At 65.2% G+C, this 54762-nt stretch carries 58 protein-coding genes and 1 tRNA gene (1 of these 59 only partly in view); 42 read left to right on the plus strand and 17 right to left on the minus strand.

The genetic code is table 11. From position 1 onward, the window contains the following. Positions 1 to 227: hypothetical protein (locus ACSSV8_RS13095; RefSeq protein WP_454282734.1), on the plus strand; the 227-nt coding region annotated here is incomplete at its 5' end. Between the two features lie 185 nt (positions 228 to 412). Then, positions 413 to 757 carry a helix-turn-helix domain-containing protein gene (locus tag ACSSV8_RS13100; RefSeq protein ID WP_354539289.1) on the plus strand — a complete coding sequence of 115 codons (345 nt, stop codon included), beginning with the start codon at positions 413 to 415 and terminating at the stop codon, positions 755 to 757. Positions 758 to 759: 2 nt separating this feature from the next. Here ACSSV8_RS13100 and ACSSV8_RS13105 read toward each other — a convergent pair whose 3' ends face one another. Next, positions 760 to 1071 (minus strand): ETC complex I subunit, encoded by a 312-nt coding sequence (locus ACSSV8_RS13105; protein ID WP_354539288.1) that lies wholly within the window; start codon positions 1069 to 1071, stop codon positions 760 to 762. Between the two features lie 234 nt (positions 1072 to 1305). Between ACSSV8_RS13105 and trhA the strand changes: the two genes are divergently transcribed. After that, positions 1306 to 1914: a PAQR family membrane homeostasis protein TrhA gene (gene trhA / locus ACSSV8_RS13110; RefSeq protein WP_454282735.1), complete on the plus strand. Its 609-nt coding sequence runs from the start codon at positions 1306 to 1308 to the stop codon at positions 1912 to 1914. A gap of 9 nt (positions 1915 to 1923) precedes the next feature. Here trhA and ACSSV8_RS13115 read toward each other — a convergent pair whose 3' ends face one another. Together ACSSV8_RS13115 and ACSSV8_RS13120 are read right to left on the minus strand one after the other, a co-directional pair. Then, positions 1924 to 2187, minus strand: coding sequence for a DUF6455 family protein (locus ACSSV8_RS13115; protein WP_454282736.1), 264 nt, complete (start codon positions 2185 to 2187; stop codon positions 1924 to 1926). Positions 2188 to 2270: 83 nt separating this feature from the next. After that, on the minus strand, positions 2271 to 2987 hold the full coding sequence (locus ACSSV8_RS13120; protein ID WP_454282737.1) for a M48 family metallopeptidase: 717 nt from the start codon (positions 2985 to 2987) through the stop codon (positions 2271 to 2273). A 121-nt stretch (positions 2988 to 3108) separates the two neighbouring features. Here ACSSV8_RS13120 and ACSSV8_RS13125 point away from each other — a divergent pair, with 121 nt between their 5' ends. Further along, positions 3109 to 3345, plus strand: coding sequence for a hypothetical protein (locus ACSSV8_RS13125; protein WP_354539284.1), 237 nt, complete (start codon positions 3109 to 3111; stop codon positions 3343 to 3345). A gap of 3 nt (positions 3346 to 3348) precedes the next feature. On the opposite strand, the gene meaB is transcribed toward ACSSV8_RS13125, so the two are convergent. Next, entirely contained in the window at positions 3349 to 4323 is a 975-nt protein-coding gene (gene meaB / locus ACSSV8_RS13130; protein WP_354539283.1) for a methylmalonyl Co-A mutase-associated GTPase MeaB, read from the minus strand. A gap of 137 nt (positions 4324 to 4460) precedes the next feature. Here meaB and hrpB point away from each other — a divergent pair, with 137 nt between their 5' ends. Together hrpB and ACSSV8_RS13140 are read left to right on the plus strand one after the other, a co-directional pair. Next, positions 4461 to 6911: an ATP-dependent helicase HrpB gene (gene hrpB / locus ACSSV8_RS13135; RefSeq protein WP_354539282.1), complete on the plus strand. Its 2451-nt coding sequence runs from the start codon at positions 4461 to 4463 to the stop codon at positions 6909 to 6911. Positions 6912 to 6999: 88 nt separating this feature from the next. Continuing rightward, positions 7000 to 7449, plus strand: coding sequence for an NUDIX hydrolase (locus ACSSV8_RS13140; RefSeq protein WP_454282738.1), 450 nt, complete (start codon positions 7000 to 7002; stop codon positions 7447 to 7449). Between the two features lie 6 nt (positions 7450 to 7455). Here the strand turns inward: ACSSV8_RS13140 and ACSSV8_RS13145 are convergent, their stop codons facing one another. From ACSSV8_RS13145 to ACSSV8_RS13160, 4 genes are read right to left on the minus strand one after another with little or no spacing between them, the layout of a single operon-like run. Beyond that, a complete protein-coding gene (locus ACSSV8_RS13145) occupies positions 7456 to 8487 on the minus strand; it encodes a MaoC family dehydratase (RefSeq protein WP_454282739.1) in 1032 nt (343 codons plus the stop codon). Positions 8488 to 8489: 2 nt separating this feature from the next. Further along, on the minus strand, positions 8490 to 8693 hold the full coding sequence (locus ACSSV8_RS13150; RefSeq protein WP_354539279.1) for a DUF1737 domain-containing protein: 204 nt from the start codon (positions 8691 to 8693) through the stop codon (positions 8490 to 8492). Positions 8694 to 8697: 4 nt separating this feature from the next. After that, positions 8698 to 9243 carry an NnrU family protein gene (locus ACSSV8_RS13155; RefSeq protein ID WP_454282740.1) on the minus strand — a complete coding sequence of 182 codons (546 nt, stop codon included), beginning with the start codon at positions 9241 to 9243 and terminating at the stop codon, positions 8698 to 8700. Positions 9244 to 9249: 6 nt separating this feature from the next. Continuing rightward, positions 9250 to 10107 (minus strand): HpcH/HpaI aldolase/citrate lyase family protein, encoded by an 858-nt coding sequence (locus ACSSV8_RS13160; RefSeq protein WP_454282741.1) that lies wholly within the window; start codon positions 10105 to 10107, stop codon positions 9250 to 9252. A 180-nt stretch (positions 10108 to 10287) separates the two neighbouring features. Between ACSSV8_RS13160 and ACSSV8_RS13165 the strand changes: the two genes are divergently transcribed. Further along, positions 10288 to 10587 (plus strand): hypothetical protein, encoded by a 300-nt coding sequence (locus ACSSV8_RS13165; protein WP_454282742.1) that lies wholly within the window; start codon positions 10288 to 10290, stop codon positions 10585 to 10587. A gap of 23 nt (positions 10588 to 10610) precedes the next feature. Here the strand turns inward: ACSSV8_RS13165 and ACSSV8_RS13170 are convergent, their stop codons facing one another. After that, positions 10611 to 11360, minus strand: coding sequence for a sulfite exporter TauE/SafE family protein (locus ACSSV8_RS13170; RefSeq protein ID WP_454282743.1), 750 nt, complete (start codon positions 11358 to 11360; stop codon positions 10611 to 10613). Between the two features lie 151 nt (positions 11361 to 11511). Between ACSSV8_RS13170 and mdh the strand changes: the two genes are divergently transcribed. The 11 genes from mdh (at position 11512) to ACSSV8_RS13225 (ending at position 23108) form a co-directional block, all read left to right on the plus strand. Beyond that, positions 11512 to 12474 carry a malate dehydrogenase gene (gene mdh, locus ACSSV8_RS13175; RefSeq protein WP_354539274.1) on the plus strand — a complete coding sequence of 321 codons (963 nt, stop codon included), beginning with the start codon at positions 11512 to 11514 and terminating at the stop codon, positions 12472 to 12474. 223 nt (positions 12475 to 12697) lie between these two features. After that, positions 12698 to 13891 carry an ADP-forming succinate--CoA ligase subunit beta gene (sucC, locus tag ACSSV8_RS13180; protein ID WP_454282744.1) on the plus strand — a complete coding sequence of 398 codons (1194 nt, stop codon included), beginning with the start codon at positions 12698 to 12700 and terminating at the stop codon, positions 13889 to 13891. 59 nt (positions 13892 to 13950) lie between these two features. Continuing rightward, on the plus strand, positions 13951 to 14832 hold the full coding sequence (gene sucD / locus ACSSV8_RS13185) for a succinate--CoA ligase subunit alpha (protein ID WP_454282745.1): 882 nt from the start codon (positions 13951 to 13953) through the stop codon (positions 14830 to 14832). Between the two features lie 75 nt (positions 14833 to 14907). After that, positions 14908 to 17871: a 2-oxoglutarate dehydrogenase E1 component gene (locus ACSSV8_RS13190; protein WP_454282746.1), complete on the plus strand. Its 2964-nt coding sequence runs from the start codon at positions 14908 to 14910 to the stop codon at positions 17869 to 17871. Further along, positions 17871 to 19394 (plus strand): 2-oxoglutarate dehydrogenase complex dihydrolipoyllysine-residue succinyltransferase, encoded by a 1524-nt coding sequence (gene odhB / locus ACSSV8_RS13195; protein WP_354539269.1) that lies wholly within the window; start codon positions 17871 to 17873, stop codon positions 19392 to 19394. The genes ACSSV8_RS13190 and odhB overlap by 1 nt, the downstream gene beginning before the upstream one ends. 7 nt (positions 19395 to 19401) lie before the next feature. Further along, entirely contained in the window at positions 19402 to 19662 is a 261-nt protein-coding gene (locus ACSSV8_RS13200; protein WP_354539268.1) for a BrnT family toxin, read from the plus strand. Further along, positions 19659 to 19865: a hypothetical protein gene (locus tag ACSSV8_RS13205; protein ID WP_354539267.1), complete on the plus strand. Its 207-nt coding sequence runs from the start codon at positions 19659 to 19661 to the stop codon at positions 19863 to 19865. The genes ACSSV8_RS13200 and ACSSV8_RS13205 overlap by 4 nt, the downstream gene beginning before the upstream one ends. A gap of 116 nt (positions 19866 to 19981) precedes the next feature. Further along, complete coding sequence (locus ACSSV8_RS13210) at positions 19982 to 20422, plus strand: hypothetical protein (RefSeq protein ID WP_354539266.1); 441 nt, start codon at positions 19982 to 19984, stop codon at positions 20420 to 20422. After that, positions 20422 to 20817: an MAPEG family protein gene (locus tag ACSSV8_RS13215; RefSeq protein WP_454282747.1), complete on the plus strand. Its 396-nt coding sequence runs from the start codon at positions 20422 to 20424 to the stop codon at positions 20815 to 20817. The genes ACSSV8_RS13210 and ACSSV8_RS13215 overlap by 1 nt, the downstream gene beginning before the upstream one ends. Before the next feature lie 93 nt (positions 20818 to 20910). After that, positions 20911 to 22305 carry a dihydrolipoyl dehydrogenase gene (gene lpdA, locus ACSSV8_RS13220; protein WP_354539264.1) on the plus strand — a complete coding sequence of 465 codons (1395 nt, stop codon included), beginning with the start codon at positions 20911 to 20913 and terminating at the stop codon, positions 22303 to 22305. Beyond that, positions 22302 to 23108 carry a glycosyltransferase family 2 protein gene (locus tag ACSSV8_RS13225; protein WP_354539263.1) on the plus strand — a complete coding sequence of 269 codons (807 nt, stop codon included), beginning with the start codon at positions 22302 to 22304 and terminating at the stop codon, positions 23106 to 23108. The genes lpdA and ACSSV8_RS13225 overlap by 4 nt, the downstream gene beginning before the upstream one ends. A gap of 10 nt (positions 23109 to 23118) precedes the next feature. Here ACSSV8_RS13225 and pgeF read toward each other — a convergent pair whose 3' ends face one another. Genes pgeF through lgt form a run of 3 tightly spaced genes read right to left on the minus strand, consistent with a single transcriptional unit; the run spans position 23119 to position 25828 of the window. After that, positions 23119 to 23874 (minus strand): peptidoglycan editing factor PgeF, encoded by a 756-nt coding sequence (pgeF, locus tag ACSSV8_RS13230; protein WP_454282748.1) that lies wholly within the window; start codon positions 23872 to 23874, stop codon positions 23119 to 23121. Further along, positions 23871 to 24935, minus strand: coding sequence for a class I SAM-dependent methyltransferase (locus ACSSV8_RS13235; protein WP_454282749.1), 1065 nt, complete (start codon positions 24933 to 24935; stop codon positions 23871 to 23873). Before ACSSV8_RS13235 ends, pgeF begins: the two co-directional genes overlap by 4 nt. Further along, positions 24932 to 25828: a prolipoprotein diacylglyceryl transferase gene (lgt, locus tag ACSSV8_RS13240; RefSeq protein WP_454282750.1), complete on the minus strand. Its 897-nt coding sequence runs from the start codon at positions 25826 to 25828 to the stop codon at positions 24932 to 24934. The genes ACSSV8_RS13235 and lgt overlap by 4 nt, the downstream gene beginning before the upstream one ends. Before the next feature lie 97 nt (positions 25829 to 25925). On the opposite strand from lgt, the gene ACSSV8_RS13245 reads away from it, so the two are divergent. The 20 genes from ACSSV8_RS13245 to rpoC all read left to right on the plus strand — a co-directional run bounded on the left by ACSSV8_RS13245 (position 25926) and on the right by rpoC (position 45745). After that, on the plus strand, positions 25926 to 26171 hold the full coding sequence (locus ACSSV8_RS13245; RefSeq protein WP_354539259.1) for an accessory factor UbiK family protein: 246 nt from the start codon (positions 25926 to 25928) through the stop codon (positions 26169 to 26171). Positions 26172 to 26453: 282 nt separating this feature from the next. Beyond that, entirely contained in the window at positions 26454 to 26837 is a 384-nt protein-coding gene (gene sdhC / locus ACSSV8_RS13250; RefSeq protein ID WP_354539258.1) for a succinate dehydrogenase, cytochrome b556 subunit, read from the plus strand. A 10-nt stretch (positions 26838 to 26847) separates the two neighbouring features. Continuing rightward, positions 26848 to 27219 (plus strand): succinate dehydrogenase, hydrophobic membrane anchor protein, encoded by a 372-nt coding sequence (gene sdhD / locus ACSSV8_RS13255; RefSeq protein ID WP_354539257.1) that lies wholly within the window; start codon positions 26848 to 26850, stop codon positions 27217 to 27219. Between the two features lie 12 nt (positions 27220 to 27231). Further along, the gene (gene sdhA / locus ACSSV8_RS13260; protein WP_454282751.1) at positions 27232 to 29034 is read left to right on the plus strand and encodes a succinate dehydrogenase flavoprotein subunit; all 1803 of its coding nucleotides are present in this window, start codon (positions 27232 to 27234) and stop codon (positions 29032 to 29034) included. An 11-nt stretch (positions 29035 to 29045) separates the two neighbouring features. Further along, positions 29046 to 29459, plus strand: a complete 414-nt coding sequence (locus ACSSV8_RS13265) for a hypothetical protein (RefSeq protein ID WP_454282752.1) — start codon at positions 29046 to 29048, stop codon at positions 29457 to 29459. A 6-nt stretch (positions 29460 to 29465) separates the two neighbouring features. Then, complete coding sequence (locus ACSSV8_RS13270; RefSeq protein ID WP_454282753.1) at positions 29466 to 29789, plus strand: succinate dehydrogenase; 324 nt, start codon at positions 29466 to 29468, stop codon at positions 29787 to 29789. Positions 29790 to 29802: 13 nt separating this feature from the next. Next, positions 29803 to 30582: a succinate dehydrogenase iron-sulfur subunit gene (locus tag ACSSV8_RS13275; protein WP_454282754.1), complete on the plus strand. Its 780-nt coding sequence runs from the start codon at positions 29803 to 29805 to the stop codon at positions 30580 to 30582. 15 nt (positions 30583 to 30597) lie between these two features. Further along, positions 30598 to 31311 (plus strand): ZIP family metal transporter, encoded by a 714-nt coding sequence (locus tag ACSSV8_RS13280; protein ID WP_454282755.1) that lies wholly within the window; start codon positions 30598 to 30600, stop codon positions 31309 to 31311. 84 nt (positions 31312 to 31395) lie between these two features. Next, positions 31396 to 31471: transfer RNA gene (locus tag ACSSV8_RS13285), tRNA-Trp, on the plus strand. Between the two features lie 238 nt (positions 31472 to 31709). After that, positions 31710 to 32273 carry a hypothetical protein gene (locus tag ACSSV8_RS13290; RefSeq protein WP_454282756.1) on the plus strand — a complete coding sequence of 188 codons (564 nt, stop codon included), beginning with the start codon at positions 31710 to 31712 and terminating at the stop codon, positions 32271 to 32273. A gap of 57 nt (positions 32274 to 32330) precedes the next feature. Further along, positions 32331 to 32528, plus strand: a complete 198-nt coding sequence (gene secE / locus ACSSV8_RS13295; protein ID WP_354539251.1) for a preprotein translocase subunit SecE — start codon at positions 32331 to 32333, stop codon at positions 32526 to 32528. Positions 32529 to 32608: 80 nt separating this feature from the next. After that, positions 32609 to 33352, plus strand: coding sequence for a hypothetical protein (locus tag ACSSV8_RS13300; RefSeq protein WP_454282757.1), 744 nt, complete (start codon positions 32609 to 32611; stop codon positions 33350 to 33352). Then, a complete protein-coding gene (locus ACSSV8_RS13305) occupies positions 33352 to 33798 on the plus strand; it encodes a hypothetical protein (RefSeq protein WP_354539249.1) in 447 nt (148 codons plus the stop codon). The genes ACSSV8_RS13300 and ACSSV8_RS13305 overlap by 1 nt, the downstream gene beginning before the upstream one ends. A gap of 159 nt (positions 33799 to 33957) precedes the next feature. Continuing rightward, on the plus strand, positions 33958 to 34491 hold the full coding sequence (gene nusG, locus ACSSV8_RS13310; protein WP_354539248.1) for a transcription termination/antitermination protein NusG: 534 nt from the start codon (positions 33958 to 33960) through the stop codon (positions 34489 to 34491). A 109-nt stretch (positions 34492 to 34600) separates the two neighbouring features. Continuing rightward, positions 34601 to 35026 (plus strand): 50S ribosomal protein L11, encoded by a 426-nt coding sequence (gene rplK, locus ACSSV8_RS13315; RefSeq protein ID WP_354539247.1) that lies wholly within the window; start codon positions 34601 to 34603, stop codon positions 35024 to 35026. Between the two features lies 1 nt (position 35027). Further along, positions 35028 to 35726: a 50S ribosomal protein L1 gene (gene rplA / locus ACSSV8_RS13320; RefSeq protein WP_354539246.1), complete on the plus strand. Its 699-nt coding sequence runs from the start codon at positions 35028 to 35030 to the stop codon at positions 35724 to 35726. Between the two features lie 254 nt (positions 35727 to 35980). Continuing rightward, a complete protein-coding gene (gene rplJ, locus ACSSV8_RS13325; protein WP_354539245.1) occupies positions 35981 to 36499 on the plus strand; it encodes a 50S ribosomal protein L10 in 519 nt (172 codons plus the stop codon). Between the two features lie 73 nt (positions 36500 to 36572). Next, the gene (gene rplL, locus ACSSV8_RS13330) at positions 36573 to 36953 is read left to right on the plus strand and encodes a 50S ribosomal protein L7/L12 (protein ID WP_354539244.1); all 381 of its coding nucleotides are present in this window, start codon (positions 36573 to 36575) and stop codon (positions 36951 to 36953) included. A gap of 309 nt (positions 36954 to 37262) precedes the next feature. Next, complete coding sequence (gene rpoB, locus ACSSV8_RS13335) at positions 37263 to 41399, plus strand: DNA-directed RNA polymerase subunit beta (protein WP_454282758.1); 4137 nt, start codon at positions 37263 to 37265, stop codon at positions 41397 to 41399. 98 nt (positions 41400 to 41497) lie between these two features. Further along, positions 41498 to 45745 (plus strand): DNA-directed RNA polymerase subunit beta', encoded by a 4248-nt coding sequence (rpoC, locus tag ACSSV8_RS13340; protein ID WP_454282759.1) that lies wholly within the window; start codon positions 41498 to 41500, stop codon positions 45743 to 45745. 276 nt (positions 45746 to 46021) lie between these two features. Here the strand turns inward: rpoC and ACSSV8_RS13345 are convergent, their stop codons facing one another. From ACSSV8_RS13345 to ACSSV8_RS13360, 4 genes are all read right to left on the minus strand, one after another. Further along, complete coding sequence (locus tag ACSSV8_RS13345) at positions 46022 to 46495, minus strand: bleomycin resistance protein (protein ID WP_454282760.1); 474 nt, start codon at positions 46493 to 46495, stop codon at positions 46022 to 46024. 106 nt (positions 46496 to 46601) lie between these two features. Further along, positions 46602 to 48629 carry a dipeptide ABC transporter ATP-binding protein gene (locus tag ACSSV8_RS13350; protein WP_454282761.1) on the minus strand — a complete coding sequence of 676 codons (2028 nt, stop codon included), beginning with the start codon at positions 48627 to 48629 and terminating at the stop codon, positions 46602 to 46604. Between the two features lies 1 nt (position 48630). Beyond that, on the minus strand, positions 48631 to 49506 hold the full coding sequence (locus ACSSV8_RS13355; RefSeq protein WP_454282762.1) for an ABC transporter permease: 876 nt from the start codon (positions 49504 to 49506) through the stop codon (positions 48631 to 48633). Then, a complete protein-coding gene (locus ACSSV8_RS13360) occupies positions 49503 to 50459 on the minus strand; it encodes an ABC transporter permease (protein ID WP_454282763.1) in 957 nt (318 codons plus the stop codon). Before ACSSV8_RS13360 ends, ACSSV8_RS13355 begins: the two co-directional genes overlap by 4 nt. Positions 50460 to 50688: 229 nt before the next feature. On the opposite strand from ACSSV8_RS13360, the gene ACSSV8_RS13365 reads away from it, so the two are divergent. Genes ACSSV8_RS13365 through ACSSV8_RS13380 form a run of 4 tightly spaced genes read left to right on the plus strand, consistent with a single transcriptional unit; the run spans position 50689 to position 54578 of the window. Continuing rightward, positions 50689 to 51681, plus strand: a complete 993-nt coding sequence (locus ACSSV8_RS13365) for a metal ABC transporter solute-binding protein, Zn/Mn family (RefSeq protein ID WP_454282764.1) — start codon at positions 50689 to 50691, stop codon at positions 51679 to 51681. Continuing rightward, positions 51678 to 52451, plus strand: coding sequence for a metal ABC transporter ATP-binding protein (locus ACSSV8_RS13370; RefSeq protein WP_454282765.1), 774 nt, complete (start codon positions 51678 to 51680; stop codon positions 52449 to 52451). The genes ACSSV8_RS13365 and ACSSV8_RS13370 overlap by 4 nt, the downstream gene beginning before the upstream one ends. 1 nt (position 52452) lies before the next feature. Next, entirely contained in the window at positions 52453 to 53652 is a 1200-nt protein-coding gene (locus tag ACSSV8_RS13375; RefSeq protein ID WP_354539236.1) for a metal ABC transporter permease, read from the plus strand. Continuing rightward, positions 53652 to 54578 carry a metal ABC transporter permease gene (locus ACSSV8_RS13380; RefSeq protein ID WP_354539235.1) on the plus strand — a complete coding sequence of 309 codons (927 nt, stop codon included), beginning with the start codon at positions 53652 to 53654 and terminating at the stop codon, positions 54576 to 54578. Before ACSSV8_RS13375 ends, ACSSV8_RS13380 begins: the two co-directional genes overlap by 1 nt. 7 nt (positions 54579 to 54585) lie before the next feature. Here ACSSV8_RS13380 and ACSSV8_RS13385 read toward each other — a convergent pair whose 3' ends face one another. Then, a protein-coding gene (locus ACSSV8_RS13385; RefSeq protein WP_354539234.1) for a hypothetical protein crosses the window boundary here: on the minus strand, positions 54586 to 54762 show its end. The gene runs 177 nt beyond the window's last position; the window shows 177 of its 354 coding nt (coding positions 178-354); its start codon lies beyond the right edge, outside the window; its stop codon occupies positions 54586 to 54588.

Below are 54762 nucleotides of genomic sequence, written 5' to 3' on the forward strand. Positions count from 1 at the left end.
AAAGCCTGACAGGAAAGGCGCTCGCGCCGCATTTGGAACAGCCATTTCTGCGCTCGCAAACGTTAGTTTTTCCACACAATCGGCCTGAAGGGGACATTCGCCCCCTCTCCCCCGCGCGGAATCAAGGCGTGCCCCGCACGCCGCCGCGCGAGCGCCCGACCGCCCCCCGGGCGGGCGCTTTTTCGACGTTGAAACCCCTTCAATCGTTCCAGTATTTGGCACCATAAAGCGCTCACCAACGCTGTTGCAGCGCCCACCCGCGGTCGGGCCCTCGCGCGGCTCCACCAATGTCAGCAACAGGCCACGAACGTTCCCCCGTGCAGCATCGGGCACTTTGTGTCAGGTGTCGAATACTACTGCTCTGCACCTGGCGTAGGACTCCCGGCGCTTCTCGCTGTGGCATGGTTGGCGGATGAGACGCTCGGACATCTGCCTTCACCTTGGCTCCGCCGACCGATCCGAGCGTCAGGATTTGATTATCAACCGCATCGCGTCGCGCAAGCTTGTCTGGCGTGCGGGGATCGTGCTTGCCACGGTCGACGGCCATGGCACCTTCGAGATCATGCGGCGAACGAACATGTCGAAGCCCACGGTTCGGCGCTGGCAAGAGCCGTATCTCGATGAGGGCGTGGCGGGGGGCAGCTCACCCGGTCTGTTCAAGCTGCCGCTCGGACAGACCGCCGGGATGCCATGTCGGCAAAGGCCGCGCCGGATCCTTACCCCTAATCCGAGCTCGATTTATCCCGATTTACACTGAAATCAGTGCGTCCAGACCTGACGGCGATAGGTTGCAAAGTTCTCGCCATAGCCGCCGGGGCGAATGTTGGCCTTGCGCGGTTTGGGGTCCTGCACCACGGCGTCTATGCCATGATCCTTGGCATAGTCGAGCGCCGCCTCCTTGGTGGGAAACCGCAGACGCACCTGCGCCTGAGTGTCGCCCGACGAGGTCCAGCCCATCAATGGATCGACCTCGCGCGCCGTTCCGGGGACGAATTCCAGCACCCAATGCCGTGTTTTGGCGGTGCCCGACTGCATCGCAGTGCGGGCGGGTTTGTAGATGCGCGCAGCCATGGGAACACTCCTGATTTCAGCCTCTGACTTATCCCAAAATGGGGACGATGACGCAAGGGGCAAGGTCAAATGGGCGCACTCGACCGGTTCGCGACATCGGGTTGAGCGTCGCCTCGGTCACATACCGTGACGTAATTGTGTAAAATGCAAAATTTCATGGAATCGTAACAGGTTTGGTGCAAGTCTGTCCGGATGGCACAGGGCGCTTACCCACTTTACTCCAGAGCGGAACGCGTGGCCGATGGCGCGGTGCACGTGACCGGGCTATTGGCCGCCGTGACCGGGGTGGCGATGCTTCTGGCGATGTGGGCGCTCAGGATGGACGGGGTGACGCTCGCGGCGGTGCTGGTCTATTCGCTGGCGCTGATTGCGATGCTCGGGGCCTCGGCGGCCTATCACCTCTTTGCCCATACCCCGGCGCGCCCGGTGCTGCGCCGCCTAGACCATGCGGCGATCTATATCAAGATTGCGGGCACCTTCACGCCGCTCGGCGTGATTTTGAACACCGCTTTCGGCTACGCGGTGCTGGCGGCGGTCTGGGCGCTGGCGCTGGCGGGCGCGGTGTCCAAATTGCGCCGCCCGCGCGGCCAGATGACAACCCATTGGCTGCCCTATATCGCGCTCGGCTGGCTCGGGGTCGCGCTCATCCTGCCGCTTGCGGGTGTGCTGCCGGGGCCAAGCCTTGGCTTCATCGTGGCAGGCGGGCTGCTCTACACGGCGGGGGTGGTGTTCTACGCCTGGGAAAGCCTGCGCTTTGCCAACGCGATCTGGCACCTCTTCGTGGCGCTGGCCACGGGGTGTTTCTTTCTGGGCATCAGCACGGCGCTGGCGACCGCGCTCTGACGCGCCGCCTCAGGCGCGGCGACCGGCCTTGAGATCGGCGAAGAGATCGACGTTGCGGCAATAGTCCGGCGCGGTCCCGCTGTCGGGCCGCGCGTCCAGCCAATGCTCGCAGTCACCGGGATTGGCGCAGCCGGTGCAGGCGAGAACGGCATCCCCCAATGCACCGGGGGTCAGTAACCCCTCCATCATTTTCTCTTCCAGATCAACGCCCTGAACCGTGGCCATACGGTCTACAAGACCGGCGTGATGTTTGAGCGTGCGGGCGCTTTGCATGGGAACTCTCCTGTTGATTGCACAGAAGGGTGCCGCAAAGAGGACGGTCACGCTTTGATCTGCGTCAAATCAGGCCCCACGCCTCAGAGCTGTGAGGCCACCCGGCGCACCGTCTCGATGCGCTGCGCATTTGGCGGATGGGTCCCGAGAAAGCGGTTCCCCGGATCAGGGATCTGCGAAAAGAATTCGACCCCGCGCACCGGGTTATAGCCCGATTTATGGGCGATCACGGTGCCAAGCGCGTCGGCCTCAAGCTCGAACTCCTTGGAAAAGGCGCGCCCGCCCACGCCCGCGCCGAGGCGCGCCGCCTGATCCACAGCACCCTGTCCGGCACCGGTGACGGCGGCAATGCCGCCGAGGATGAGCGCGCCCGCGGCCGCACTTTGCTGCTGGCGCGGGATATGGCCCGCGATGTGATGCGCGGCCTCGTGGCCCATGACGAAGGCCAGCTCATCCGCGTTGCGCACCGAGGCGATCATCGGCAGGGTGAAGGCAAGGATCGGCTGGCCGTTGCGGTCAAGCGTCTGGTAGGCGTTCACGGGCTGTCCGGGGCGGTCATCCACCACGATGCGGAAATCGCAATTGGAGCTTGGCGCGCGGGCGCGGCATTCGCGTTCCGCAACCGGCTCCACCCGCTGCACCACGGTCAGGAACTGCTGCACCTTGTCGCGCGTGACCACGGGCGGGGCCGGGCGCTGCGCGGCGGCGGGCTGCGGCGCGGGGCGGGTGGTCTGACTGGTCTGCGTCACCTCGACACAGGAGGCAAGGCCGATCAGGGCAAGGCAGGCAATCCAGCGCATGACAACTCCTCGTTAAACTCGACTGCCTTCGTTTTAGCAGGGTTGCGCCGCCCCGCCACCCCCTTTGCCCCTGCGCGCCATCGCCCGTTGCAATCCTCCGCCGACGCGATACGCTATCCCCATGTTTTCCATCGAACACGAATTCGACTCGACCGTGATCACCCTTGTGGACGAGGGCGAGGTGCCCTTGGCCGAGGATGTCATCGTCAACGCCTTCGAGGAATGCGTGACGATCGAGCAATACGACCCGCGCACCGACCGGGTGCAGAAGATCACGCTGTCGATGACGCAATTGCGCGATCTGGGTGCAGCGCTCGACCTGCCCGAGGGGGTCTATCTGCGCGAAGCCAGCCCCTGAGCCTTAGCCGCCAATCCGCGCCAGCATCCGCGCGGCGGCGACCGTGGGCGTGATCTCACCGCGCGCGACCTCCTGGGCGAAACCCTCCATCAGGGCGCGATTGGCGGGCGTCTCGAGCCGCGCGAGCAGGCCCTGTTTCACCTCTTCGACGAACCAGCTTTGCGCCTGTGCGATGCGGCGGGCGGCGAAATGCCCCTCCGCGCGTCGCCAGTCGACCAGCGCACGCATCTCGTCCCAGGCCGCCGCCAGCCCGTCCTCGGCCAGCGCCGAGACCGTCAGCGCCTTGGGAAAGCCCTCGGGGTCCTGCGCGCGCTTGCGCAAGAGGCGCAGCGCGCCCGCATAATCCGACCGCGTGCGCATCGCCGCCGGTTTCAGATCGCCATCGGCCTTGTTGACAAGGATGAGATCGGCGATTTCCATGATCCCGCGCTTGACGCCCTGCAACTCGTCGCCGCCCGCAGGCGCCAGCAACAGCACGAAGATATCCGCCATCTCGGCCACCACGGTTTCGGACTGGCCCACGCCCACGGTCTCGATCAGCACCACGTCATATCCCGCCGCCTCGCACAGCATCACCGCCTCGCGCGTGCGCCGTGCCACGCCGCCCAGATGCGTCCGGCTGGGCGAGGGGCGGATGAAGGCGTTCGGATCGCGCGAAAGCCGCTCCATCCGCGTCTTGTCTCCGAGGATCGAGCCGCCTGAGCGCGCCGAGGAGGGATCGACAGCGAGCACCGCCACGCGCAGCCCCTGCGCGGTCAGCATGAGCCCGAAGCTTTCGATGAAGGTGGATTTGCCCACCCCCGGCGTGCCCGAGAGGCCGATACGGATGGCCGTGCGCCCGGCCCGGTTGACCCGTTCGAGAAGCTGCGCCGCCGCCGCGCGGTGATCGGGCCGCGCGCTCTCGATCAGCGTTATGGCACGGGCCAGCGCGCGGCGGTCGCCGTGCAAAACCCTGTCGCTGAGATCGTCCTCGGTCATGGGGCCGCCCTTTGGTGCGGGGTCTTCTTGCCCCGGGCGGCCGCGCGTGTCCAGAGCGGGAGAGATGAGTATTTTTGGAACAGTGAAACGGGGCCGCGCCTCTGGCCAAGCGGGCGCGCCTGTCCGATAAGCGGGGGATGAGCCTGCGACTGCCCATTCTCGACGCTGTTCCCGACCTGCTGGTCGCCTTGCGCGCGCGCGGGCGCGCCGTATTGCAGGCCCCGCCCGGGGCGGGCAAGACCACGGTCGTGCCGCTCGAGATGCTGCGCGCGGGGCTGGTTTCTGGGCGCATCGTGATGCTCGAGCCGCGCCGTCTGGCGGCACGTGCGGCGGCGGAGCGCATGGCCGAGAGCCTTGGCGAGGCCGTGGGCGAAACCGTGGGCTACCGCATCCGGGGCGAGGCGCGGGTATCGCGCGCGACGCGCATCGAGGTGGTGACCGAGGGGATATTGACGCGCATGGTGCAGGGCGCGCCCGACCTGCCCGGCGTGGGCGCGGTAATCTTTGACGAGTTTCACGAGCGTTCCCTCAATGCCGATCTGGGTCTGGCGCTTTGTCTCGAGGTGGCGGGCGCGCTGCGCGAGGATCTGATGCTGCTGGCGATGTCGGCCACGCTCGACGCCGGGCCGGTGGCGGCGCTGATGGGGGATGTGCCGGTGATCACCTCGGAGGGGCGCAGCTTTCCGGTCACGACCCGCTGGCTGGACCGGCCCCTGCCCAAGGGCGCGCGCCTGCCCGAGGTCGTGGCCGATCTTGTGGCGCGGGCCGTGGCCGAGACGGCGGGCGGCGTGCTGGTCTTCCTGCCCGGCGAGGGCGAGATCCGCCGCACAGAGGCGCTGCTGAAAGGTCGCCTGCCATCCGGGTGCCAGATCCGGCCCCTCTTCGGCGCGATGGATTTCGCGGCGCAGCGCGCCGCCATCGCGCCGGTGACTTCGGGGCGCAAGGTGGTGCTGGCCACGGCCATCGCCGAGACCTCGCTCACCATCGAGGATATCCGCGTGGTGGTGGATGCAGGCCGCGCGCGGCGCGCGCGGTTCGATCCCGGCTCTGGCATGGCGCGGCTTGTGACCGAGCGGGTGACCCGCGCCGAGGCGGCGCAACGGGCAGGGCGCGCGGGCCGCGTGGCCGAGGGGGTCTGCTACCGGCTATGGACGCGCGGCGAGGAGGGCGCGCTTGGCCCCTTTCCGCCTGCCGAGATCGAGGCCGCCGACCTGACCGGTCTGGCACTGGAGCTGGCGCTCTGGGGGGCCGCGCCCGAGGCGCTGCCCTTTCTCACCCCGCCCAATCCCGGCAGCTTTGCCGAGGCGCGCGCGCTGCTCACGGATCTCGGTGCGCTCGATGCGCGCGGCGCGATCACCGCGCATGGCCGCCGCCTTGCCGCGCTGCCCTTGCATCCGCGTCTGGCGCATATGCTGAGCGTGGCGGGGCCGGAGGCTGCGGACCTTGCCGCGTTGCTGGCCGAGCGCGACCCGTTGCCGCGTGCCGCGCCTGTGGACCTTGCGCTCCGGCTCGGGGCGGTGCGCGATCCGCGCGGCTATGCCGGGCGTCATCCGTGGGAGGCGCATCGCGGCACGGTGGAGCGTATCCGCACCGAGGCCAGACGCCTGCGGGCGCAGGCGCAGGGTCGTGACGGCGGGCAGAGTGCGGCGGAGATGGCCGCGCTCGCCTATCCGGACCGCATCGGGCTGCGCCGCAAGGGCGAGGCGCCGCGTTTCGTGCTTTCGGGTGGTAAGGGGGCGGTGCTGCCCGAGGGCGATCCGCTGGCGGGGGCGCGGCTCATCGTGGCGACGGACCTTGACGGCGACCCGCGCGAGGCCCGCATCCGGCAGGCCATCGCCATATCCGAGGCGGAGGTTCGCGGGCTTTATGCCGGGCGTATCGGCTGGCACGATGTCTGCGCCTGGGACCGGCGCGTGCGGCGCGTGGTGGCGCGGCGGCGGGAGCGGCTTGGCGCGCTGGTGCTCGACGACCGGACCTGGCCCGACGTGCCGCCCGAGGCGGTGGCGCGCGCCATGCTCGAGGGCGTGCGCGATCTGGGGCTGGTCTGGAGCGCGCCTGCGCGGCGGCTGGCGGCGCGCGTGGCGCTTCTGCGCGCGCGCGATCCGTCCCTGCCGGACATGTCCGAGGCGGCGCTGATGACGGGGCTGGAGGCGTGGCTCCTGCCGCATGTCGCGGGGGTGAAAACGGCGGAGGACTGGCGGGGCTTCGACATTGCCCCGGCGCTTGAGGCGATGCTGACATGGGACCAGCGCCAGACGCTCGACCGCGCCGTGCCGAGCCAGTTCACCACCCCGCTCGGGCGGCGCATTCCCATCGACTATTCCGGCGAGGCACCCGAGATCACGCTGCGCCTGCAAGAGATGTTCGGCCAGACCACCCATCCGGCCGTGGCGGGCCAGCCGCTGCGCGTCACGCTGCTGTCGCCGGCGGGCAGGCCGCTTCAGACGACGATGGACCTGCCGGGGTTCTGGGCCAGTTCCTATGCGGAGGTGCGCAAGGAGATGCGCGGCCGTTACCCTCGTCACCCCTGGCCCGAGGATCCGACCGAGGCCGACCCGACGCTGCGCGCCAAGCCCCGCAACACTTAGTGATTTGCTAAATCATTCATTTGCACTTAAACTATAGGATCAATGAATAAGTCGATCGCCCACCCGAGCAGGGGTCCGAATGGTCAAGATGTCCTCTCTTTCTGCGCGCGCTGGCGCGGCGGCGACGCACCCGCCTGACATGCAGGTCGCGGCGCTTTGCTGGCGCAAGGTGAAGGGACAAAAAGAGATCCTGCTCATCACCAGCCGCGACACCGGGCGCTGGATTGTGCCCAAGGGCTGGCCCATCGAGGGGCTGACGCCTGCGCAATCGGCGCTGCGCGAGGCCTGGGAGGAGGCGGGCGTGCGCGCCGAGGCCGACAAGGTGCGGCCCTGCGGGCAATTCCGCTATGAGAAAATTCTCAAGGATGGCAGCGGCGTGCTCCTGGTGACGCAGGTTTACAAGGTGCGGTTGCGTGCGGATGGTCTGGCGAGCAGCTTTCCCGAGGCGGGCCAGCGTCAACGCCTCTGGGTGCGCCCCAAAAAGGCCGCGCAGATGGTGGAAGAGCCCGAGTTGCAGGACATCCTGCGCGCCTTCTGACCCCGCTCAGCGCGGCACAAGCGCCCAGTAATCGAGATCGAGCAGGACATGCGGCAGGTATTTTCCGTCCTCGCCGCGCAGCGTGAAGGGTGCGCCGCCCTTCGTGGCGACCAGTCGCAGGCGCAACGCGCCCACCCCCGGCGCGGGCGTCTCGGCGCGGTCCAGCACCTCGGACCAGGCGCGCAGCGTGTTGCCCGCGAAACAGGGGTTGGCATGGGACCCGGCATTCACGGCCACGATCATCTGCGCATTGGCGAGGCCATTGAACGACAGCGCGCGCGCCATCGAGATGACATGCCCGCCATAAATGAGCCGCTTGCCATCCTCGCGCAAACTCGCGTCGAAATGGGTCTTGGCGGTGTTCTGCCAGAGCCGCGTGGCGAGCATATGCTCGGCCTCCTCGATGGTCACGCCGTCCACGTGGTCGATCTGCTCGCCCACCGTGTAATCGCCCCAGCGATGCGGCTCTCCGGCAAGGGGAAAGTCGTAGCGCGTGAAATCGAGGCCCTCGGGGATGACCAGATCGTCCGCCGCCACCGCAGCGGCAAGCGCAGGCACCACCGGCGCGGGGGCAGGGGCGGCGCTATCGCGCTTGCGCACCATCACCCAGCGGACAAATTCCATCACCGTCTCGCCATGCTGGTTGGTGCCGGAGGTGCGCACATAGACCACGCCGGTCTTGCCAGAGGAGTTTTCCTTGAGCCCGATCACCTCGGATTGCGAGGCGAGCGTGTCACCGGGCCAGACGGGCCGCAGCCAGCGCGCCTCTGCATAGCCCAGATTGGCCACGGCATTGAGCGAGATATCCGGCACCGACTTGCCGAAGACGATGTGAAACGCCGCCAGATCATCCAGCGGGCTGGCGCGCAGGCCGCAGGCGCGGGCAAATTCGTCCGAGGAATAGAGCGCATGGCGCGCCGGATAAAGCGCATGATAAAGAGCGCGCTCGCCCCCCGAGACGGTGCGCGGCACGGCGTGGCGGATCACCTCGCCCAGCCGGTAATCCTCGAAGAAGCGGCCCGGGTTGGTCTTGGCCATGCTCACTGCTCTCCCAGCTTGATGTCGGGGGAATAGGTGCCCGGCACCTCCTTGATGACCGCCTGCCCGCAGCGCATCACGCCGTTGGCCGCGTCGAACGCATAGGTGGGGTCGCCATGGAGCGACCAGCCCTTGTTGAGCGCGGCGGTCACCTTGTGACAGAAGGCCGAGGTGTCATCGGCGGTCAGAAACCGGTAGAGTTGCATGGGTTTACCCCGGAAATGGCCAGACGCCCAGCCAGTTGTGGACAAAGGTCATGGCAAAGAACAGCACCAGCGTGATGATGACCAGCAGGATGTCGCGCTTGGCCTCGCCCGGTGCGGGGCGGTCCCAGTCTTCGGACATGTTTATGACCACCACTTCCAGCACCGCCCAGCCCAGGAGGCCACCAAAGAGGATCAGCGAGGCCAGATCACCATTGACCAGCAGGTGCGCCACCGCCCAGACCTTGACGGCGGTCAGTTGCGGATGGCGGATCGCGCCGCGCAACCGCCCCTTGGTCGCGCTCATCCCGTAGAGAAACACCGCGCCCAGCATCATCAGGTTGTTGACATGCACCGTCCAGGCGGGCGGGAACCAGACATTCACGAACTCCGCCTGCCGGTAGCCCACCACCATCAGCACCAGACCGGCGAGGATACCCACCGCCGCCAGCCCCTTGCCAGCCTTGCCCATCCGCGCGCGCAGATCGGGGGCCACGCGCTTGAAGAGATGCGCGGCGGTCCAGAGGATCAGTCCGAGGATGAGATAGGTCATTGCGCGCTACTCCGCTGCCAGGTCGCGTATCGCTTGGGCCTGTGCAAGGATGCGCTGCGCCGTGACCACATGCAGATTCTCGACGATCTGCCCGTCCACGACCGCGATCCCCTGACCCGAGGCTCGGCTTTCTTCATACGCGGCAATCTGGCGTTCGGCCAGTTCGATTTCGGCCTCCGTGGGGGCAAAGGCGGCATTGGCGATGTCGATCTGCGCGGGGTGGATCAGCGTCTTGCCGTCGAAGCCCAGATCGCGGCCCTGTTCGCATTCGACACGCAGCCCGTCGTCGTCCTTGAAGCGGTTATAGACCCCGTCCACCGCCACGATCCGCGCCGCGCGTGCCGCCAGAACGATGGTTTGCAGCGCCAGCATCAGCGGCATACGGTCGGGCTGCGCCCTTGTCCGCAGATCCTTGGCCAGATCATTGGTGCCCGCGACCAGCCCCGCGACGCGCGCATGGGCCGCGATTTCGCGCGCGCCCAGGATCGAGAGCGGCGTTTCCATCATCGCCCAGACGGCTATGTCGGGCCCGATGATCTCGGTCAGCGTGTCGATATCCGAAGGCGCGTTGACCTTGGGCAGAAGGATCGCATCGGCCCCGGCATCGGCAAATGCACGCGCATCGGCCAGCCCCCATTCCGTGCTCAGCGCGTTGATCCGCACGATTTTCGCGCGCCTGCCATAGCCGCCCTCTTGCAGTGCCGCGCGCAGCGTGGCGCGGGCCTCGGCCTTGGCGTCGGGGGCGACCGCGTCCTCCAGATCGAAGATGATTGCATCGGCGGGCAGGCCGCGCGCCTTGTCGAGCGCGCGCTCCTTGGAGCCGGGAATATAGAGCACGGAACGATAGGGTCGGGTGCTGGCCATGGTCTGCCCTCATATTTGGGAAATTTTCTTGCGCAGGGATGCCATTTTTCGGCGGAAATGTTCAAGCGGTTTCTGCCGCGATGCAGCATCAAGGGAGGTGACTCTGCGTTAACCAAGTCTTCACGCCTTTTGCGGCATGATTTTCCCGACGGCAGGGACCAACCGGGAAAGGGTATGACGATGATGAGATATGCTCTGGCGCTGGTCTTGGCGTCGCTTTCGGCACCTGCCATGGCGCAGGGCGCGGCCTGCGCGCCGCGCGACGTGGTGGTGAAACGGCTGGCCGACGCCTATGGTGAGACGCGGAAATCCATGGGACTCGGCTCGCAGGGGGCTGTGATCGAGGTGTTCGCCTCCGACACGTCGGGCAGTTGGACAATCACGGTCACGGGCACGAATGGCGTCACCTGCCTCATTGCGGCAGGGCAGGCATTCGAGGATGTGGCCGACGCGCTGCCGGTGCCCGGCAACGATGCGTGAGCCCCGCGCCAACCGGTGCGGGGCTAAAGACCATCGAGGATGAGTTTCACGCCGGTCACGGTCAGCAAGACGTAGGTGAGCCCGAAGAACGCGCGCTCGGGCACGAGCCGGTGCGCGCGCACACCGATCCATGCACCGATCAGGGCAAAGGGCGCAAGCATCAGCGCAACGCTCAGCGTCTCGCGCGTGAAGAGACCAAGAAAGCCGTAGGGCACTGCCTTGGCGATATTTATCACAAAGAAGACCGCCACCGTCGTCGCCTGAAACCCGGTTTTGCCCAGCCCGCGCGACAAGAGATACACCGCCGCAGGCGGCCCGCCCGCATGGCTCACGAAGCTGGTGAACCCGGCCACCATCCCGGCCAGCAGCCCCGCACCCACCGGCAGGGGTCGCGCTGCGCCGCGCACCAGTCGCGCCCGCACCGCCAGTTGCCAGGCCACGAAGCCCACTGCGACCGCCCCGATCAACACCCGCATCAGGTCCGCATCGGCCACCCGGTAAAAGGCCATCCCAAGCGCCACGCCCGGCAACCCGCCCAGCACCAGCACGCGCGTCTCTTCGCGTCCCCATTGCCGCCAATAGGGCCGCAGCGTCGCCACATCGATGACCATCAAAAGCGGCAGCATGATCCCGAGCGCCACCCCCGGCGGCGCCACGATCGCCAGAATCGCCGCGCCCGCAAAGGCCGCGCCCGAGCCGAATCCGCCTTTCGATATCCCGGCGAAAAGCGCGGCAAAGACCCCGGCGGCGAAGATCTCCCATGTCACCCCCATCGGCCAAGCCCCCGTTTCCAAACGCCGCTTCTGGCATACGACGGTATGCCGCAGGCACCCACCGCCGCATCGTGACCTGCGGCAGGCTTGCATGACACAGAATTTCAGACTACGCCACGCCGCAACTATGCAACCTGTGGAGACAGATCCAATGGCCAGACCCAAGATCGCGCTGATCGGCGCGGGACAGATCGGCGGCACGCTTGCCCATCTTGCCGCGCTGAAGGAACTCGGCGACATCGTGCTTTTCGACATCGCCGAGGGCACGCCCGAGGGCAAGGCGCTCGATATCGCCGAATCCGGCCCCTCCGAAGGCTTTGACGCGGTGCTCAAGGGCACGCAGTCCTATGCCGATATCGCGGGCGCGGATGTCTGCATCGTCACCGCCGGCGTGGCGCGCAAGCCGGGGATGAGCCGTGACGATCTTCTGGGCATCAACCTCAAGGTCATGAAATCGGTGGGCGAGGGGATCGCGGCCAACGCGCCCGACGCGTTTGTGATCTGCATCACCAACCCGCTCGACGCGATGGTCTGGGCGCTACAGCAATTCTCGGGCCTGCCCGCGCACAAGGTCTGCGGCATGGCCGGTGTTCTGGATAGCGCGCGCTTCCGTCACTTCCTCAGCGTCGAGTTCGGCGTGTCGATGCGTGACGTGACCGCTTTCGTTCTGGGCGGGCATGGCGATACGATGGTGCCCTCGGTGCGTTATTCGACCGTTGCGGGCATCCCGCTGCCGGATCTGATCGAGATGGGCTGGACCACGCAGGACAAGCTCGACGCCATCCTGCAACGCACCCGCGACGGCGGCGCCGAGATCGTCGGCCTGCTGAAAACCGGCTCGGCCTTCTATGCGCCCGCCACGTCGGCCATTGAAATGGCCGAGGCCTATCTCAAGGATCAAAAGCGCGTCCTGCCCTGCGCGGCCTATTGCGATGGCGAGCTGGGCGTGAAGGACATGTATGTGGGCGTGCCCACGGTGATCGGCGCGGGCGGGATCGAGCGCATCGTCGAGATCAAGCTCACCAAGGATGAGCAGGCCATGTTCGACAAGTCGGTTGAGGCCGTAAAGGGCCTCGTGAAGGCCTGCAAGGAAATCGATCCGTCGCTCGCATGACGAAAACCGCAAAGAGTTAGATCAGGGCTGGAGCATATCCAGCCCTGATTCCTTTTGCGATGGAAAAAACGGTTTGAGCGTCGCTTGTGATCACAGGAATTATTCGTGTGATCACAAAATGCAGAATTTCGGCGCAAATTTTCCGTCACGGCGAAAAATCCTTTAAATCGCCCGTCATTCCGTGCCTATACCTGTTCCGATCACAGCAAAACGGGACAGGTTCATGAACATCCACGAGTATCAGGCGAAGGCGCTTTTGCGGGCTTACGGGGCTCCGGTTTCGGATGGGCGCGTTGTTCTGCGCGCGGAGGAGGCGAAGACGGCGGCGGGGGGTCTTGACGGGCCGGTCTGGGTCGTGAAGGCGCAGATCCATGCCGGGGGTCGTGGCAAGGGCAGGTTCAAGGAAGCGGGTGCCGGCGAGGCGGGTGGCGTGCGTCTGGCGCGCTCGGTCGAGGAGGCCGCCGAGGAGGTGCGCCGGATGCTGGGGCGCACGCTGGTGACCAAGCAGACCGGGCCTGCGGGCAAGCAGGTCAACCGCGTCTATATCGAGGATGGCGCGGGCATCGCGCGCGAGCTTTACCTCGCGCTGCTGGTGGATCGCGGCACGAGCCGCATCTCCTTTGTGGCCTCGACCGAGGGCGGCATGGATATCGAGGAGGTGGCCGAGAGCACGCCCGAGAAGATCCTCAGCTTCGCGGTCGATCCCGCCACCGGCTATCAGCCCTTCCATGGCCGCCGCATCGCCTTTGGCCTTGGCCTCACCGGAGGTCAGGTCAAGCAATGCGTGGCGCTGATGGGCATGCTCTACAAGGCGTTTGTCGAAAAAGACATGGAGATGCTGGAAATCAACCCGCTGATCGTGACCGACAAGGGCGATCTCAGGGTGCTTGATGCCAAGATCAGCTTTGACGGCAACGCGATCTATCGCCACGCCGATATCGCCGAATTGCGCGACACCACCGAAGAGGACCCCAAGGAGCTTGAGGCCTCGAAATACGACCTCAACTATATCGCTCTGGATGGCGAGATCGGCTGCATGGTCAACGGCGCGGGTCTGGCGATGGCCACCATGGACATCATCAAGCTTTACGGGGCGGAGCCGGCCAATTTCCTCGATGTGGGCGGCGGCGCGACCAAGGAAAAGGTCACCGAGGCGTTCAAGATCATCACCTCCGATCCGCAGGTCAAAGGCATCCTCGTCAACATCTTCGGCGGCATCATGCGCTGCGACGTGATCGCCGAGGGCGTGGTAGCCGCCGTCAAGGAGGTGGGCCTAAAGGTGCCGCTCGTTGTCCGGCTTGAGGGCACCAACGTCGAAAAAGGCAAGGAGATCATCAACAATTCCGGCCTCGACGTGATCGCCGCCGACGACCTCAAGGACGGCGCGCAGAAGATCGTGAAGGCCGTCAAAGGCTGATCCCGCAGGGTGGGTGCCAACCCACCTCTCCCAAGAATTTATTACAGGAGAACGCCAAGATGGCAGTCCTCGTAGACGAAAATACACGCGTGATCTGTCAGGGCCTCACCGGCTCTCAGGGCACGTTCCATTCCGAACAGGCCATCGCCTATGGCACCAGGATGGTCGGCGGCGTGACCCCCGGCAAGGGCGGCAGCACGCATCTTGACCTGCCGGTGTTCAACTCGGTGCATGAGGCCAAGGCCGTGACCGAGGCCAATGCCTCCGTCATCTACGTCCCGCCCCCCTTTGCCGCCGATTCGATCCTCGAGGCGATTGATGCCGAGATGGAGCTGATCGTCTGCATCACCGAAGGCATCCCCGTCTTGGACATGATGCGCGTCAAGCGGGCGCTGGAAGGCAGCAAATCGCGCCTCATCGGTCCCAACTGCCCCGGCATCATCACGCCCGACGCCTGCAAGATCGGCATCATGCCCGGCCATATCCACCGGCGCGGCTCTGTCGGCGTCGTCTCGCGCTCCGGCACGCTCACCTATGAGGCGGTCAAGCAGACCTCGGATGTGGGCCTTGGACAATCGACCTGCGTCGGCATCGGCGGCGACCCGATCAAGGGGACCGAACATATCGACGTGCTGGAATGGTTCCTCGCCGATGACGAGACGCAGTCGATCATCATGATCGGCGAAATCGGCGGCTCTGCCGAAGAAGAGGCCGCGCAGTTCCTGAAAGACGAGAAAAAGCGCGGCCGCTGGAAACCGACCGCAGGCTTCATCGCCGGACGCACCGCCCCTGCGGGCCGCCGCATGGGCCATGCAGGCGCCATCGTGGCGGGCGGCAAGGGCGGTGCCGAGGACAAGATCGAGGCGATGAAATCCGCGGGCATCACCGTGGCCGAAAGCCCCGCCAGCCTCGGCGAGGCGGTGCTCAAGGCCATCGGCTGACGCATCCGGGCCGGGCCGGGGGCGTCCCCGGCCCGGCCCAACCAACAGGGTTCCAAGCTCCTCCGAGGTGCCAAAATGACCGACCAATCCCCCAACGACCAGTTCCACGCCTCCTCCTTCATGCAGGGCGCGAATGCCGAATACCTGGAGCAGCTTTACGCCCGCTACGCCCATGATCCGGGTGCGGTCGATGAGGCGTGGCGCGCCTTCTTCGATCAGTTGGGCGATGGTCACGACGATGTGCGCCGCGAGGCGCAAGGTGCCTCATGGGCGCGCGCCGACTGGCCGCCCATGCCGTCCGATGATCTGACTGCCGCGCTGACCGGCGAATGGCCCGCCGAGCCGGAATTGAAGGACGCGGGCAAGAAGATCGCCGCGAAAGCCGATGAAAAGGGCGTGAAGCTCAGCGATGAGGACGTCAAGCGCGCGGTGCTCGATAGCGTACGCGCGCTCATGCTCATCCGCGCCTATCGCATCCGGGGCCACCTCATCGCCGATCTCGACCCGCTCGGCCTGCGCGAGCAGGGCCACCAGCCCGAGCTTGACCCGAAATCCTACGGCTTCACCGAGGCCGACATGGACCGGCCCATCTTCATCGACAACGTGCTTGGCCTGCAAATCGCGAGCCTGCGCGAGATCCTCGCCATCGTGCGGCGCACCTATTGCGGCACCTTCGCGCTGCAATACATGCACATCTCCGATCCTGAACAGGCCGCTTGGCTCAAGGAGCGGATCGAAGGCTATGACAAGGAAATCTCCTTCACCCGGCGGGGCCGCAAGGCGATCCTGAACAAGCTCGTGGAGGCCGAGGGCTTCGAGAAATACCTCCATGTCAAATACATGGGCACCAAGCGGTTCGGCCTTGATGGTGGCGAGAGCCTCATTCCCGCGATGGAGCAGATCATCAAGCGCGGCGGTCAATTGGGCGTGCAGGATATCGTCATCGGGATGCCGCATCGCGGACGGCTCAACGTGCTCGCCAATGTCATGGGCAAGCCCTACCGCGCGCTTTTTCACGAGTTTCAGGGCGGCTCCTCCAAGCCCGAGGATGTCGACGGCTCGGGCGATGTGAAATACCACCTCGGGGCCAGCCACGACCGCGAGTTCGATGGCAACACCGTCCATTTGTCGCTGACCGCCAACCCCAGCCATCTCGAGGCGGTGAACCCGGTGGTGCTGGGCAAGGTCCGCGCCAAGCAGGATCAGTTGAACGACACCGACCGCACCAAGGTTCTGCCGATCCTCTTGCACGGCGACGCGGCCTTTGCCGGTCAGGGTGTCGTGGCCGAGGGCTTCGGTCTCTCGGGCCTCAAGGGGCACCGCACCGGCGGCACCATGCATATCGTGGTGAACAACCAGATCGGCTTTACCACCGCGCCGCATTTCTCGCGGTCCTCGCCCTATCCCACGGATATCGCGCTGATGGTCGAGGCACCGATTTTCCACGTCAACGGCGACGATCCCGAGGCGGTCGTTCATGCCGCCCGCGTCGCCACGGAATTCCGCCAGAAATTCCACAAGGACGTGGTCATCGACATCATCTGCTACCGCCGCTTCGGCCATAACGAGGGGGACGAGCCGATGTTCACCAACCCCCTGATGTACAAGAAGATCAAGCAGCAGAAGACGACGCTCGCGCTCTATACCGACCGGCTCGTGAAGGACGGTCTCATCCCCGAGGGCGAGGTCGAGGACCTCAAGGCCGCGTTCCAGTCCTTCCTTGCCGACGAGTTCGAGGCGGGCAAGGATTACCGCCCGAACAAGGCCGACTGGCTCGACGGCAAATGGTCGGACCTCAACCCGCACAAGGGCAAGTATGAGCGCGGCGAGACGGCGATCCCGTCCGAGACCTTCAAGGAGGTGGGCGCGGCGCTGACCCATGTGCCCGAGGGGGTCACCGTTCACAAGACGGTCGAGCGCCTGCTCGAGGCCAAGCGCCAGATGTTCGAGACCGGCGAAGGCTTTGACTGGGCCACCGCCGAGGCGCTGGCCTTCGGCTCGCTCCTGACCGAGGGCTATCGCGTCCGCCTCTCGGGCCAGGACAGCACGCGCGGCACCTTCAGCCAGCGTCATTCCGCCTTCATCGACCAGGACACCGAAGAGCGGTATTACCCGCTCAACAATATCCGCGAGGGCCAGGCACCATACGAGGTCATCGATTCGATGCTCTCGGAATATGCGGTGCTCGGGTTCGAATACGGCTACAGCCTCGCGGAACCCAAGGCCCTTACCCTCTGGGAGGCGCAGTTCGGCGACTTCGCCAACGGCGCGCAGATCATGTTCGATCAGTTCATCTCCTCGGGCGAAAGCAAGTGGCTGCGGATGTCGGGCCTCGTGTGCCTGCTGCCGCATGGCTATGAAGGGCAGGGGCCGGAGCATTCCTCCGCCCGGCTGGAACGGTTCCTGACGATGTGCGGCGGCGATAACTGGATCGTGGCCAATTGCACGACGCCTGCGAACTATTTCCACATCCTGCGCCGTCAGCTCTACCGCACCTTCCGCAAACCGCTCATCCTGATGACGCCGAAATCGCTTCTGCGGCACAAGATGGCGGTGTCGAAAACCTCGGATTTCGTCACCGGCTCCTCCTTCCACCGGGTGCTGTGGGACGATGCGCAATACGGGAATTCCGACACCAAACTTGTCGCCGACAAGAAGATCCGCCGCGTCGTCATGTGCTCGGGCAAGGTCTATTACGACCTGCTGGAAGAGCGCGACAAGCGCGGCATCGACGATGTCTATCTGCTCCGGGTCGAACAGTTCTACCCCTTCCCCGCCATGTCGATGGTCAAGGAGCTGGAGCGCTTCAAGGGCGCGGAAATGGTCTGGTGCCAGGAAGAACCCAAGAACCAGGGTGCCTGGTCTTTCATCGAGCCGAATATCGAATGGGTGCTCACGCGCATCGACGCCAAGCACAAGCGCCCGGTCTATGCCGGCCGCCCCGCTGCCGCCTCGCCCGCCACGGGCCTTGCCAACCAGCACAAAGCACAACAAGAGGCGCTGGTGGATGCCGCGCTCTCCATCGAAGGAAACAAGTGATGAGCACCGAAGTCCGCGTCCCCACCTTGGGCGAATCCGTCACCGAGGCCACCGTCGCCACATGGTTCAAGAAACCCGGCGATCAGGTCGCTGCCGACGAGATGCTGTGCGAGCTTGAAACCGACAAGGTGACGGTCGAGGTGCCCAGCCCGACGGCGGGCACCCTGGGCGAAATCGTGGCGCAGGAGGGCGAGACCGTGGGCGTCGACGCCCTTCTTGCCACCATCACCGCAGGCGAGGGCAAGGCCGCCCCGGCGAAAGCCGACAAGCCCGAGGTCAAATCCGCGCCGACCGACACGGGCAGCGATAAGGGCGGCGAGAGCATCGACGTCATGGTGCCCACCCTTGGCGAAAGCGTGACCGAGGCCACCGTTTCCACCTGGTTCAAGAAGGTGGGCGACCGTGTCGAGGCCGACGAGATGCTGTGCGAGCTGGAGACCGACAAGGTCTCGGTCGAGGTGCCGGCCCCCGCCTCCGGCACGCTGACGGAAATCCTCGCAGGCGAGGGCGAGACGGTGCAGGCGGGCGGCAAGCTCGCGCTCATGTCCTCGGGCGAGGGCGCGGCAAGCCCCGCCAAATCGGACGCCGCTCCGGCAGAGGAAAGTCCGGCCAAAGCCTCCGGCAAGGATGTCGAAGACGCCCCTTCGGCGAAAAAGGCCATGGCCGAGGCGGGCGTCAGCCGCGATCAGGTCACCGGCTCGGGCCGTGACGGTCGCGTGATGAAAGAGGATGTCGCCAAGGCAGGGCAGGCCCCGAAAGCCGCGCCCGCCGCCCCCGCCCCGGCCGCGCAGGCCCCCCGCGCGCCCTCCCCGGCCGAGGATGCCGCGCGCGAGGAACGCGTCAAGATGACGAGGCTCCGCCAGACCATCGCCCGCCGCCTCAAGGACGCGCAGAACACCGCCGCCATGCTCACCACCTATAACGAGGTCGACATGACCGAGGTGATGGCGCTGCGCAACCAGTACAAGGACGAGTTCTTCAAGAAGCACGGCGTGCGCCTCGGCTTCATGTCGTTTTTCACCAAGGCCTGCGTCCACGCCCTGAAAGAGGTGCCCGAGGTCAATGCCGAGATCGACGGCACCGATATCGTCTACAAGAACTTTGTCCATATGGGCATCGCGGCAGGCACCCCCACCGGCCTCGTCGTGCCGGTCATTCGCGACGTGGATCAGATGGGCTTTGCCGCCATCGAGAAGGCCATCGCCGAGAAAGGCGCCCGCGCCCGCGACGGCAAGCTCTCGATGGCCGAGATGCAGGGCGGCACCTTCACCATCTCCAACGGCGGCGTCTACGGCTCGCTCATGTCCTCGCCCATCCTCAACCCCCCGCAATCGGGCATCCTCGGCATGCACAAGATCCAGGACCGGCCCATGGTGGTGAACGGCGAGATCAAGGCCCGCCCGATGATGTATCTCGCGCTCAGCTACGACCACCGCATCGTCGACGGCAAAGGCGCGGTGACATTCCTCGTGCGCGTGAAAGAAGCACTCGAAGATCCCCGGCGGTTGTTGATGGATTTGTGAGCACCGCGTGACAGACCCGCTTTATGAATGGGACGCCGCCAAGGCCGAAAACAACATGGCCAAACACGGCGTCCCCTTCACGGCGGTGCAGGGTTTCGACTGGAGCAGCGCGATAGAGGCCGAAGATACACGCTATGACTACGGCGAGACCCGGATGCAGGCCCTTGGCAAGATCGACGGGCGATACCACGTTCTTGTCTATGCTTGGCGCAACGCCCGCATCCGCGTAATCTCGTTGCGCAAGGCCAACCGAAGGGAAATCCCATGAGCATCCGCCCAAAACCGCCCGAAGATTTTGACGAGAACCCACCCCTCGACGCGGATTTCTTCACCCGCGCCCGCCCCGCCACCCCCGGCGAAGCCGCCCGCCTGCGCGCGGCTCTGGAACGGATCGTGAAGGCGCATGAGGCGGGGCGGTCTCTCGACGAGGCGATTGCCAAGGCGCGTGAAACGCTGGCGGTGGGGGGATGAGACGGTCAGATATTCTCATCATCGACGGCAACGGTGCGGTGACGTTCTTGGTGCGCGTGAAAGAGCCCCTCGAAGGCCCGTGCCGGTTGCTTATGGACTTGTGAGGCAGAAGTTTGGTGAATAGCGTAATTGAAATAATCATTGAGCGTTGGCGTTTTCAGGAACGCCAATGCTTTTACGCTTTTTCTGCCGCTGGTGCCGCTATCGGTTACGCTATCGTTACATCAAGTAATTTAGCGTCAGGATCAGCTATAAGATTTTTAATGGCAGCTTTAATTTTGTGGACTTTCTCGATGTTGTGCGGCCTGAAGTTACTTTCACTTTTAAGTTTGGCTCAAAGAATGTCCCTCGCAGCGATGCGACTAAAAGGGAATACTGCGGAACTCAAAATTGCTGACACTGAGTTTATACATGATGACAAAATTGTTGGAAGAAAGATTAGCTGCTATCGAAATCTTCAGGTCATATTTCTTTTAATAGGGGCGCTCGTATACTTGCCCTCGGTTGTTGATTTTGCGCTGGCGTTTGATCTAACACCGATGCCGGCGGATAGATAATGACCCCCGAACTCACCGCCCTCACCCTCGCCGCCCTCCTGCAAGCGGTCCAGTTCCTCCTCTACGCCATCCCGGCGAATCTGGAGCTTGGCCCCGGCTACACCATGTCCGCGCGTGACCGCGAGCCGTCGAAACAACTCTCGCCCAAAACCGCCCGCCTTGGCCGCGCGCTCAACAACCATTTCGAGGGGCTGATCCTCTTCACCATCGCCGTCGTCACCGTCACCCTCTCCAACCAATCCACCCAATTCACCGCCGCCTGCGCCTTTACCTATCTCGCCGCGCGCGTGCTCTACATCCCCGCTTACTATTTCGGCCTCAGACCGGGCCGCTCGCTCATCTGGTCCGTGGGCTTCGCCGCCACCCTGCTCATGCTGCTGGCGGCGCTCCTCTAGATGCTTCATCTTGCCCCAAATATTCCGGGGGAGTCGCCCATCGGGCGACGGGGGCAGCGCCCCCGCCCTGACCCAAACGAAAGGAACTGACCCATGGCCTCTTACGACGTGATCATCATCGGCGCCGGCCCCGGCGGCTATGTCTGCGCCATCCGTTGCGCGCAACTGGGCCTCAAGACCGCCGTGGTCGAGGGCCGCGAGACACTGGGCGGCACCTGCCTCAACGTCGGCTGCATCCCGTCGAAGGCCCTCCTGCACGCCTCCCACATGCTCCATGAAGCGGAACACAATTTCGCGAAAATGGGCCTCAAGGGCAAATCCCCCTCGGTCGACTGGAAAGAGATGCTGGCCTACAAGGATGATGTCATCGGCCAGAACACCAAGGGCATCGAATTCCTGTTCAAGAAGAACAAGATAGACTGGCTCAAGGGCTGGGGCAGCATCCCCGAGGCGGGCCGCGTCAAGGTCGGCGATGACACCCATGAGGCCAAACATATCGTCATCGCGTCCGGCTCTGAATCCGCCAGCATCCCCGGCGCGGATGTCACCATCGACGAGAAAATCGTCGTCACCTCCACCGGTGCGCTGGAACTGCCCAGGATCCCCAAGACCATGGTGGTGATCGGCGGCGGTGTCATCGGGCTGGAGCTTGGCTCGGTCTATGCCCGCCTCGGCACCTCGGTCACGGTGGTGGAATATATGGATCAGGTCACCCCCGGCATGGACGCCGAGGTGCAAAAGACCTTCCAGAGAATATTGAAAAAACAAGGGCTTGACTTCGTCATGGGGGCCGGTGTCCACACCGTCGAGACGCTCAAGACCAAGGCCAAGGTCGCTTACAAGCTGCGCAAGGATGACAGCGAGCATCAGCTTGACGCCGATGTGGTTCTCGTTGCCACGGGCCGCAAACCCTATACCGAGGGGGTCGGCCTCGATGCGCTTGGCGTCGAGATGACCAAGCGGGGCCAGATCGCTGTCGGCAAGGACTGGCAGACCAATATCAAGGGCCTCTACGCCATCGGCGACGTGATCGAAGGGCCCATGCTGGCGCACAAGGCCGAGGATGAAGGCATGGCCGTGGCCGAGGTGCTGGCGGGCAAGCACGGGCACGTCAACTACGGCGTCATTCCCGGCGTGATCTATACCCACCCCGAGGTCGCCAATGTGGGCGAGACCGAGGAAACCCTGAAAGAGCAGGGCCGGGCCTACAAGGTCGGCAAGTTCTCCTTCATGGGCAATGGCCGCGCCAAGGCCAATTTCGCGGGCGACGGGTTCGTGAAAATCCTCGCCGACAAGGAAACCGACCGCATCCTCGGTGCCCATATCATCGGCCCCGCGGCGGGCGATCTCATCCACGAGATCTGCGTCGCGATGGAGTTCGGGGCAAGCGCCGAGGATCTGGCGCTGACCTGCCACGCGCACCCGACCTATTCGGAGGCGGTGCGCGAGGCGGCGCTTGCCTGCGGCGACGGGGCCATTCACGCGTGACGGATGCCCCGCGCGTCTCGGTCATCATCCCGGCCTTTCGCGCGCATGACAGCCTGCCTGCCGCGCTCGCCTCGGTGGCGGCGGCGGGCCTGCCGCCCGGAGAGGTCGAGGTGGTCATCGCCCCCGACGATGGTGACGATTACGCAGGGCTTCCGCATCACGGCCTGCGTGTGGTCCGCTGTCCGGCGCATCATGTGGCCAGCGGGGCAGGGGCCGCGCGCAACCGCGCGCTGGCGCAGGCCTCGGGGCGGATGGTGGCCTTTCTCGACGCCGATGACACATGGGAAACGGGCTATCTCGCGGCTCTCTTGCCGCTCGCCGAGGCGCAAGGCGTGGCCTTCGGGCGCACGCGGGTGCTTGATGCGGGTCGCCCGCTTATGGATCTGCCGGACCACCGGAGCGCGCGCCTCGGCATCGCCGATCTTGGCATGGGGGCCAGCTTTCACCCGGTGATGGCGCGCGCGCTGGCAGGGCCGTTTCGCAGCCTGCCTTCACAGGACGTGCTGCATGCTGCCGAGGCGCTCTCGGCGGCTGGGGGCCATGCGCCGCTGGCCCCGATCCATTACAACCTGCATCTCAACGCCCGCAGCGCCACGGCGGATCGCGGCTTTGCGCTGCGCGTGCAGGGGGCCTATGCCCGCATCCTGCGCGATATCGAGACCGGACGCACTGGCCTGCGCCCCGAGCACTGGTCCATGGCCCGCTCGGCCTTCGAGGCCAAGGCGCGCCTCAATCGCGCCTATATGCGGGCCGGGGGCCAGCGTCCGTTTTATGCGTTTCTGAAGGCGCGCGCAGAGCGTTAGGTCGGATGCATCAGAGCCGGATTGCCGAGATTAGCCGCCCGTAATCCGCCTCATTCGCATGGGTGCTGCGGCGGTAGGAATAGAAGCGTTCGGGGTCCGCATAGGTGCAATGGCGCGTCCATTCCGCATGGCCCACGCCTGCGCGGCGCAGCCTGTAAAGGCCATAGCCGGGCAGGTCGAACTGATAACGGTCGCCGTGGCCATTGGCAAAAAAGCGGGCGCTTTCGGGCGTGTGGGCAAGGAACTCCTCGAGCAGTTCGGGGCCGACCTCGTAGGCGCTCTGGCTGATCGTCGGCCCGATCACGGCGGTGATGCTGGCGCGCCGTGCGCCGAGTCCTTCCATCGCCTCGATCGTGGCCTCGAGCACCCCGTCGCGCGCGCCGCGCCATCCGGCATGGGCCGCTCCGATCACGCCGGCATCGGTGTCGGCGAAGAGCACCGGCTGGCAATCGGCGGTCAGAACGGCCAGTGCCACGCCCGGCGTCGCCGTCACCATGGCATCGGCGCGCAGCTTTTCGATCAGAGGGCCGGTGACCGGCACGACATCCGCCGAATGGACCTGATGCACGGTCACAAGGTGACCGGGTGCCACCTGCATCGCATCGGCCACGCGGGCGCGGTTGATGGTCACGATCTCGGCCTGATCCGACGACCCCGCGCCGCAGTTGAGGCCCGAGAATATCCCCGAGGACGCGCCGCCGCGCCGGGTAAAGAACCCGTGGCGCAGGGGGGCAAGCGCGTCGGCGGTGATGATCTCGAGCGTCATGGGTCCAGTCCGGGTGGCGGTGGCGCGCCGGGAGGGTAGAGCCCCAGCACCTTGAAGAGCGTCCCCATTTCCTGCGCGTCGGTCAAGCGCCGATATGCAGCAAGGTGGCTGTCCAGCGCCGCCCCCGAAAGGCCGCGCGCCAGTGCCTCGGCCCGTCGGGCCAGCCCGAGACGCTCCAGAAACACGCCCTGCGGCGTGAGGCGGGTATGGGCAGCGGGGGCGGCGGCGCGGGCGAGCGCCTCGAAATCGACATGCGCGGTCAGGTCCGCAGCGCCCGGTGCGGCAAGGGGATCGGTGGGCGCATGGCCCGCCACGGCCTGAAACGTGTCCCCCAAGGAGCGCCAGTCGCCATAGTCGATCAGCAGCGCAGCGCCGCCATGCCCGGCGATGCGGGCACCGATATGTGCGGCGATGGCCGCCCCCGGCGCGCAGGTCTCCACGATGTCGCCCGGCCGCGTATCCGCCTGCCGGTGATCGAGCGCGGGCAGGGTGCATTCGGGCCCGAGACCGAGGGTAAGGCGGTCCCCGGTCAGGCCCACAACCCGCTCGTGCCAGCCGCTTTCGCCGCGCTGGAACTGGCGCACTGGCAGCGCGTCAAAGAATTCGTTGGCAACAAGGTAGAGCGGGGCCGGGGGCAGATCCTCCACCCGGCCGCACCATGTCACATCGCCGCGCCCGAGGGTCGCGGCCTGCACCTTGCGCAGGGTGGGAGAGGTCTCGACCAGATGCAGCCGCATCGCGGCGTGAAAGCCGGGAACAGCGCGGGTCGCGCGCAAAAGGTCCGCCATGAGCGTGCCGCGACCGGGGCCGGTCTCTGCCAGCGTGAACGGCGCAGGTGCCCCCTGATCAAGCCAGCACTGCGCAAGGCACAGCCCCAGCAACTCGCCGAACATCTGGCTGATTTCCGGCGCGGTGGTGAAATCGCCGCCCGCGCCGAACGGGTCGCGCGTGGCGTAATAGCCGTGGGATGGGTCCATCAGGCAGGTGGCCATATACTCGGCAAGGCTCATCGGGCCGCTTGCACGGATGCGCGCGGCGAGGGCCCCGGCCAGCGCGGTCATGCAGGCAATGCCCGCCGTCGCGCCCAAAGGACCATGCCAAGCCCGAAGGCAATCATCGGCAGCGACAGCGCCTGCCCCATGGTCAACCCGTAGCCACCGACGTGAAAGGCAAGCCCCAGCGGATTGCCGGGGGTGATGAACTGCGCATCGGGCTGGCGGACGAATTCCACCGCGAACCGCGCCATCCCGTAGCCCGCAAAGAAAAGCCCCGTCAGTGTGCCGGGAAGGCGCAGCGCGCCGCGCCGCCAGCCCAGCCACAAGAGCACCGCGCCGAGAAGGAGCCCCTCGAGCGCCGCCTCGTAAAGCTGCGAGGGATGGCGCGCGCACATGCCCGCCAGCGCGCCCGCGCAATCCTGTGCAGCAGACCCTGGAAAGATCACGCCCCAGGGCAGGTCGGTCGGCCGCCCCCACAATTCGGCATTGATGAAATTGGCGATCCGTCCGAGCAAAAGGCCCACCGGCGTCACCATGCAGAGCGCATCCGCGACCGAAATCCAGGTGATACCGCGCGCGCGCGAAAACAGGATCACCGCCAGCACCACGCCCATGAGACCGCCGTGAAAGGCCATGCCGCCCTCCCAGACCTGAAGGATCTGCGCGGGGTTCGACAGGTAGTAGCCGGGCTGGTAGAACAGCACATATCCCAGCCGTCCGCCCAGGATCACGCCAAGGATCACCCAGGTGAGCAGATCCTCGACATCCGCAGGCTTCATCGGGGCGGCACCACCGGGCCAGAGCGCCGGCCGCTTGACCGTGGCCACGACGATCCGCCAGCCGATCACGATGCCGACGATATAGGCCAGCGCATACCAGCGCAGGGCGAATTCCATGCCGAAGATCGGGATCGTGAAAATCTCTGGCGATATGTCGGGGAAGGGGAGGGCTGCTTGCATGGGGTCTCAATGCCTTTGGCCTGTGGGGAAAGTCAACCTTGTGATCGTCTCGCGCCCGACCATATAAAGGGCGAATGTAACGCCGGAGGTAAGTGCCATGCAGACGCGCAACAAGGTGCTCGACGATCTGAGCCAACTCATGACCAACGCCATGGGCGTGGCGCAGGGCGCGCGCACCGAGGCCGAGACAGCGATGAAATCGCTGATCGACCGCTGGCTGGCGGATCGCGATTTCGTCACCCGCGAGGAATTCGACGCCGTGCGCGCCATGGCGCAGAAGGCCCGCGAGGAGAACGAGGCGCTCAAGGCCCGGATCGAGGCGCTGGAAAAGAGCGCGGGCTGATCGCGGCTTGTGATCACAATTTTCATGCAGACACGCCGCACGTGTGAATCTGTAGCAGCAAGAGACTCAATGCCGCTCTGCGGCGTGGATCCGAAACCGGTTTCCGAACGAATGTGATCACACGATTATTTATGTGATCACAAAGCCCCGTTTTTTGCGGCGAATTGTCAGGTTAACCCGGATTTTTATGAGCTTGCAGGTGACAGCCGCGGCAAAAACCTCCAAAACGGGCGCAGCTTGTGCGGCCCCCATGCCGCCGCCGACCACCCCAAGGAGGTTTCCATGGCCGAGACCAAGCCGGTTGAACGCCCGCTTTCCCCGCATTTGCAGGTCTATCGCCCGCAACTCACCTCGATCACCTCGATCCTGACGCGGATCACCGGCAACGCGCTGATCATAGCGGCGCTCCTGATCGTGTGGTGGCTGCTCGCGGCCTCGACCTCGGACGCCTATTTCGCGCTGGCCGATGCGGTGCTGACCTCCTGGTTCGGCGATCTGGTGCTGACGCTCTCGCTCTGGGCGGTGTGGTATCACTATCTGGCGGGACTGCGGCATCTTTATTTCGACGCGGGCAAGGGCATGGACATTCCGACGGCGGAGAAACTGGGCTGGGGTTGCATCATCGGCTCGGTCGTTCTGACCGTCATCACGCTGCTTTTGGTCTGAGGAGGTTGTCATGCGTTATCTGACCGCACGCAAACGCGCCGAGGGCAAGGGTGCCTCGGGCACGGGAACCGAGCATTTCTGGTATATGAAACTGTCGGGCGTAGGTCTTGCGCTCATCATCCCGGTGTTTCTGGTGGCCTTCGGGCGCACGCTTGGCGGCGACCGGGCCGAGGTTCTGGACAACCTCGCGCATCCCGCCATGGCAATCCTGACGGCGCTGGTGCTCTTCTTCGGGCTGCGCCACTTCGCCGCCGGGGCGCAGACCATGATCGAGGATTATACCCATGGCAGCACACGCCGGGGCCTGATTATCGCGGTGACCGTTCTAAGTTACGGGATGATCGCCACCGGGCTTTTTGCCCTTGCCAAGATCGCGCTGTGAGGACCTGAAAACATGGCTGCTTATGAATACGAGACGCATGATTATGACGTCGTGGTTGTGGGCGCGGGCGGCGCGGGGCTGCGCGCGACGCTGGGGATGGCCGAACAGGGGCTGCGCACGGCTTGCGTGACCAAGGTGTTCCCGACCCGCTCGCACACGGTGGCCGCACAGGGCGGCATCGCGGCAAGCCTTGGCAACATGGGCCCCGACAGCTGGCAATGGCACATGTTCGACACCGTGAAGGGCTCGGACTGGCTGGGCGATACCGACGCGATGGAATATCTCGCGCGCGAGGCCCCCAAGGCGGTCTATGAGCTGGAGCATTACGGCGTGCCGTTCTCGCGCACCGAGGAGGGCAAGATCTATCAGCGCCCGTTCGGCGGGCACACGACCGAATATGGCGACGGCCCGCCCGTGCAGCGCACCTGTGCGGCAGCCGACCGCACCGGCCACGCGATCCTGCACACGCTCTATGGCCAGAGCCTCAAGCAGAAGGCCGAGTTCTACATCGAGTATTTCGCCATTGATCTGGTGATGACCGATGGTGCCTGCACCGGCGTTGTCTGCTGGAAGCTCGACGATGGCACGATCCATGTCTTCAACGCCAAGATGGTCGTGCTCGCCACCGGCGGCTATGGTCGGGCGTATTTCAGCGCGACCTCTGCCCATACCTGCACCGGCGACGGCAACGGCATGGTGGCGCGGGCGGGGCTGCCGCTGCAAGACATGGAATTCGTGCAGTTCCACCCCACCGGGATTTTCGGTGCCGGGTGCCTGATTACCGAGGGCGCGCGCGGCGAAGGCGGCTATCTGACCAATTCCGAGGGCGAGCGCTTCATGGAGCGCTATGCGCCCAACTACAAGGACCTTGCCCCGCGCGACTATGTCAGCCGCTGCATGACCATGGAAATCCGCGAGGGGCGCGGCGTGGGGGCGGGCAAGGACCATATCCACCTGAACCTCTCGCACCTGCCGCCCGAGGCGCTGCACCTGCGCCTGCCCGGCATTTCCGAGAGCGCGCGCATCTTCGCCGGTGTCGATGTCACCAAGGAGCCGATTCCGGTCCTGCCCACCGTGCATTACAACATGGGCGGTATCCCGACGAACTATTGGGGTGAGGTTCTGAACCCGACCAAGGACGACCCGAACGCGGTGGTGCCCGGCCTGATGGCCGTGGGCGAGGCGGCCTGCGCCAGCGTTCACGGGGCCAACCGGCTTGGCTCCAACTCGCTGATCGACCTTGTCGTGTTCGGGCGCGCGGCGGCAATTCGTGCGGGCAAGGTGGTGGACGCCGAAAGCGCCGTGCCCGCCACCAACGCGGCAGAGGTCGACAAGGCGCTTGACCGGTTCGACGGGCTGCGCCACGCCACGGGTGCGATCCCGACCGCCGATCTGCGCCTCGAGATGCAAAAGACCATGCAGGCCGATGCCGCCGTCTTCCGCACCGACAAGACCCTGGCCGAAGGGGTCGCAAAGATGACGGCGGTTGCGGGCAAGATGGGCGATCTTTCGGTTACCGACCGCTCGCTGATCTGGAACAGCGACCTGATGGAAACGCTGGAACTGACCAACCTGATGCCCTGCGCGCTGGCCACCATTTTCGGGGCCGAGGCGCGCAAGGAAAGCCGCGGTGCGCACGCCTCCGAGGATCACCCGACGCGCGACGACAAGAAATGGCGCGTGCACACGATTGCCCGGATCGGTGAGACGGATGTGGCTCTCAGCTATCGCCCGGTGATCGAGACGCCGCTCACCACCGAGGCCGAGGGCGGCATCAGCCTCAAGAAGATCGCTCCCAAAGCGCGCACGTTCTAAGGAGGAAGGTCATGAAGAGCGTCAAACCAAAATTACAACTTGGCCTTGTCTTTACCGCTCTGGGTTTTTTAGGGCCTGTGACGGCGAGCGCAGATGTGAATCGCTATATCCCGGTCCTTGAGCAGCGAACGGCGATTTTGGATTGCAGATACGAGATGGGGCTTCGTGGTGCCGCGCGGTTTGGTGCGGAATGGCCCGAGCTTCCGCCCGGCGGGCAAACCATTACCTGGATCCTGCCGGGATCGAACCTGAGTCCGGCGCAGGCGGACCGGGTGAACGCGTGCGCCGATGAGAGGCTGGGGCGAAATCCGACGCCGCGATTTGCCGTGGAACGTCGTGAACACACCGAACGGCGTTACAGCGCTTGCCCACGGCATGCGCCAGTGATCGTTGGCGGTTCGACCTACTGTCTACGCGGGAACTGAGAGAAAATGCGGGGGATCGCGCTTTCCTGTTTTGCGCTTCTGGCGCTCGGCGCGTGCGAGGCGACCAATCAAGTGGCCGACGGCATCGCGCGCGAGCGGGCGAAGGCGGTGGTCAACAGCGTTGTCACCCAGAGATTTCCGGGGGTGAACCCCGCCCCCGTCAGCGATTGCATCATCGACGCGGCCTCGGCGGGCGAGATTGTCCGCATCGCGAGTGCCAGCGTCACCGGCGTGACCCCCGAGGTCGTGCAAGAGGTTGTCGGCATCGCACAACGCCCCGAGGCGACGCGCTGCATTGCCCAGAATAGCCTGACCCTTCTGGGCGGCTGAAAGGAGTAGCACAATGGTTCAACTCACCCTCCCCAAGAATTCGCGCATGACCACGGGCAAGACATGGCCCAAGCCCGAGGGGGCCAAGAACGCGCGCAAGTTCCAGATCTATCGCTGGAACCCCGACGACGGGCAAAACCCGCGCGTCGATACCTATTTCGTCGATCTGGATGATTGCGGGCCGATGGTTCTGGACGCGCTCATATATATCAAGACGAAAATCGACCCGACGCTGACCTTCCGCCGCTCCTGCCGCGAGGGGATCTGCGGCTCCTGCGCGATGAATATCGACGGGATCAACACGCTGGCCTGTATCTACGGGATGGACGAGATCAAGGGCGACGTGAAGATCTACCCGCTGCCGCATATGCCGGTGGTCAAGGACCTGATCCCCGACCTCACGCATTTCTACGCGCAGCACGCCAGCATCATGCCGTGGCTCGAGACCAAGACCAACCGCCCGGCGAAAGAGTGGCGGCAGTCGATCGAGGACCGCGAAAAGCTTGACGGGCTTTATGAATGCGTGATGTGCGCGTCCTGCTCCACCTCCTGCCCCTCCTATTGGTGGAACGGCGACAAATACCTCGGCCCCGCCGCCCTCCTGCACGCCTATCGCTGGATCATCGACAGCCGCGACGAGGCGACGGGCGAGCGGCTCGACGAGTTGGAAGACCCGTTCAAGCTCTACCGCTGCCACACGATCATGAACTGCACGAAAACCTGCCCGAAGGGCCTCAACCCCGCCAAGGCCATCGCCGAGATCAAGAAGATGATGGTCGAACGGCACGTTTGAGCGAAAGCAGGGCGCATGGGAAGCGACGGATTATGGTTTGCGCTGCTCCTTGCCCTTGGTGCCGGGACGGCGATGCCGATTGGCGCCGCGCTTGCGCTTTCGGCCACCTGTCGAAAACTCCCCGCCGCTGCCACCCATGGCATAGTGGCATTTGGTGGCGGGGCGCTTCTGGCGGCCATTGCGCTGGTTCTGGTGCCCCATGCACGCGAGGACCTGACGGCTCCGCTTGCGCTCGGAGCCTTCTCCGCCGGGGGCATCGCGTTTTTCGTCATCGACCGCTTTCTCGAAATGCGCGGCGGGCGTGGCTCGCAGCTCATGGCGATGCTGCTCGATTTCCTGCCCGAGGCGATGGCCATCGGCGCGATGCTCGTGGCCGAGATCGAGAGTGCGCTCTTGCTGGCAGGGCTGATTTTCCTTCAAAACCTGCCTGAAGGCTTTGCTGCCTTCCGCGACATCGTGAGCGGCGGCGCGGTGCGGGGGCGCAGGATCGTGCTGCTTTTCGCCGGGCTTGCGCTGCTCGGGCCGGTCTGCGCCGCGCTCGGCTTCGGTTTCCTGTCCGAGATGCCGCAGGTGCTCGGGGTCATCATGATGTTCGCCGCGGGTGGAATCCTTTATCTGATCTTTCAGGACATCGCACCGGCCGCACATGACGGGCACAGCTGGCTGCCCCCGCTCGGCGCGGTTTTCGGCTTCACGCTGGGGCTGGCGGGCGATCTTCTGATCGGCTGAAGGTATGGGCGGCGAGGTGCGCGCATAACCCCGTGCCCCCCGCTTGACGGGCGCGGTGAAAGCAAATATCACCAGCCCAATCGCAGGGGTATAGCTCAGTTGGTAGAGCGACGGTCTCCAAAACCGTAGGTCGCGGGTTCAAGCCCTGCTGCCCCTGCCAATTTTCAAGACCGGACCAGAGGTAAGCGCGCTTCGCGCGATGCGTGTGCGCAGCGGCTCTATACACCTAAACTTTGCCCAAAATACCGCTCAAATGTGTTGAAAATCGGAAATGCCCCGGTTTTGACGCGGGTTTGCCACTTTTGCGCCACATTTGCGCCCCAGAGAAACCACGTATCGGCAATGCCTGAGGGTTGCGCCGGGCCGCGTGGGGGCGTGGAAAAGAGAGTGCTGCTGTTATGGGACCTGATAGTGCCCGGGGCGAGACCCCATCCAAACATTTCTTTCTCGATGCCGAGGAATTTGCCGCGAAGCCGCCTGCGGATGCCGCGACGACGGAAATTGCCGTTCGCAACGCGGTCACGACCATCGGCAAGATCATGCGCGAGGAGCGCACGATGCGCCGCCGTGACGGCCTGCCCGTGCTAGAGGATCAACTGGTGCTCGAGGCCGTCGCACCACCCCGCCGCAAACCCGGCCTGCCCAATCCGGGGCTCTTGATCGCGCGGGTGCGCGGGTGGCGGCCACGACCGGTGCATGCAGGTTGGGCGCTTCTGTTTCTTGCCGTTGTGATCTGGCCGCGGGCGGTGCTCATCGCCATGCTGGCCGTGTTCGTGCTCTGCCTGTTCGGCGTCGCGCTTTTCGGGCAGCCGCGTCTGCAAGCGATCCGTCACGACCTGTCCGCGCGCCTCAGGGAGATTCGCGCGAAAGTTTCGCCGGAGGCCGACGACGACGCGTTCGACCACATGCCGGACCCCTTTGATCGCATCGGCGACGCGGGGCGGAACCGTCTCGGCTCTTGAATTCGCGGTCCGTGCCGCGTATGTCGCGGCAGGACACAGTCAGGAAAGACGGCACAGATGGCAGGCACGAACCCGCTTCAGTTCATTCAGCAGGTCCGATCGGAAGTGGCCAAGGTCGTCTGGCCAACCCGCCGAGAGGTGGTGTTGACGACGGTGATGGTGTTCATCCTCGCCACGCTGACGGCGATTTTCTTCGCACTGGTCGATTTGGCGATCCGGGGCGGGCTTCAGGCGGTGCTGGGCATCTTCGGCTGAGCCGACCGTCTTTTGCCGGTTGACCTTGCACGCTCTCCGGGCGCAACCTGCGGGCGACGGCATGTGAGGGCGCGAGGCACGTGGCAGATACATTCTGGACATTCGGATCGGGCACTGGCGGCACGGGCACGGGGCAGGATGACCGCAGCGTGTTCGACCGGGCCATTGATGTCCTGCGCGCCGATGTCACCGCTGCGGCGGCGATGGCCACCAATGACGCGCAGGTGCGGCTGCTCTATCAGCGGCAGATTTCCGAGGCGGCAAGCGCATTGGAACGGGCGGCGCGCAGCGGTCAGTTGAGTTGGTCGCAGGCCGCGGATGAGGCGATGATTTTGCGCAACACGACGCTCGAGGCGCTGCGCGGGCGGACCTCGCCGGTCGGGCGCGCGCTCGCAGAGCAGATGAAGGCGTCGGGTCTGAACCGGCAAACTCTTCTGGCCCGCTATACCGAACGGCTCTTCGGGTCCGGAGCGCGGTTTGACCGCTTGTCGGCGGCGGAGCAGCAGCGTGTTTATGCCGAGGTCGTGCGCGCCTCCGGGCGGTCGAACCCGCAGGTCAACGCGATGATGCAACGCGCGTCGCGATTTGGCCGGGGACTGATCGTGCTGAGCATCGGAGTATCCGTCTACAATATAGCTGTCGCGGACGATCCCGGCGCGCAGGCGGTCGAAGAGGGCGCGGTGATGGGTGGCGGCATCGCGGGCGGCATCGCGGGCGGCGCGGCGGCGGGGCTTGTCTGCGGCCCCGGCGCGCCGGTCTGTGTCGGCATCGGGGCTTTTGTCGGCGGCGCGCTCGCAGTCTTCGGCGTGAGTCTGTTCTTCTGATGGTCACCGGGCCGACCTGGCAGGTTCTGGAACACCGCGAGCAGTCCGAAGAGCCCGCCATGCGGGTGCGCTGTGCTCCATCCGGCCCCGATCTGTGGGTGCCGGGACGGCATGTTCTGGCGGTGTTCGAGGTCGGGACGGAGTGGCTTCTGTTCGCCGATCACGACAGCCCGTTCGAGGAATCGCTTGAAATCTGTCTCCTGTCGCGGGCGGGACTGACGGATCAGGTGAGCCTTGCGTTTTTCGGCTGGGCAAGTGCCGGGATCGTGCCCGAGCGGATCGCCGAGCGTGTCTTTGGCTTCACGTTTCCCGCCACGCGGCGCTGGCGGCTGGAGCTGGGCGCGCGCCCTGCACCGGTGCGGCCGCGTCTGGGGGTGCATCGCCACGGGCGCTGGCTCTCGCGGCTCTGGCTCTCGGGCGCGGGGCAGGGTGCAGAAAGCCCTTGAATTCACGGCGAAACGGGGCTAGTTCGCCCCACAGTCCGGATGAAAGGCGCGCGGCGATTCGTGTTGCGCGCCACTTTTAATTTTCGGCGATGCGGTCACAACCGCTTGAAAGAATACAAAAAACCGGCCTCGTGTCGGGAAGCAAGGGCAAGGTCGGCAATGGCAAAGCGGTGGTACTCGGTCAGCGTTCTCTCGAATTTCGAGAAGAAGATCGCCGAGCAGATCAGGCAGTCGGTGATCGACAATGGCCTTGAGGACGAGATCGACGAGGTTCTCGTGCCCACCGAAGAGGTGATCGAGATCCGTCGTGGCAAGAAGGTCACCGCCGAGCGGCGCTTCATGCCGGGCTATGTGCTCGTGCACATGGAGATGTCGGACAAGGGCTATCACCTGATCAACTCGATCAACCGGGTGACCGGGTTCCTTGGCCCGCAGGGTCGCCCGATGCCGATGCGCGACAGTGAGGTTCAGGCGATCCTTGGCCGTGTGCAGGAAGGCGAGGAAAGCCCGCGCACCCTCATCCACTTCGAGGTGGGCGAGCGGGTCAAGGTCAATGACGGCCCTTTCGAGGATTTCGACGGCATGGTCGAATATGTCGACGAGGATCATCAGCGCCTGAAGGTGTCGGTGTCGATCTTTGGCCGGGAAACGCCGGTGGAACTGGAATTCACGCAGGTCACGAAACAGACCTGATCCCCGTGAGCCGTGGGAGGCGAGGCGGCCGCGGCCGCCGGACCGCACCACACAACAAGAGAGCCGGAGGGGCGCGCCCTGACGGCGTTGGAAGCGAAGGAGAGGCCGGATGGCCAAGAAACTGATCGGGACGCTCAAGCTTCAGGTGAAAGCCGGGCAAGCCAATCCCAGCCCGCCCGTCGGCCCGGCCCTGGGCCAGCGCGGCATCAACATCATGGAATTCTGCAAGCAGTTCAATGCCAAGACCGCAGACATGGAGCCCGGTGCGCCGTGCCCGACCGTGATTTCCTACTATCAGGACAAGTCCTTTGTCATGGACATCAAGACGCCGCCCGCGTCGCATTACCTGAAGAAGGCCGCCAAGTTGAAGGGCGGCTCCAAGACGCCGGGCCGCACCACGGCGGGCACCGTCACCATCGCGCAGGTGCGCGAGATTGCCGAAGCCAAGATGCAGGATCTCAACGCCAATTCCGTCGAGGCGGCGATGCAGATCATTCTCGGCTCCGCGCGCTCCATGGGCATCGAGGTGAAGTAAGATGGCAAAACTTGGAAAACGGACCCGTGCCCTGCGTGAGGCTTTTGCCGGCAAGGACAATGTGACGGTCGAAGAGGCGATTGCCCTGATCAAGGGAAATGCCAGCGCGAAATTCGACGAAACCGTTGAAGTCGCCATGAATCTCGGCGTCGATCCGCGCCATGCGGACCAGATGGTGCGCGGCGTCGTGGGCCTTCCCAACGGCACCGGCAAGACCGTGCGCGTCGCCGTCTTCGCCCGTGGCGCCAAGGCCGATGAGGCGCAGGCCGCAGGTGCCGACATCGTCGGCGCCGAGGATCTGATGGAGATCGTGCAGGGCGGCAAGATCGAGTTCGATCGCTGCATCGCCACGCCCGACATGATGCCCGTGGTGGGCCGTCTCGGCAAGGTGCTTGGCCCGCGCAACCTCATGCCCAACCCCAAGGTCGGCACCGTGACCATGGATGTGGCGCAGGCGGTCAAGGACGCCAAGGGCGGGCAGGTCCAGTTCAAGGTCGAAAAGGCCGGGGTCATCCATGCCGGGATCGGCAAGGCCTCGTTCGACGCCGAGAAACTGGCCGAGAACCTGCGTGCCTTCGTCTCTGCCGTGCAAAAGGCACGGCCCGCAGGTGCCAAGGGCACCTATGTCAAGAAAATCTCGCTTTCGTCCACCATGGGCGCGGGCGTGTCGGTCGACGTCAACAGCGCCGTCACCGAATGAGATCTCGCCCCGGTCCGTCAAGGGCCGGGGCGGATGGCGGGGCCATGCGGCCCTGTCCTGTCCGAGACGGAGGGTTCGTCGCAACCGCGGCGAATAAATCCTTCCTGAGATGGGGAACGAGATGAGATTCCAGCCGGGCGCTTTGGCTCTCGGGTGATCTTGGCCTCGGGACCCCTTGTTTTGGACCCGAACGCCGTCCCCTCGGGGGTGGCAAACCTGAGCCGGGGGGAAACCCCCAAATTTGGAGTGAAACTGTGGATAGAGCCCAGAAAGAGAAAGTGGTCGAGGAACTCGGCCAGATCTTCGAAAGCTCTGGCGTCGTGGTGGTTGCCCACTACACGGGTCTGACAGTTGTCGAAATGCAGGATCTTCGTGCCCGCGCCCGTGCGGCAGAGGCATCGGTCCGCGTTGCCAAGAACAGGCTCGCCAAGATCGCCCTTGAGGGCAAGCCCTGCGCAAGCATCGCTGACTACCTCTCGGGCATGACCGTGCTCACCTTCTCCGAAGACCCCGTGGCAGCAGCCAAGGTGGCCGAGGACTTTGCCAAGGCGAACAAGAAGTTCGAAATCCTTGGCGGGGCAATGGGTGAGACGGCTCTGGACCGGGCCGGTGTCGAGGCCGTGTCGAAAATGCCGTCGCGCGAGGAGCTTATTGCCTCCATCGTCGGCTGCATCGGCGCGCCTGCTTCGAACATCGCCGGGGCCATTGGCGCACCTGCCTCGAATATCGCGAGTATCCTCTCGACGATCGAGGAAAAGGCCGAGGCTGCATAAGGCAAGACTGTCACATTCGCGTAGGGTCGTGCCCGACGTTGGAACACATATAGAAAACGGAAAGAGCTGAAAAATGGCTGATCTGAAAAAACTCGCGGAAGAGATTGTCAATCTGACGCTTCTCGAAGCACAGGAACTGAAAACCATCCTCAAGGACGAGTATGGCATCGAGCCCGCCGCTGGCGGCGCTGTGATGATGGCGGGCCCTGCCGGCGATGCCGGCGGCGAAGCCGCCGAAGAGCAGACCGAATTCGACGTGATCCTGAAATCGGCCGGTGCGTCGAAGATCAACGTCATCAAAGAGGTCCGCGCGATCACGGGTCTTGGCCTCAAGGAAGCCAAGGACCTCGTCGAGGCCGGTGGCAAGGCCGTCAAGGAACAGGTCTCCAAGGCCGAAGCCGAAGAAGTCAAGGCCAAGCTGGAAGCAGCCGGCGCCGAGGTCGAACTCAAGTGATCCCGCCTGTGGCGGGATCATCCCGGGCCTGACCCTGGATCTCCTGCCGCACGGCAGCGCCCCGGAGCCTGTCCGGTGCGTTTCAGGATTACAGAACCAAAAGGCTGGATCCGGGCATGTCCGGGTCCAGCCGAACCTGTCTCAGAGAGGCCCCGCCCGTGCCGGGGGTTCTTTCAGGCGAGGTTCTTGCGATCGGGAGGCCGTCATTGGGACGATGGCCGCGAATGGATCGCCCCGCCCTCTCTGAGGCCCTCGGCGCTGGTGCCCGACAGCGACCGCGGCCGGTGAGAAACGAAAGGTGAGATCGACATGGCAAAGAGCTACCTTGGCCAGAAGCGTTTGCGCAGGTATTACGGCAAGATCCGCGAAGTGCTGGAAATGCCGAACCTCATCGAGGTTCAGAAATCGTCCTATGACCTGTTCCTGAACTCCGGCGATCAGCCCCAGCCGCTTGACGGCGAGGGGATCAAGGGCGTGTTCCAGTCGGTCTTTCCGATCAAGGATTTCAACGAGACCAGCGTGCTGGAATTCGTCAGCTACGAGCTTGAAAAGCCCAAGTATGACGTCGAGGAATGCATGCAGCGCGACATGACCTATGCCGCTCCGCTCAAGGTCAAGCTGCGCCTGATCGTGTTCGATGTGGACGAGGATACCGGCGCGAAATCCGTGAAGGACATCAAGGAGCAGGACGTGTTCATGGGCGACATGCCGCTCATGACCCATAACGGCACCTTCATCGTCAACGGCACCGAGCGCGTGGTCGTGAGCCAGATGCACCGCTCTCCGGGCGTGTTCTTCGATCACGACAAGGGCAAGACGCATTCCTCCGGCAAGCTTCTGTTCACCTGCCGGATCATTCCCTATCGCGGCTCCTGGCTCGATTTCGAGTTCGACGCCAAGGATCTCGTGTTTGCCCGCATCGACCGTCGCCGCAAGCTGCCGGTGACGACGCTGCTCTATGCGCTCGGTCTCGATCAGGAAGGCATCATGAATGCCTATTACGACACGGTCAGCTACAAGCTTAAGAAAAAACAGGGCTGGGTCACCAAGTTCTTCCCCGACCGCATCCGCGGCACCCGCCCGACCTATGACATCATCGACGCCAAGACCGGCGAGGTGCTGTTCGAGGCAGGCAAGAAGGTCACGCCGCGCGCGGTCAAGCAGTTGATCGACGAAGGCAAGGTGACCGATCTTCTGGTGCCGTTCGACCACATCGTCGGGAAATACGTGGCGCGCGACATCATCGACGAGGAAACGGGCGCGATCTATGTCGAGGCCGGCGACGAATTGACGCTGGAGCACGACAAGGACGGCACGATCACCGGCGGCACGCTTCAGGACCTGCTCGATGCCGGGATCACCGATGTCCCCGTGCTCGATATCGACGGCGTGGCGGTCGGTCCCTACATCCGCAACACCATGGCCGCCGACAAGAACATGGGGCGTGAGACCGCGCTCATGGATATCTACCGCGTCATGCGCCCCGGCGAGCCGCCCACCGAAGAGGCCTCTGCGGCGCTTTTCCAGACGCTGTTCTTCGACTCGGAGCGCTATGACCTCTCGGCCGTCGGCCGGGTCAAGATGAACATGCGCCTTGCGCTCGACAAGCCCGATACGCAGCGCACGCTCGACCGCGAGGATATCGTGGCCTGCATCAAGGCGCTGGTGGAGCTGCGCGACGGCAAGGGCGATATCGACGATATCGACCATCTCGGCAATCGCCGCGTGCGCTCGGTAGGCGAGTTGATGGAGAACCAGTATCGCGTCGGCCTTCTGCGGATGGAACGCGCGATCAAGGAACGCATGTCCTCCGTCGAGATCGACACGGTCATGCCGCAGGATCTGATCAACGCCAAACCGGCGGCGGCGGCGGTGCGCGAATTCTTCGGCTCCTCGCAGCTGTCGCAGTTCATGGACCAGACCAACCCGCTCTCGGAAGTGACGCACAAGCGCCGCCTCTCGGCGCTCGGGCCGGGCGGCCTCACGCGCGAACGCGCGGGCTTCGAGGTGCGCGACGTGCATCCCACCCATTACGGCCGGATGTGCCCCATCGAGACACCGGAAGGGCCGAATATCGGCCTGATCAACAGCCTCGCCACCTTCGCGCGGGTGAACAAGTATGGCTTCATCGAGACCCCCTATCGCCGCGTGAAGGGCGGTCAGGTGACCGACGAGGTGGTCTACATGTCCGCCACGGAGGAGATGCGCCACACCGTCGCCCAGGCCAACGCCGCGCTCGACGAGAGCGGGCACTTCGTCAACGAGATGGTCAACACCCGGCAATCGGGCGAATACATGCTCGCCCCCAACGAGAATGTGGACCTGATCGACGTGAGCCCGAAACAGCTCGTCTCGATCGCGGCCTCGCTCATTCCCTTCCTCGAGAATGACGACGCCAACCGCGCGCTGATGGGCTCGAACATGCAACGGCAGGCCGTGCCGACGCTGCGTTCGGAGGCACCGCTTGTCGGCACCGGCATCGAGGGCAAGGTGGCCATCGACAGCGGGGCCGCGATCATGGCCCGCCGCGCCGGTGTGATCGACCAGGTCGATGCACAGCGCATCGTCGTGCGCGCGACCGAGGATCTCGAAATCGGTGATCCCGGCGTGGATATCTACCGCCTGCGCAAGTTCCAGCGTTCGAACCAGAACAGCTGCATCAACCAGCAGCCGCTGGTGAATGTCGGCGACACGGTCGAGAAGGGCGAGGTCATCGCCGATGGCCCCTGCACCGACATGGGCGAGCTGGCGCTCGGCAAGAACGTGATCGTCGCCTTCATGCCCTGGAACGGCTACAACTACGAAGACTCGATCCTGATCTCGGAACGCATCGTGCGCGATGACGTGTTCACAAGCGTCCATATCGAGGAATTCGAGGTGGCCGCCCGCGATACCAAGCTCGGGCCGGAAGAGATCACCCGCGACATTCCCAACGTGGGCGAGGAGGCGCTGCGCAATCTCGACGAGGCGGGCATCGTCTATATCGGTGCAGATGTGCAGCCGGGCGATATCCTCGTGGGCAAGATCACCCCCAAGGGCGAGAGCCCGATGACGCCGGAGGAAAAACTCCTCCGCGCGATCTTCGGCGAAAAGGCCAGCGACGTGCGCGACACAAGCTTGCGCGTGAAGCCGGGCGATTTCGGCACGGTGGTCGAGGTGCGTGTCTTCAACCGTCACGGGGTGGAGAAGGACGAGCGCGCGCTCCAGATCGAGCGCGAGGAGGTCGAGCGTCTTGCGCGTGACCGCGATGACGAATTGGCGATTCTCGACCGCAACATCTATGCGCGTCTGAAAACGCTCATTCTCGGCAAGGTGGCGGTCAAGGGGCCCAAGGGCGTCAAGGCCAATTCCGACATCACCGAGGAATTGCTGGAAACGCTGACCAAGGGTCAGTGGTGGCAGCTTGCCCTCAAGGACGAGGCCGACGCCAAGATCGTCGAGGCGCTGCACGACCAGTATGAGGCGCAGAAGCGCACGCTCGACGCCCGTTTCGAGGACAAGGTCGAGAAGGTGCGCCGGGGCGACGACCTGCCGCCGGGCGTGATGAAGATGGTCAAGGTCTTCATCGCCATCAAGCGCAAGCTGCAACCGGGCGACAAGATGGCCGGGCGGCACGGCAACAAGGGCGTCGTATCAAAGGTCATCCCGATCGAGGACATGCCGTTCCTTGCGGATGGCACGCCCGTCGATATCTGCCTCAACCCGCTCGGTGTGCCGAGCCGGATGAACGTGGGCCAGATCCTCGAGACCCATATGGGATGGGCCGCGCGCAGCCTCGGGATCAAGATCGACGATGCGCTCAGCGACTATCGCCGCACCGGTGATCTGACCCCCGTGCGCGAGGCGATGCGCCACGCTTACGGCGAGGATGTCTATGAAGAGGGCATCAAGGGCATGGATGACGCCACGCTCGTTGCTGCCGCCGGCACCGTGACGAACGGCGTTCCCATTGCCACGCCGGTCTTCGACGGTGCGAAAGAGGGCGACGTCAACGATGCGCTGCGCCGCGCGGGTTTTGACACAAGCGGCCAGTCGGTGCTCTTTGACGGGCGTTCGGGCGAGCAGTTCGCGCGTCCCGTGACCGTGGGCATCAAGTATCTCCTGAAGCTGCATCACCTTGTCGATGACAAGATCCACGCGCGTTCGACCGGGCCTTACAGCCTCGTCACGCAGCAGCCTCTGGGCGGCAAGGCGCAGTTCGGCGGCCAGCGCTTCGGCGAGATGGAGGTCTGGGCGCTCGAGGCTTACGGTGCCGCCTATACTTTGCAGGAAATGCTCACCGTCAAGTCGGATGACGTGGCGGGCCGCACCAAGGTCTATGAGAGCATCGTCAAGGGCGAGGACAATTTCGAGGCCGGTATCCCGGAATCGTTCAACGTGCTCGTCAAGGAAGTGCGCGGCCTCGGCCTCAACATGGAACTCCTGGATGCGGAGGAGGATGAGTAAGCGCCACGCTCCGGACCCTTTCAAAGGGTCCGGTCCGTTTTCTTTTCAAGAAAACGGCGCTCTGCCTCTCTTCACCGCCAGCCTTCAAGGATCAGACAATGAACCAGGAACTTACCAACAACCCGTTCAACCCGGTGGCCCCTGCCAAGGCGTTCGACGAAATCAAGGTCTCGCTCGCCTCCCCCGAGCGCATCCTCTCGTGGTCTTACGGCGAGATCAAGAAGCCCGAGACGATCAACTACCGCACGTTCAAGCCTGAACGTGACGGTCTCTTCTGCGCGCGTATCTTTGGTCCGATCAAGGATTACGAATGCCTCTGCGGCAAATACAAGCGCATGAAATATCGCGGCGTCGTCTGCGAGAAATGCGGCGTCGAGGTGACGCTGCAAAAGGTCCGGCGCGAGCGTATGGGCCATATCGAACTGGCCGCACCCTGCGCCCATATCTGGTTCCTGAAATCGCTGCCCTCGCGCATCGGTCTCATGCTTGACATGACGCTGCGCGATCTGGAGCGGGTGCTCTACTTCGAGAATTACGTGGTGATCGAGCCGGGTCTCACCGATCTCACCTACGGTCAGATGCTGACCGAAGAAGAGTTCATGGATGCCCAGGACGCTTACGGCATGGACGCCTTTACCGCCAATATCGGCGCCGAGGCGATCCGCGAGATGCTGGCCAATATCGACCTCGAAGCCGAGGCCGACCGCCTGCGCGAAGAGTTGAAAGAGGCCACGGGCGAGCTGAAGCCCAAGAAGATCATCAAGCGCCTCAAGGTGGTCGAAAGCTTCCTCGAGTCCGGCAACCGCCCGGAATGGATGGTGCTGACGGTGCTGCCGGTCATTCCGCCGGAACTGCGCCCGCTGGTGCCGCTCGACGGTGGCCGCTTCGCCACCTCGGATCTCAACGATCTTTACCGCCGGGTCATCAACCGCAACAACCGCCTCAAGCGCCTGATCGAGCTGCGCGCGCCCGACATCATCGTGCGCAACGAAAAGCGGATGCTGCAAGAGGCGGTCGACGCGCTCTTTGACAACGGCCGCCGTGGCCGCGTGATCACCGGTGCCAACAAGCGCCCGCTGAAATCGCTGTCGGACATGCTCAAGGGCAAGCAGGGCCGCTTCCGTCAGAACCTTCTGGGCAAGCGGGTCGATTTCTCGGGTCGCTCGGTCATCGTGACCGGCCCCGAGTTGAAACTGCACCAGTGCGGGTTGCCGAAAAAAATGGCGCTGGAGCTGTTCAAGCCGTTCATCTATTCGCGGCTGGAGGCCAAGGGCCTCAGCAGCACGGTGAAACAGGCCAAGAAGCTCGTTGAAAAAGAGCGCCCCGAGGTCTGGGACATCCTCGACGAGGTGATCCGCGAGCATCCCGTCATGCTCAACCGCGCGCCGACGCTGCACCGTCTGGGCATCCAGGCGTTCGAGCCGATCCTGATCGAGGGCAAGGCGATCCAGCTTCACCCGCTGGTCTGTGCCGCCTTCAACGCCGATTTCGACGGTGACCAGATGGCCGTTCACGTGCCGCTCAGCCTCGAGGCGCAGCTTGAGGCGCGGGTGCTGATGATGTCCACCAACAACGTGCTCAGCCCCGCCAACGGCGCGCCGATCATCGTGCCGTCGCAGGACATGGTGCTTGGCCTCTACTACGTCACGCTGGAACGCGAGGGCATGAAGGGCGAGGGCATGGTGTTCTCGTCGCTCGACGAGGTGCAGCACGCGCTTGATGCGGGCGAGGTGCATCTTCATGCGCGCGTGACCGTGCGCGTGGCGCATATCGACGAGGAGGGCAACGAGGTCTTTTCCCGCGTCGAGACGACGCCGGGCCGCGCCAAGCTTGGCGCGCTTTTGCCGCCCAATGCCAAGGCCCCGTTCAGCCTTGTGAACCGCCTTCTGCGCAAGAAGGAGGTGCAGCAGGTCATCGACACGGTCTACCGCTATTGCGGCCAGAAGGAATCGGTCATCTTCTGCGACCAGATCATGACCATGGGCTTCCGCGAGGCGTTCCGCGCGGGCATTTCCTTCGGCAAGGACGACATGGTGATCCCGGACTCGAAATGGCCCCTCGTCGAGGAGACCCGCGCCCTCGTCAAAGGGTTCGAGCAGCAATACATGGACGGCCTCATCACCCAGGGCGAGAAATACAACAAGGTCGTCGATGCCTGGTCGAAATGTAACGACAAGGTCACCGAGGCGATGATGGCCACCATCTCGGCCGAGCACCGCGATGAGAATGGCGGCGTGAAGGAGCCCAACAGCGTCTACATGATGGCGCATTCCGGTGCCCGTGGCTCGGTCACGCAGATGAAGCAGCTTGGCGGGATGCGCGGCCTGATGGCCAAGCCGAATGGCGACATCATCGAGACGCCCATCATCTCGAACTTCAAGGAAGGTCTGACCGTTCTTGAATATTTCAACTCGACCCACGGCGCGCGCAAGGGCCTGTCGGACACCGCGCTCAAGACCGCGAACTCCGGCTATCTGACCCGGCGTCTGGTGGACGTGGCGCAGGATTGCATCGTGCGCGAGCATGATTGCGGGACAGAACGCGCCGTGACCGTCGAGGCGGCCGTGAACGACGGCGAGATCGTGGCCTCGCTCGCCGAGCGCAGCCTTGGCCGGGTTGCGGCCGATGATATCGTCGATCCCGACAGCGGCGTCGTGCTTGTGTCCAGGGGCCAACTCATCGACGAGCGCACCGCCGACATGATCGAGGTTTCGACTGTGCAGACCGTGCGCCTGCGCTCGCCCCTGACCTGCGAGGCCGAGGACGGTGTCTGTGCCACCTGCTACGGGCGCGATCTGGCCCGCGGCACGCTCGTCAATATCGGCGAGGCGGTGGGGATCATCGCCGCCCAGTCGATCGGCGAACCGGGCACGCAGCTCACCATGCGGACCTTCCACATCGGCGGCGTGGCGCAGGGTGGGCAACAGTCCTTCCTCGAAGCAAGCCAGGAGGGCACGATCAGCTACGAGAACCCGCAGGTTCTGGTGAACTCGCGCGGCGAGACGCTGGTCATGGGCCGCAACATGAAGGTGTTGATCCGCTCCGATGCCGGGGTCGAGCTTGCCAGCCACAAGGTCGGCTACGGCACGCGGATCTTCGTCGCCGAGGGCGACAAGGTGGTGCGCGGGCAAAAGCTCTTCGAGTGGGACCCCTACACGCTGCCGATCCTCGCCGAGAAATCCGGCACGGCGAAATTCGTCGATCTGATCACGGGCCTGTCGGTGCGTGACGTGACCGATGACGCCACCGGCATGACCCAGAAGATCGTGACCGACTGGCGCGCCGCACCGCGCGGCAACGAACTCAAGCCCGAGATCTTTGTCATCGGCGCGGATGGAGAGCCGATGCGCAACGACGCGGGCAACCCGGTGACCTATCCGATGTCGGTGGACGCGATCCTGTCGATCGAGGACGGCCAGGAGGTCGAGGCCGGCGACGTGGTCGCGCGCATCCCGCGCGAGGGCGGCAAGACCAAGGACATCACCGGCGGTCTGCCGCGGGTGGCCGAGTTGTTCGAGGCGCGCCGCCCCAAGGATCACGCGATCATCGCCGAGGTCGATGGCTACGTGCGCTTTGGCAAGGACTACAAGAACAAGCGCCGCATCACCATCGAGCCGGTGGACGACAGCCGCGCACCTGCCGAATACATGGTCCCCAAGGGCAAGCACATTCCGGTTCAGGAGGGTGATTATGTCCAGAAGGGCGATTACATCATGGACGGCAATCCCGCGCCGCATGACATTCTCGCCATCATGGGGGTCGAGGCGCTGGCCAATTACATGATCGACGAGGTGCAGGAGGTGTACCGCCTGCAAGGCGTGAAGATCAACGACAAGCATATCGAGGTGATCGTTCGCCAGATGCTCCAGAAATGGGAAATCGACGAATCGGGAGACACCACCCTGCTCAAGGGCGAGCATGTCGACAAGGTGGAGTTCGACGAGGCCAATGCCAAGGCAGAGGCCAAGGGCGGGCGTCCGGCAACGGGTGGGCCGATCCTTCTGGGGATCACCAAGGCCTCGCTTCAAACCCGGTCCTTCATCTCGGCCGCCTCGTTCCAGGAGACGACCCGCGTGCTGACCGAGGCGTCGGTCCAGGGCAAGCGCGACAAGCTTGTGGGCCTCAAGGAAAACGTGATCGTCGGGCGTCTCATCCCGGCGGGCACGGGGCGCGCGACGCAGGAAATGCGCCGCATCGCAACGGCGCGCGACAGCATCGTGATCGAGGCGCGCCGCGAAGAGGCCGAAGCGGCCGCAGCCCTCGCCGCCCCGATCATCGAGCGGGACATGAGCGCCGACGACGTTTTCGACAACTTCGTCGAAACCCCCGAGAGCCGCGACGACTGATCGCCACCTATCGCCAATTCGGAAAAGCCCGGCCATCTGGCCGGGCTTTTTCGTTGGAAGGGTCGGCAGACGGACCGGGGGGGGCTCGTGGCCTCGCCTGACGGGGGCGGCCTCTCCCGCCTCGCCGACGGGCGCGGATCTCAGAAACACAAACACCGGGAACTCATGGGTAACTGCAAGGCCGATGACGCGGTCACACACATCCTTTGAATCGCAGCGAATAACGGCGATCAGTATCGCGCCGTCAACAGGGCGATGCCCGTATCTCTCCAGATTTTACGAGCAATATTGCTCATTCAGCCTCTTGATGTCTGCATCATCCACGGGGCGGGTCCCAAGGCTTTGCGCGAAACGTAAAACATAGCCGTCCGGGTCCAAAATCATGAACTGACGCCGCGTATCCATGCAGTCGGTTTTCCAGATGTCCGCATTGTAGATATCAAGGAGCGGCTTTGCGCCCCGAGCCAGGACCGCCTCGTAAATTCTATCGACGTCAGGAACCATGAATTGAAAGTTGACACCTCGCCCATAAGGGCGGGCCATTTGCTCTGCCAACCACGGTGCCCAGTTTCCATCCAATTTCCAATGAGCAATCATCACTTGGGCGCCATCGAGTGTCAGATAGGCATGAGGATCATTTCCCCTACGCTGGGCGATCTCGAACCCTAGAACGGTCGTGTAAAACTCTATCGAAGCTTCGAAATCCGAGCACCATAACTCTGGCACAAGGGCGTTGATTTCAAACTCCATCCTGTCCTCCGGAGCAATTCTTTATCTTCTTTTCCACAGACCCGCCCCCGCGCAAATCGGTTTCCTCCAAACCCGCTTTCGTTCGATGCATACCGATCGGACCCTTTCAAGGGCTCGCCTCTGCCGCCGCTCGGTCGTGCAACTCCTCCAGCGGAATATGACAGCGGATCACATGCCCTGCACCTGCCTCGCGGGCGGGGGGCGTGTCGGTCTCGCAGATCGCCCCGAGCTTGACCGGGCATCGCCGCTGGAACGGACAGCCCCGCGCGGGCGGGGCGAGTTCGGTGGCATCCTCGGCCAGCAGGCGCGGCGCGTGGTCGGGGTCGGGGGCCAGCACCGCCCCCAGAAGCACCTCGGTATAGGGATGGTTGGGCGCGCCATAAACCGCCGCTGCCGGCCCCGTCTCGCAGATGCGCCCCTGATAGAGCACCGCCACCCGGTCCGACAGCGCGCGCACCACCGTGAGATCATGGCTCACGAAGATGAACGCCGTGCCGTGGCGCGCCTTGAGATCGTTGAGCAGATCGAGCACGGCGGCCTGCACCGAGACATCGAGCGCCGAGGTGATCTCGTCGCAAAGCACAACCTCCGGGCCCGCCGCAAAGGCGCGCGCCACCGCCACGCGCTGTTTCTCGCCCCCCGAGAGCTGACCGGGCCGCCGGTCCAGGTAATGTGCGCCAAGCCGGACGGTTTCGAGCAACTCGGCGGCCCGGTCGGCCAGCGCGCGGCCCTGAAGCCCGAAATAGAGCCGCAGCGGTTGCGCAAGGATTTCGCCCACCGATTGACGCGGGTTGAGGCTCTCGTCGGGGTTCTGGAAAATCATCTGGATGCGGCGCAGGTCCGTCGGGCTTCGGCGCTCGACGGTGCCCGCCAGCGGCGTGCCGTCGCCAAGCGCGATCCCTCCGGAGGCAGGTGCCAACAGCCCGGCGATGGCGCGCAGGATCGTGGACTTGCCGCTGCCCGATTCACCGACAAGGCCAAGCGTCTCGCCCCGCCGCAAGTCAAGTGTGATCCCCTCGACGGTGGCGGGCGGCGGCGCAGCCCCGCGCAGCCGCGTCAGCCAACCGGGCCGGTCATACCGCACCGAAACCCCGTCGAGCGAAAGCGCGCAGGGGCTGTCCGCCGCGCAGGCCGGGGCGTCGCGCCCCGCACCGCGCGCGACCGCCTCGCCGGGAAAGAGACAGCGCGCGGCCTGCCCGTCCTCGGTGGTGGCCATGTTGGGCCGCTCGGCGCGGCACGCCTCTGTCGCCAGCGTGCAGCGCGGCGCAAAGGCGCAGCCATTGCGCGCCACATCAGGGCCGGGCGGCCGCCCGTCCAATGCGCTTGGCAGACCTTGCGCGCCAAGCCGGGGAATCGCCGCCAGCAGTGCAGCCGCATAGGGATGGGCGGGCGCGCGCAGCACCGCGCGGGCAGGCCCCGTCAGCACCGTCTCGCCGGCATAAAGCACCTGCACCCGGTCGCAGACCCGCGCGATCACCCCCAGATCGTGGCTGACATAGACCATGGCCATGTCCCGCTCGCGCGCCAGATCGCGCAAGAGGTCCAGAATATGCGCCTGTGTCGTCACATCGAGCCCGGTGGTCGGCTCATCGAGCAAAAGCGCATCCGGCTCTCCCGCCAGCGCCATGGCAATCGCCACCCGCTGCTGCTGCCCGCCCGACAGTTCATGCGGATAGCGCCGCAGGATCGTTTCCGGCTCTGGCAGGCGGACCTGTTCCAGAAGCGCGCAGGCGCGCGTGTGATGGGTCGCGGGGTCGTGGTCGCAATGCAGGCGCAACGCCTCCCCGATCTGCGCGCCGATGCGCTGCGTGGGCGTCAGCGCCTGCCCGGAATTCTGCGGAATGAGGCCCAGCTTGCCCCCCCGGATGCGCGCAAGCTCCGCAGGCGGCAGGCCGAACATGTCGCGCCCGTCATAGATCACCTCGCCCCTGAGCCGTTGCAGGCCGTGCCGCAGATAGCCCATGGCCGCGAGCGCCAGCGTGCTCTTGCCCGACCCGCTCTCGCCGACGATGCCAAGGCTCTCGCCCCGGCACACGCTCAGGTCCACCTCGTGCAGAACCGGCAGGACCGTGCCCGCGCGGCTGCGGAAGCCCACGCAAAGCTTGCGGATATCAAGAAGCGGGGGCGTGGCCATGTCAGATCACCGCCTTGCGGCTGCGGTCAAGGCCAAGCGTCTTGGCCAGCGCATCGGCAGTGAGGTTGATGCCGATGATCAGCGAGGACAGCGCCAGCACCGGCGCGATAACCCCCCAGGGCGCAAGCGACATGTAGACCCGCGCATCGGAAATCATCAGCCCCCAGTCCGGGCGCGGCGGGGCCACGCCGAAGCCCAGAAACGACAGTGCGGAAAACCCGAGCAGCATCCAGGACCAGCGCATCGCGCCCTCGACCAGCAGCGTATCGGTCACATTGGGCAGGATCTCGCGCCGCACGATGTCAAAGGGCCGGTGCCCGCGCGCCCGCGCCGCCGAGACGAAATCGCGCGCCACCACCTCATGCGCCGCCGCCCGCGCCACCCGGATCACCGGGATGCCGAAGAAAAACGCCAGCGTCGGCAAGAGCACCTCGCCGCCGGTGCCAAAGACCGTGATCAGCACCAGAAGCGGCAGGATACCCGGCAGCGCGAGGAACGCATCCACCAGCCGCATCGCCACCTCATCGACCCAGCCGCCGCGCAGGCCCAGCCAGACGCCCGCAAGCCCGCCCCAGAGCATCGCAACCGGCGTGGCGATGCCGGTGATCACCAGCGCCTCGCGCCCGCCCAGCATCACGCGTGTCAGCACGTCGCGCCCCAGATGATCGGTGCCCAGCCAATGCGCCGCCGAGGGCTCGGCCAGCGTGAGCGTGGCCTCCATAGCCTTGTAGTCATAGGGCGCGATCCACGGGCTGAAGATCGCCATGAGCGCATGAATCACCACCAGCGTGACGCCGATGGCACCCGAGGGCCGCGCCACGACCTCGCGCAGGAGCGTGCCCGCGCGCCTGCCCCGCGTGGCGGCCAGCGCGCTCATCGCCGCGCCTGATGGCTGCGCAGACGCGGGTTGAGCATCAGGCCGAGCAGGTCCGCCACGAGGTTCACGGCCACATAGGTCGCCGCCACGATCATCGTGATCGCCTGCACCACCGGCAGGTCGCGGCTCGAGATCGCGTCGATCAGAAGCCGCCCGAGACCGGGATAGTTGAACACCACTTCCACCACCACCACGCCGCCCAAGAGCCACGCCACGGTCAGCGCGATGACATTGATCGCGGGCAAAAGCGCATTGGGCAGGGCGTGCCGGAACACCACCCGCCAGTAGGGCACGCCCTTGAGCGTGGCCATCTGCACATAATCGCTCGCCATCGCCTCGATCACCGAGGCGCGGATCATCCGCATCACATGGGCGATCATCAGCATCGTCAGCACGGTCGAGGCGAGGATGAATTCGGGAAAGAACTCCAGCGGCGGCGCATCGGCGGGGGTCAGCACGATGGCGGGCACCCAGCCCAGCCAGATCGCGAAAATGAGGATCAGGATCGTCGCGGCGACGAATTCCGGGATCGTCATGGCCAAAATCGCGCCGGTCGAGAACAGAAGGTCCGGCCAGCGGTCGCGCGTCAGCCCCGCGATGACACCCAGCGAAATCGCCAGCGGTATGCCAACGGCCAGCGCCCCCGCCGCCAGCAGAAGCGAGTTGCGCACCCGGTAGCCCACCATCTGCGCGATGCTTTCCTGCCCGTTCGCTGACATGCCGAAATCGCCCTGAACCACGCCCGCCGCCCAACTCAGGTAACGCTCGAGTGCGGGCACCTCAAGGCCAAGCGCCTTGCGGCAGGCGTCAAGCGCCTCGCCATGCGCGTCGCGTTCGAGAATGGCGGTGCAGGCATCGCCGGGCAGGGCCTCGACCCCCAGAAAGATGATCACCGAGACAAGCCACACGGTCACGAGACCAAGCGCCAGCCGCCGTGCGATCACCCCCAACATCGTCGTCTCCCCGCTATGGCCCCCGGAGGCTCGTTTTGTGATGAGCCTAGACCAGCCGTGGCGTCGCCGTCGAGACAAGGTTTCATGTCGGTGCCGGGAAATGCATCACATTCCGCCGCAGGGAGGTGGAAATTGCATTTTGCACATGCGACTAAGTCGCAATCTACTTGACGAAGTTGCGAGCGGCTCGCATATTCCAGCCATGTCACACAGCACCGACAGGATACCCATGCGAGTCCGACGCGAAACAGGCGTGCCTCTCGGGCACCTGGGCCGCCGCCACCTGCTTGCCCTTGCCGCCGCCTTCGCGGGGGTCGGGGCCGCGCGCGCGGCCACCGCGCCGCTGGACGTTGTCGCCACCACCGGCATGATCGCCGATACCGCCCGCGCGATCGGTGGCGATGCGGTCAGCGTGCGCGCGCTGATGGGGCCGGGGATCGACCCGCATTCCTTTCGCCAGACCCGCAGCGACATCGCAGCACTCACCCGCGCCGATCTGGTGCTCTGGCACGGGCTCTATCTTGAGGCGCAGATGGAGGATTTCCTTGCCCGTCTCGGCGCGCGCCAGCCGGTCGTTGCCGTGGGCGAGGCGGTGCCCCCAGGTCTGCGCATTGCGCATCCCGATTACGCGGGACGGTTCGATCCGCATGTCTGGATGGTGCCTGATCTCTGGCGGCATGTGGCCGACGGGATTGCCGTTGCCCTGTCCGGGGCGCGGCCCGAGGCGCAACGGGAGTTTGCCGACAATGCCCGCGCCTTGCGTGCCGATCTTGACCGGCTCGGCCGTTATGCGCGCGACACCCTCGCCACCGTCCCGACCAAGGCGCGCGTGCTGGTGACGGCTCATGACGCCTTTGGCTATTTCGGCCGCGCCTACGGGTTCGAGGTCGAGGGGATTCAGGGCATCTCGACCGAATCCGAGGCGGGCCTCGCCCGCATCGGTGAACTGGTCGAGATGCTGGTCGCGCGCGGCATTCGGGCTGTCTTTGTCGAAAGCACCGTCTCGGAGCGCAATATCCGCGCCCTCATCGAAGGCGCGGCGGCGCGCGGCCACGAGGTGCGCATCGGGGGCGAGTTGTTCTCGGACGCGATGGGCCTTCCCGGCACCTATGAAGGCAGCTATATCGGCATGATCGACCATAATATCACCACCATTGCCCACGCCCTTGGCGGACGGGTGCCCGCGCGCGGCCTCAACGGCAAGCTGGCGGCAGGGGGATGACCATGGCACTCGAACTGGTGCGCGAAAAAACGATTGATCAAAACCCTCTGGCCATTCGCGGCCTGACGGTTTCCTATGCCGAGAAACCGGCGGTCTTCTCGGTGGACGTGAGCTTTCAGGCGGGCCAGATGACCGCCATCGTCGGCCCGAACGGTGCCGGGAAATCGACCCTCCTGAAGGCCGCGCTCGGCATCCTGCGCCCGCTTTCCGGGCAGGTCACGGCCTTTGGCGCGCCGCTTGACCGGGTGCGCGCGCGCATCGCCTATGTGCCGCAACGCGCCAGCGTGGACTGGGATTTTCCGGCGCGCGTGATCGACGTGGTGATGATGGGGCTTTACCGCGATCTGGGCCTTCTGGGCCGTATCCGCCCCCGTCACCGTGCCCGCGCGCTGGAAAGCCTCGCGCGCGTCGGGATGGAGGGCTTTGCCACCCGCCAGATCGGTCAGCTTTCGGGTGGCCAGCAACAGCGCGTCTTTCTTGCCCGCGCGCTGGCGCAAGGGGCCGATCTCTACCTGCTGGACGAGCCTTTCGCCGGGGTCGACGCCGCCACCGAGCGCGCGATCATCGGCGTGCTCAAGGGCCTGCGCGACGCGGGCAAGACCGTCGTGGCCGTGCATCATGACCTGACCACCGTGCCCGCCTATTTCGACCGTGCCTTTCTTCTCAACATCTCGGCCATCGCCGAGGGGCCCGTGGCCGAGGTCATGACCGAGGCCAACCTGCGCGCGGCCTATGGCGGGCGGCTGGGCGCTGTCCAACAGGCGGTCTGAGATGCTCTGGCAGGCTCTCGGCCTCGGGCTTGGCTATAACGCCACGCTGGTCACGCTGGGCGCGGCCATGCTCGGGATCGCGGCGGGGGCGACGGGGGTTTTTCTTTATCTCGCGCGCCGCGCGCTGGTGAGCGACGCGATCGGCCACGCCACCTTGCCCGGCGTGGTGGCGGGGTTTCTGGTGATGGTGGCGCTGGGGGGCGAGGGGCGGTTCCTGCCGGGGCTGATGCTGGGCGCGGCGGTCTCGGCGGGGCTGGGGCTTGCCTGTGTGTCCTGGCTCACGGCGCGCACGCGGCTGCATGAGGACGCGGCCATCGGCGCGGTTCTGTCGGTGTTCTTCGGCGCGGGCGTGGTGCTTCTGACCGTGGTGCAGGTGCTGGAAACCGGGCGGCAGGCGGGGCTTGAGACCTTCCTTCTGGGGGCCACCGCCGGGATGCTGCGCGCCGAGGCGCTGAGCATCGCGGCGGGTGGTGCTGCGGTTCTGGCGCTGGTGGTGCTGCTGCGCCGCCCGATGGTGGCCGTGGCCTTCGATCCCGGGCACGCGGCGGGGCAGGGGATCAACCTGCGCGCGGTCGATCTGGCGATGATGGGGCTGGCGCTTGCCGTCACCGTGGTGGGGCTCAAGGTGGTGGGCGTGGTGCTGATCGTGGCGCTGCTGATCATCCCGCCGGTGGCGGCGCGGCTCTGGTCCGAGCGGGTCGGGGTGATCGTGCTGCTGGCGGGGGCCTTCGGCGGGCTGTCGGGCTATCTTGGCGCGGCCATCTCGGCCACGGCCCCGGACCTGCCCACGGGGCCGCTCATTGTGCTGGCAAGTTTCGCGCTCTTCATCCTGTCGCTGCTCTGTGCGCCCGCGCGCGGCGTGCTGGCGGCGGGGCTGCGCCACTGGCGGTTTCAGCGTCGGGTGCATCTGCGCCAAGGACTTCTGGCGCTGGCCAGTGGCCATCCGGTCTATGAGCCGCTGACGCTGCGGCTGCTGGCCCGCCGGGGCCTTGTGCGCGCCGACGGGGTGGCGACGGAGGCGGGCCGTGCCCAAGCCGCGCGCGCGCGTCTTGACGAGCGACGCTGGCACATGCTGCGCAGCCTGCCGGAATTCGAGGCCGCGGCCGCGCGCCATGACGGGCTGAGCCCCTTGTCCGAGGTGCTGACCCCCGATCAACTGGCCGCGCTCGACAGGCATCTGGGGCCGGAGGGGGCGCTGTGATGGGGGCGGAATTTGTCATGCTCTCGCTCGCGCCGCTGGTGATCGGCGTGCTTGCGGCCATTGCCTGCGCGCTGCCGGGTAATTTCCTGTTGTTGCGGCGGCAGGCACTCATCGGCGACGCCATCAGCCATGTGGTGCTGCCCGGTATCGTCGTGGCCTTCCTGCTCTCGGGTCGGGTGGCGGCGGTGCCGATGATGCTGGGCGCGGGCGGCGCGGCGCTGGTGTCGGTTCTGCTCATCGAGGTGATCCGGCGGTTGGGGCGGATCGAGCCGGGGGCGGCCATGGGCGTGGTCTTTACCGCGATGTTTGCGGGTGGCGTGCTGCTCTTGGAGCAAAGCGCCGCCTCGGGCGTGCATCTTGACGTGCAGCACGCGCTTTACGGCAATCTCGAAAGCCTGATCTGGCTTGACGGGTATGGCTGGGGCGCGCTGCTCGATCCGCAGGCGCTGCGTGGCCTGCCGCCCGAACTGATGCGCATGGCGGTGGTGACGTTTGCCGTGGCGCTCTTTACCGGTGTGCTCTGGCGCGCGCTGGTGATCGCCACTTTCGACGAGGGATTTGCCCGCACACTTGGCCTGCCGGTGCGCGCGCTGTCGCTGGCGCTCGTGGCCGTGGCGGCGATGGCGGCGGTGGCGGCATTCGATGCGGTCGGCTCGATCATCGTCATCGCCATGTTCATCTGTCCGCCCGCCGCCGCGCGGCTGATGACCGACCGGATGGGCGGGCAGGTGGCGTGGAGCCTTGGCTTTGCCACGCTCTCGGCGGTGCTTGGCTATGTGCTGGCGGGCTATGGCCCGCTCTGGCTCGGATATCAGAGCGCGGTCAGCGCGGCGGGTATGATCGCCACCGTGTCTGGCGTGATCCTTGCGCTTGTGGCGCTTGTCGGCCCGCGCCGCCGGGGCGTGGCGGCAGGGCAGGGGGCGTGATCGCGCGTCACGGTGCGATGACGACGCGCAACCGCTCTTTCCCCCAGCCATCCACCGAGCAATGCGCGCGGATGAAGACCTCTCGTGTGCCCTCGGGTAGATCGACGCTGAGCGAGCGCGTAAAGGGCTGTTCGTTGACATGCGGATGATGGAGCAGGCGATAGCCAAGGCGCGTGCCCGTGGC

The organism is Roseovarius sp. MBR-79, from assembly GCF_053628555.1.

What these genes read in the sequence shown, in the direction of transcription:
- ACSSV8_RS13100 (WP_354539289.1), top strand. Translation starts at nt 413, where the DNA reads ATGAGACGCTCGGACATCTGCCTTCACCTTGGCTCCGCCGACCGATCC.
- ACSSV8_RS13105 (WP_354539288.1), bottom strand. Translation starts at nt 1,071, where the DNA reads ATGGCTGCGCGCATCTACAAACCCGCCCGCACTGCGATGCAGTCGGGC.
- ACSSV8_RS13115 (WP_454282736.1), bottom strand. Translation starts at nt 2,187, where the DNA reads ATGCAAAGCGCCCGCACGCTCAAACATCACGCCGGTCTTGTAGACCGT.
- ACSSV8_RS13120 (WP_454282737.1), bottom strand. Translation starts at nt 2,987, where the DNA reads ATGCGCTGGATTGCCTGCCTTGCCCTGATCGGCCTTGCCTCCTGTGTC.
- ACSSV8_RS13125 (WP_354539284.1), top strand. Translation starts at nt 3,109, where the DNA reads ATGTTTTCCATCGAACACGAATTCGACTCGACCGTGATCACCCTTGTG.
- meaB (WP_354539283.1), bottom strand. Translation starts at nt 4,323, where the DNA reads ATGACCGAGGACGATCTCAGCGACAGGGTTTTGCACGGCGACCGCCGC.
- hrpB (WP_354539282.1), top strand. Translation starts at nt 4,461, where the DNA reads ATGAGCCTGCGACTGCCCATTCTCGACGCTGTTCCCGACCTGCTGGTC.
- ACSSV8_RS13140 (WP_454282738.1), top strand. Translation starts at nt 7,000, where the DNA reads ATGTCCTCTCTTTCTGCGCGCGCTGGCGCGGCGGCGACGCACCCGCCT.
- ACSSV8_RS13145 (WP_454282739.1), bottom strand. Translation starts at nt 8,487, where the DNA reads ATGGCCAAGACCAACCCGGGCCGCTTCTTCGAGGATTACCGGCTGGGC.
- ACSSV8_RS13150 (WP_354539279.1), bottom strand. Translation starts at nt 8,693, where the DNA reads ATGCAACTCTACCGGTTTCTGACCGCCGATGACACCTCGGCCTTCTGT.
- ACSSV8_RS13155 (WP_454282740.1), bottom strand. Translation starts at nt 9,243, where the DNA reads ATGACCTATCTCATCCTCGGACTGATCCTCTGGACCGCCGCGCATCTC.
- ACSSV8_RS13160 (WP_454282741.1), bottom strand. Translation starts at nt 10,107, where the DNA reads ATGGCCAGCACCCGACCCTATCGTTCCGTGCTCTATATTCCCGGCTCC.
- ACSSV8_RS13165 (WP_454282742.1), top strand. Translation starts at nt 10,288, where the DNA reads ATGATGAGATATGCTCTGGCGCTGGTCTTGGCGTCGCTTTCGGCACCT.
- ACSSV8_RS13170 (WP_454282743.1), bottom strand. Translation starts at nt 11,360, where the DNA reads ATGGGGGTGACATGGGAGATCTTCGCCGCCGGGGTCTTTGCCGCGCTT.
- mdh (WP_354539274.1), top strand. Translation starts at nt 11,512, where the DNA reads ATGGCCAGACCCAAGATCGCGCTGATCGGCGCGGGACAGATCGGCGGC.
- sucC (WP_454282744.1), top strand. Translation starts at nt 12,698, where the DNA reads ATGAACATCCACGAGTATCAGGCGAAGGCGCTTTTGCGGGCTTACGGG.
- sucD (WP_454282745.1), top strand. Translation starts at nt 13,951, where the DNA reads ATGGCAGTCCTCGTAGACGAAAATACACGCGTGATCTGTCAGGGCCTC.
- ACSSV8_RS13190 (WP_454282746.1), top strand. Translation starts at nt 14,908, where the DNA reads ATGACCGACCAATCCCCCAACGACCAGTTCCACGCCTCCTCCTTCATG.
- odhB (WP_354539269.1), top strand. Translation starts at nt 17,871, where the DNA reads ATGAGCACCGAAGTCCGCGTCCCCACCTTGGGCGAATCCGTCACCGAG.
- ACSSV8_RS13205 (WP_354539267.1), top strand. Translation starts at nt 19,659, where the DNA reads ATGAGCATCCGCCCAAAACCGCCCGAAGATTTTGACGAGAACCCACCC.
- ACSSV8_RS13215 (WP_454282747.1), top strand. Translation starts at nt 20,422, where the DNA reads ATGACCCCCGAACTCACCGCCCTCACCCTCGCCGCCCTCCTGCAAGCG.
- lpdA (WP_354539264.1), top strand. Translation starts at nt 20,911, where the DNA reads ATGGCCTCTTACGACGTGATCATCATCGGCGCCGGCCCCGGCGGCTAT.
- pgeF (WP_454282748.1), bottom strand. Translation starts at nt 23,874, where the DNA reads ATGACGCTCGAGATCATCACCGCCGACGCGCTTGCCCCCCTGCGCCAC.
- ACSSV8_RS13235 (WP_454282749.1), bottom strand. Translation starts at nt 24,935, where the DNA reads ATGACCGCGCTGGCCGGGGCCCTCGCCGCGCGCATCCGTGCAAGCGGC.
- lgt (WP_454282750.1), bottom strand. Translation starts at nt 25,828, where the DNA reads ATGCAAGCAGCCCTCCCCTTCCCCGACATATCGCCAGAGATTTTCACG.
- ACSSV8_RS13245 (WP_354539259.1), top strand. Translation starts at nt 25,926, where the DNA reads ATGCAGACGCGCAACAAGGTGCTCGACGATCTGAGCCAACTCATGACC.
- sdhC (WP_354539258.1), top strand. Translation starts at nt 26,454, where the DNA reads ATGGCCGAGACCAAGCCGGTTGAACGCCCGCTTTCCCCGCATTTGCAG.
- sdhD (WP_354539257.1), top strand. Translation starts at nt 26,848, where the DNA reads ATGCGTTATCTGACCGCACGCAAACGCGCCGAGGGCAAGGGTGCCTCG.
- sdhA (WP_454282751.1), top strand. Translation starts at nt 27,232, where the DNA reads ATGGCTGCTTATGAATACGAGACGCATGATTATGACGTCGTGGTTGTG.
- ACSSV8_RS13265 (WP_454282752.1), top strand. Translation starts at nt 29,046, where the DNA reads ATGAAGAGCGTCAAACCAAAATTACAACTTGGCCTTGTCTTTACCGCT.
- ACSSV8_RS13270 (WP_454282753.1), top strand. Translation starts at nt 29,466, where the DNA reads ATGCGGGGGATCGCGCTTTCCTGTTTTGCGCTTCTGGCGCTCGGCGCG.
- ACSSV8_RS13275 (WP_454282754.1), top strand. Translation starts at nt 29,803, where the DNA reads ATGGTTCAACTCACCCTCCCCAAGAATTCGCGCATGACCACGGGCAAG.
- ACSSV8_RS13280 (WP_454282755.1), top strand. Translation starts at nt 30,598, where the DNA reads ATGGGAAGCGACGGATTATGGTTTGCGCTGCTCCTTGCCCTTGGTGCC.
- ACSSV8_RS13290 (WP_454282756.1), top strand. Translation starts at nt 31,710, where the DNA reads ATGGGACCTGATAGTGCCCGGGGCGAGACCCCATCCAAACATTTCTTT.
- secE (WP_354539251.1), top strand. Translation starts at nt 32,331, where the DNA reads ATGGCAGGCACGAACCCGCTTCAGTTCATTCAGCAGGTCCGATCGGAA.
- ACSSV8_RS13305 (WP_354539249.1), top strand. Translation starts at nt 33,352, where the DNA reads ATGGTCACCGGGCCGACCTGGCAGGTTCTGGAACACCGCGAGCAGTCC.
- nusG (WP_354539248.1), top strand. Translation starts at nt 33,958, where the DNA reads ATGGCAAAGCGGTGGTACTCGGTCAGCGTTCTCTCGAATTTCGAGAAG.
- rplK (WP_354539247.1), top strand. Translation starts at nt 34,601, where the DNA reads ATGGCCAAGAAACTGATCGGGACGCTCAAGCTTCAGGTGAAAGCCGGG.
- rplA (WP_354539246.1), top strand. Translation starts at nt 35,028, where the DNA reads ATGGCAAAACTTGGAAAACGGACCCGTGCCCTGCGTGAGGCTTTTGCC.
- rplL (WP_354539244.1), top strand. Translation starts at nt 36,573, where the DNA reads ATGGCTGATCTGAAAAAACTCGCGGAAGAGATTGTCAATCTGACGCTT.
- rpoB (WP_454282758.1), top strand. Translation starts at nt 37,263, where the DNA reads ATGGCAAAGAGCTACCTTGGCCAGAAGCGTTTGCGCAGGTATTACGGC.
- rpoC (WP_454282759.1), top strand. Translation starts at nt 41,498, where the DNA reads ATGAACCAGGAACTTACCAACAACCCGTTCAACCCGGTGGCCCCTGCC.
- ACSSV8_RS13345 (WP_454282760.1), bottom strand. Translation starts at nt 46,495, where the DNA reads ATGGAGTTTGAAATCAACGCCCTTGTGCCAGAGTTATGGTGCTCGGAT.
- ACSSV8_RS13350 (WP_454282761.1), bottom strand. Translation starts at nt 48,629, where the DNA reads ATGGCCACGCCCCCGCTTCTTGATATCCGCAAGCTTTGCGTGGGCTTC.
- ACSSV8_RS13355 (WP_454282762.1), bottom strand. Translation starts at nt 49,506, where the DNA reads ATGAGCGCGCTGGCCGCCACGCGGGGCAGGCGCGCGGGCACGCTCCTG.
- ACSSV8_RS13360 (WP_454282763.1), bottom strand. Translation starts at nt 50,459, where the DNA reads ATGTTGGGGGTGATCGCACGGCGGCTGGCGCTTGGTCTCGTGACCGTG.
- ACSSV8_RS13365 (WP_454282764.1), top strand. Translation starts at nt 50,689, where the DNA reads ATGCGAGTCCGACGCGAAACAGGCGTGCCTCTCGGGCACCTGGGCCGC.
- ACSSV8_RS13370 (WP_454282765.1), top strand. Translation starts at nt 51,678, where the DNA reads ATGACCATGGCACTCGAACTGGTGCGCGAAAAAACGATTGATCAAAAC.
- ACSSV8_RS13375 (WP_354539236.1), top strand. Translation starts at nt 52,453, where the DNA reads ATGCTCTGGCAGGCTCTCGGCCTCGGGCTTGGCTATAACGCCACGCTG.
- ACSSV8_RS13380 (WP_354539235.1), top strand. Translation starts at nt 53,652, where the DNA reads ATGGGGGCGGAATTTGTCATGCTCTCGCTCGCGCCGCTGGTGATCGGC.